This is a genomic window from Epibacterium sp. HA2-3, from assembly GCF_055693725.2.
Window position 1 is genome coordinate 111261 of the sequence record NZ_JBVFUL020000002.1, and the last position, 55428, is coordinate 166688.

The window sequence follows — 55428 nt, forward strand, 5'->3', positions numbered from 1 at the left end:
CGCTCAAGAAACCGTTCCAGAACCTTGTTCCACTGGCTGTAGCCGATAGAGCGGGCGGACATGTTGATCGAGAGGCGGATATTGGGATTGCGCTGCAGAACGCGCAGCCCTTGTTCAAGCGCAAGGCAGTCGAGTTTGCGCCCCAGTTCGCGATCCTCAATCACGCTCATGAATTCGCGCGCGGGGATGATGCGGCCGGTGGCGTCCATTACGCGGATGTAGCCCTCGTAAAAGGCGATCGCGTCGGGCGCGCGGCTTTGCACAACGGGCTGGTAGGCGAGGAGGGTTTGATCGTGTCGTACGGCCTCTGCCACCATATCCACAACATTGCGATCGCGCGCCACGATGGCGGCCGATAGCGGGTTTTCTGCCCCTTCCGGGATGTCGTTTTTCCAGAAATGCCGTTTCTTCACGTTCTCAGCCCCAACGGTTTGCGGTGCCCTTGCGCAAGGGAAGCCATCCGAGTTGTAAATTGAAGTCTACCGTCTCTCAAAAGAGTTGAGCAGGAATTAAAACGCGAATTTTAGTTACCCTCTGCAGGACCCTGGAACACAGGGTCCCGCCGATCGAGAGAGCAGCCTCAGGATCCCGCAACCAAGGCGCGAATGACCGCCCGCGCACTGTCGGAATTCCAGTCCGCTTCACCGCGCAGACGCGCAATCTCATTGCCTTGGGGGTCGAGGATCACGGTGATGGGCAGACCCAGTACCGTCATGTCGCGCGCCACGGCGCTCTTGGGGTCTTGGTGACGTGGCAGGTTGGTGACACCGATTTCGTCAAAGAATTTCTTGATCCCGGCCGGGTTGTTACGCCCCGTCGCCAAGGTCACGACCTCAAAGCTGTCGCCGCCAAATTCCTCCTGCAGCGCCGATAGCATCGGCATTTCCTTGCGGCAGGGCGGGCACCATGTGGCCCAGAAGTTCAGCAAGACATACTTGCCCTCATAGTCGGACAGATGCCCCTGACCGGCCTCATCCGCCAGCTCGAACGTCGCATCAGACGCCGGTTTTGCCTCGGTGTGAAAGACCAGTTTCTTCATGTCGCCCTCGCGCAGGGCTTCTACCGCGCTGAGGTCGGCACCGAAGGCGGCATTTGCACCGAGGGCAAGGGCCATATAAAGGGAAAGCTGACGAACAATACGCATAGTATCTCCAAGGTTGGGCCATGACAGACAAGACCTCGAACCAGATGTGGGGCGGCCGCTTTGCCGCCGGACCGGACGCGATCATGGAGGCAATTAATGCCTCTATCGGGTTCGACCAGCGCATGGCAGCGCAGGATATTGCTGGCTCTCGGGCTCATGCGGCGATGCTCGCCGCGACCGGTGTCATTACGGATAATGACGCCGAGGCGATCCGTGAAGGGTTGCTCACCGTTTTGTCAGAGATTGAAAGCGGCAGTTTTCAGTTCTCTACTGCGCTCGAAGACATTCACATGAATGTCGAAGCGCGCCTCAAAGAGATCATTGGCGAGCCTGCAGGTCGTCTGCATACAGGTCGCTCGCGCAACGACCAGGTCGCAACCGATTTCAAACTCTGGGTGCGCGACCAATTCGATGCCGCCGAAAAGGGTCTTCTCGCGCTGATCAAAGCGCTGGTCGATCAGGCCGAGGCTGGCGCGGATTGGGTGATGCCGGGCTTTACCCATCTGCAAACCGCGCAGCCGGTCACATGGGGGCATCACATGATGGCCTATGTGGAGATGTTTGGCCGCGACCTCAGCCGGGTGCGCGATGCGCGCAAGCGCATGAACGAGTCGCCCCTGGGTTCTGCGGCGCTGGCAGGGACTTCGTTCCCGATTGATCGCGAGATGACCGCCAAGGCGCTGGGGTTTGATCGCCCGACGGCCAATTCGCTCGATGCGGTGTCGGATCGTGACTTCGCGCTGGAGTTCCTCTCGGTTGCCTCCATCTGCGCCATGCATCTGTCGCGCTTTGCCGAAGAACTGGTGATCTGGTCCTCGGCGCAGTTCCGTTTTGTGACGCTTTCGGATCGCTTCTCCACCGGTTCCTCGATCATGCCGCAAAAGAAAAATCCAGACGCCGCCGAGCTGATCCGCGCCAAGGTGGGACGGATCTTTGGCGCCAACACGGCGCTGATGATGGTGATGAAGGGCCTGCCGCTGGCCTATTCCAAGGACATGCAGGAAGACAAAGAGCAGGTCTTTGACGCCGCCGATAACTGGATGCTCGCACTTGCTGCGATGGAAGGCATGGTGAAGGACATGACCGGCAACCGCGAAAGCCTGGCGGCCGCGGCGGGGTCCGGTTTCTCGACGGCCACCGATCTGGCGGACTGGATGGTGCGGGTCCTGAAAGTGCCGTTCCGGGATGCCCACCATGTGACCGGCGCGCTCGTCGCGATGGCCGAGGGCCGCGGCGTGGATCTGCCGGATCTGAGCCTTGAAGACATGAAGTCTGTGCATGAGGGCATCACCGAGGATATCTTTACCGTGTTGGGCGTGGAGAATTCGGTAAACTCGCGCATGTCTTACGGCGGCACCGCTCCCGCGCAGGTACGCGCGCAGGTGGCGCGTTGGAAAGAGATCTTGGGCTAACCCCCTGAGACAAGGAGAGATAACATGACCCGCGTTCTGATGTGTTTGGGTGTAGCGGCGCTGCTTGCAGCATGCGGTGCGGATGGGGAGCCGGTGCGTCCGAGCCTCAATGCGGGTCTTGGGATTTCCGGCAGCGGCGTGCATGTCGGCGGCGCAATCGGGGTCCGGAAAGGTCCCGTAAGCGTGAGCGTTGGCCTGTGATGCGCGCAGCGTTGTTCCTGTGCCTGATGGGGATCTTCGGCTGCGACTACAGTGGCGCCCCTCTCAAGGAGCCGGTCGAGCCGACAGACCCCGGCATTCATATCTCTGGTGAGGCTCGTGTCGGGGTGGTCTGGGGCGACTGAACCAGCCGTGTTTGGTCCACCGTGTTTGGGTCGTGTCCTGATAGGCAATCGATCGATTTATTCTCTCAAGACCGGCCGCGCGGTGATGCCACCCACCAGGGCGCAATGGCACGACTGCACATAGCTGTCTTCAGGGCCGCGCCACGAGCGGGTCCAAAGCGAGCAAGCCCTGCTCAGGTGATTGCTTCAAGCCGCTCTTTCGACATATCGCCAGGCACAATTGTGATCGGAAACGGCAGCGTGCCTGCCGTCCGGGTCAGTTGTGTCACGATCGGGCCGGGGCCCTTGCGATCGCTGGCCGCGCCCAGCACCAGAACACCCACCTCGGGATCCGCTTCGATCTGGGCGAGGATTTCGGGAACCGTATCGCCTTCGCGGATCACCAGTTCCGGGTCCACGCCCTGCCGGTCGCGCATCCATTTCGCGAAGACCTCAAAATGCGCATGAATCCGTTCGCGCGCCTCTTCACGCATGACTTCACCGACCCCGATCCAGTGATTGAATTCATCCGGCGGGATCACCGACAGGATGACGACGCCACCGCCAGTATTGGCGGCGCGCATCGCGGCAAAGCGCATCGCATTCAGGCATTCTCGGCTGTCGTCCAACACGACAAGAAACTTGCGCATCTAAACCTCTGCTGACTTCTTCATGTCATATTGGCGGATGCAACCACCCCGCGCAATAGAACTCGCACGCCGCGATGCCCCAAAGATCCGCAGCGCTTCAGCACGGGATGGATGTACTTGGCCAGAGGTCTGGGATGAGGCGAGAGATTGCGCCGTTTCAGGCCCCGGATTTCGCCCAATCCCAGTAGAGCTCGCGCACACGGCGAGTGACTGGGCCGTGTTGATAGCTCACATCGTCAAAAGCGGTGACCGGTGTGACCTTGGACATGTTGCCGGACATAAAGACCTCATCCGCAGTCTCAAAATGGGCATAACTCAGCACCGCCTCATGTACGGTGATCCCATCTGCGCGCATGTTCTCGATGTGGCGCGCGCGGGTGATCCCCGCCAGAAAGGTGCCATTTGCAATCGGGGTAAAGACTTCGCCATCCTTCACCATGAAGATATTGGCGGTGGCGGTTTCGGCCACATTCCCCATCACATCGCAGGTGAGCGTATTGGTGAAGCCCTTGGCGCGTGCCTCGCGTAACATGCGGGCATTGTTGGGATAGAGACAGCCGGCCTTGGCATTGACCACCGAAGATTCCAACACCGGGCGGCGAAACTGGGTGCGGGTCAGCGTGGCAGACGCGCTCTCTGCTGCCATCGGAATTTCTTCGAGGCTGATGGCAAATTGGGTCGCCTCGGGCGCCGGCGCGATCAGGGTCTGGTCCCCATCAGTCGCCCAGTACATCGGGCGGATATAGACCGCGCTATCGGGGGAGAATCCTTTCAGACCCTCGCGCACAATCTCGACCATCTCGTCGGCAGGCACGGTGGCCGCCATCATCAGCGCCTCTGCAGAGGCATTGGCCCGCGCGCAATGTTTATCAAGATCCGGGCTCACCCCATCAAACCAGCGCGCGCCGTCAAAAATGGAAGAGCCGAGCCACGCGGCGTGATCGGCGGCGGACATGATCGGCACATCGCCGTCATGCCACTGGCCGTTGAAATAAGTACGAATGGTCTTGCCGACAGCCATAGGGGAACCTCGGATCTTGGAATGTCTTAGGTGATCTGTCGGGACGTTAGGGCGCGTGCCACAGGAGGTCCAGCCGAAAGGCCAAATCGACACATTTCGCAGGGCCTGCCCCCCCCCCCCCGATCTGGCGGGGTCTATCAGATTACTCGTCGTAGCTCACCACAAGGGTGTCGCTCAGCGGGTAGGCCTGGCAGGAGAGCACGAAGCCTTTGGCCACTTCGTCATCCTCAAGCGCATGGTTCGCGGCCATTTCGACCTCGCCCTCGATGACGCGGCAGCGGCAAGTGGAACACACGCCTGCCCGACAGGACCAAGGCGCGTCCATCGCATTTTCCAGAGCGGCTTCCAGAACGCTGGTATTGCGATCCAGGGTGACAGAGCGCGTGGCCCCATCCAGCGTGATCGCCGCCGTGACCGGGGCGCTGGCTGCTGCATCACCACTTGTGGCCTTCTTTGCAGCCCGCCCCGGCTGATTGGACGCGAAGAGCTCGAACTTGATCTGCTCATCCGAGAGCCCTGCCGTGCGCAGGGCTTCGGCTATGCCGAGCATCATCGGTTCGGGTCCACAGATAAACGCCGTGTCGACGCTCTGGATCGGAATCCAGCGCTCAAACAGCTCGGCGCATTTCTCCTGCGTCACCAGACCGGTGAAGAGATCGACCTCTTGCGCGTCGGCCTCCAGCACATGGATCACCGACAGGCGCCCCATGTAGCGGTTCTTCAGATCCTCGATTTCCTCGCGGAACATGATCGAGTTGATGCCCTTATTGGCGTAGACCAGCGTGAAACAAGACTGAGGCTCTGCCTGCAGGGTGGTCTTCAGGATCGACAGCACCGGCGTGATGCCAGAGCCCCCGGCAAAGCCGAGATAGTGTTTCTCGGCGGCGGCATCGAGATCGGTGAAAAACCGCCCCTGCGGCGGCATCGCTTCGACCGTGTCACCGACCTTGAGGTCCGTATTGGCCCAGGTGGAAAAAGCCCCGCCATCCACGCGCTTGATGCCTACCTGCAGGATGCCTTCGTCCTTGCCTGCACAGATCGAATAGCTGCGGCGCAGCTCGGTGCCGTCAAAATCGCGGCGAAACGTCAGGTATTGGCCTTGGGTAAAGTCGAACTCCGCAGCCGCACCATTGAGGGGCTTCAGCGTGACCACAACCGCGTCGCGGATGGTTTTCTTGATGTCGGTGACTTCGAGAGGGTGAAAGCGGGCCATGGAGCGAGCCTCCTCAGATACACTTGAAATAGTCGAATGGCTCAAGGCAGCTGGTACAGCGCCAATGGGCCTTGCAAGGGGTGGAGCCAAACTGGCTCACGCGGGTCACATCCGGGCTGCCGCAGCGCGGGCAATGATCGGGACCACCGGCAGGGGAGGGGGGGGCAATCCCGTATTCCTCGAGCCGCGCGCGTCCCTTGTCCGAGAGCCAGTCGGTGGTCCAGGGTGGCGAGATTTGTGTTTTGATCTCAACGTGTTCGATCCCATGCGCCGCCAGCGCAGTCTCCACGTCCAGGCGAATGATCGACGTCGCCGGGCAGCCCGAATAGGTCGGCGTCAGCGTGACGATGAGGCGATCGTCACCCCATTCAACATTGCGCACGATCCCAAGATCGACGAGCGAGATCACCGGGATTTCCGGATCGGGCACCGCGTCGAGCCATTCCCAGATCCGCGCGAGGGCGGGTTGGTTGGATTGCGTGTCGGTCACGATGAACCTCCGGTCCGGCCGATAGGCCGGGCCACGCCCGTCCCGCCCCCCACGGGGCGGGCGTTCCCCGCCCACCCCGCCGGGCCGGACGTGGCCCTCTGGGCAAAAGGAAAGCGCAGCAAAAACATTACCACGTCGCGCCCGGATAGGCGCGCTGCATCCACTGCATTGTGGTCAGCAGATGCCCAAGGTGTTCGGTGTGCATCTTGCCATCGCGTCCCCCACCACGGGCGCGGCGCGCCTCGGGCAGTGTCAGCGTCGCTTCGCCCAGAACGCGGGCGAGGGTGTCATCGTAGTCCTTGCGCAAACTCGCAGGATCCGGCGCGATGCCGGCCTCGACCAGCGCTGCATCGACCGCGTCACTTAGGAACATTTCACCCACATAGGGGTAAAGGTAATCAAGCGCCGCCTGCATTCTGGCGTGGCTTTCCTCGGTTCCGTCGCCAAGGCCTACCACCGTCTCGGCCGAGCGTTCGAGATGGTAGGTCGCTTCTTTGACAGATTTGGCAGCAATCGCGGCGACGCGCGCATCAGAGGACCCAGTCAGTGCGCGCAGTTGCAGCACATGCCAGGCATCAAACAGGAACTGGCGCATCAAGGTTTGGCCAAAGTCGCCGTTTGGCATCTCGACCAGCAGCAGATTGCGAAAATCCCAGGCGTCGCGCAGGAAGGCCAGATCATCTGCGGTCTTGCCCTCGCCCTGCACTTCAGCCGCGAGGCCGAGCCACATCTGGGTCTGGCCGATGAGATCGAGCGCGGTGTTGGCAAGCGCGATATCCTCTTCGAGAACAGGCGCATGACCGCACCATTCGCTGACGCGATGGCCGAGGATCAGGGTGTTGTCCCCCATCCGCAAGAGGAATTCATAAAAGGCAGCGTCGTGCGACATCACATCGCCCCCACGTCTTCGGGAATGTCGTAAAACGATGGGTGACGGTAGACCTTGCTCTCGGAGGGTTCGTAAAGCGGACCCTTCTCGGAAGGCGAGGAGGCCGTGATCTGCGCCGCCTCGACCACCCAGATCGACACGCCTTCATTGCGGCGGGTGTAGACGTCGCGGGCGTTCTTGATCGCCATTTCAGCGTCCGGCGCATGCAGGCTGCCGACGTGACGGTGGCTGAGGCCGTGCTGGCCGCGGATGAAGATTTCCCAGAGGGGCCATTCGGTTTTCATGTTTGGTCCTTTCGGTGCTGAGGCAGGGCACGCCCGGGGCTGCAGGCGCGCGGCGCTGCCGCAGGGAATGTCAAAACGAAGCGGGCGCTTACTCCGCCGCCATCTTGCGGGCGCGTTTCTTTTCGGCGTGGGCCATCAGACCCTCGCGCACCCATTTGCCGTCGTCCCAGGCCTTGTTGCGCGCGGCCAAACGGTCGGTGTTACAGGGGCCGTTGCCTTTGATGACCTCAAAGAACTCTTCCCAATCGGGCTCGGAAAAGTCGTAGCCGCCCTTTTCCTCGTTCCATTTGAGGTTCTCGTCCGGCACCGTCAGGCCGAGGTATTCCGCCTGTGGCACGGTCTGATCGACGAACTTTTGGCGCAGCTCGTCATTGGTGTTCATCTTGATTTTCCACGCCATCGACTGCGCGGAATGCACCGAGTCTTTGTCCGAGGGGCCGAACATCATCAGCGCCGGATACCAGAAGCGGTTGAGCGCATCCTGAGCCATCGCTTTTTGCTGCGGCGTGCCCTGCGCCATCTTCATCATGATGTCAAAGCCCTGACGCTGATGAAAACTCTCTTCCTTGCACACCCGGATCATCGCACGCGAATAGGGGCCAAAGGAGGTGCGCTGCAGCGGCACCTGGTTCATGATCGCCGCGCCATCCACGAGCCAGCCGACAGCACCCATATCGGCCCATGTCAGCGTCGGATAGTTGAAGATCGACGAATACTTCATCCGCCCGTCCAAGAGCATCTCGGTCATCTCGTCACGGCTGACGCCCAGCGTTTCAGCGGCACAGTAGAGATAGAGCCCGTGGCCCGCCTCGTCTTGTACTTTGGCCAGCAGGATCGCCTTGCGTTCCAGCGTTGGTGCGCGGGTGATCCAGTTGCCCTCGGGCAGCTGGCCGACAATCTCGGAATGCGCGTGCTGGCCGATCTGGCGGATCAGCGTCTTGCGATAGCCCTCGGGCATCCAGTCTTTCGGCTCGATCTTTTCGCCCGCATCGATACGGGCCTGAAACGCGCGCTCTTCGGCGCTCATTTCCTCGGTAGATTTAACTCCCGTGCCGGTCGATTTGACCATCTGCGCGTACATGGCTGGCTCCTCCGGTGCTGGCCCAATCTTCGGCCCGTGTGACGTGGTGTGTAACCTAGCGCGCCTCAACTTGGTCGGGCGCTTGCAGGGCAATCTACGCCCGCTAATGATTCGGCTCAAGTGAAATGTAACCGAAAAATGCACGAAATGGATATTCAGTAACGCATTCGAGATGGGCCTGCATGCCATCGCGCAGAGTTGCCAAGTCCGCCGACGCTGCCGTAAGCAGGGATCACGCAACAGGAGAACGCAATGGCGGGGCAGACGGAGACACTGATTGGCGCAATCCTTGCGGACATCGACGCTGGCCGCCTCGCGCCGGGCCAAGAGATCGACGAAGCCGCCCTGGCCTCCCATCACGGCGTCTCACGCACCCCGATCCGGGAGGCCTATATCCAACTGGAGGCTACCGGCCTGATCCGCCGACTGCCGCGCAAAGGCGCAGTTCTGTTCAAACCCACGCTCGAAGAATTCCTCGCCATCCAAGAGGTGCATGCGCAACTGGAAGGGCAGGCCGCAGGGCTTGCGGCGCGACGAATTTCGCCGGATTTGCGCGCCGAACTCGAGCGAATTGCGAAGCACTGCGAAGCCCACGCCACCTCGAAGGGCGACGCAGATCCTGATGGGTATTATCAGCTCAATCTACGTTTTCATGAAACCGTGGCGCTCGGCGCGGCCAATCCGTTCCTGGTCGAGATGATCAAGACCAATGCCCGCAAGCTCATGGCCTATTATCGTGCGCGGTATCGCTATCCTGGTGCCATCGCCCAATCCGCGCTGGAGCATCGCGAGATTGCAGAGCTGATCCTCTCGCATGATCGCAATGGGGCAGAGGCTGCGATGCGCGCGCATGTGCAGTTTGATCAGGTTACGGTGATGGATCTGCTGGCCGCCCTCGGTTAGCGCTTGCGGCCTCGAAAAACCGTGCGATCGCCTCTGCGAGTGCGGGCTGATCCACCTCTTGCGCAAGGCTCTCTTGCGCCCTTGCATAGACCTCAGGTCCCATTTGCTGCCGCAGTTCTTCGGTCAGGGCGCAGATGAACGCATGAGTCATTTCCGGGTGGTGCTGGCTGGTGGCTATGTGATCGCCAATCATAAAGCCTGTGGTATGGTCCGCGCGGGACATCAGCGGTTGCGCGCCTTTGGGCAGGGTACGGACATATTCCACATGCGACCCGTAAATGGAGACCACCTCCGGCAGATCTGAAGCCCACTCCGGGCGCGCGACCAATTGATTCTCGGTGCGGCCATGCACCCAGCCGCCGGGCAGATTGTCGACCTCTCCGCCCAAAGCCAGCGCAATCGCCTGATGCCCAAAACAGGCCCCAAAAAGCGGCAGCCGCATCGCGTGCATCTGCCGGATCACATCCAAAAGCTGTGCAACCCAAGGCGCCCCTGACCGGGTGGAAGCGGGGCTTCCGGTGATCATGGCACCATCGTAAAACCCTATGTTTTCTGGGAAAACTCCATCCTTCACTGCATAGACATCGAAGCGCCACTCTGGCCGCGCCATCTGGATCAAGGCGGTGAATTTCTCACCATCTTTCGGGTGCCTGTGGGCAAAGGCGCTTTCGTCCGTGTTGGTCATTAAAATCGCAAAGCGCATGTTCAGGCTTCCCATATGCATATTTACAGTGCTTAATAGTATACATGTGAAGCAGTCCAAAGGAAGCCCCGCCATGACGATCTGGACCCCGACCGATGACGGATATGCGGATTTGTCGAGCCATGACGCCTTTGCCAATGGCGCGCCACAGAACACCTTTGCCCGGCTCCGGCGCGATGATCCGCTGCATTGGACCGAATACAGCGATGGCGAGAATTTCTGGTCGGTTACGCGCTATGACGACATCACCAAGATGAACAAGAACACAGAGGTCTTTTCCTCGGCGCGCGGCATCCGGATGGAAGATCAGACCTACGAGGAATACCTCGCGCGGCGCACTTTTCAGGAAACCGACCCGCCCGAACATTCTCAGGTGCGCATGAAGCTCCTGAAGGCGTTCTCCAAGACCACCATGGCGCAATATGAACAGGACATTCGCGACCTTTGTGCGGAGATCCTCGACGAGGCCTTGGCAAAAGGCAGCTTTGACGCCACCAAGGAGATCGCCAGGCAGTTGCCCATGCGGATGCTCGGGCGCGTCGTCGGCTTGCCGGACGCGGATCTGCCGTGGCTGGTGGAGAAGGGGGATGCGCTCATTGCGAATACTGACCCCGATTTCACCTCGCATGTGCTGGACAAAATGGACACGGATGAATTCCGCATGATGCCCTTCAACTCTCCGGCGGGCGCAGAATTATACATCTACGCCAAGGAGTTGATGGAAGCCAAAGAGAAGGCAGGTGACACCTCCGGCGTGCTCAACATGATTCTGCAGCCGGCCCGCGACGGATCGGTCATTACCGAAACCGAGTTTCGCAATTTCTTCTGCCTCTTGGTGGCTGCGGGCAACGACACCACCCGCTATTCGATCGCCGCAGGCATTCAAGCGATGTGTCATCAGCCGGAGCTTCTGGCGCAGATGCAGGCGGGCGGGGAGATCTGGGAGACGGCGGCGGATGAGATCATCCGCTGGGCGACGCCTGCGCTCTATTTCCGCCGCACGGCGACGCAGGATGTCGAGATGCATGGCAAGACCATCCGCGAAGGCGATAAGGTGCTCTATTGGTTTGCCTCTGCCAATCGCGACGACAGCTATTTTGACGACCCGTTTCGGGTGAACCTGATGCGCAATCCCAACCGGCACCTGTCTTTCGGCCAGTTCGGCCCGCATGTCTGCCTGGGCATGTGGCTCGCACGGCTTGAGGTCACGGTTCTGTTTCAGGAACTCTCCAAGCGGATCAAATCCATCGAACCCAATGGTGCCCACAAATTCCTGCGGTCGAACTTTGTCGGCGGCATCAAGGAATTGCCCGTGCGGGTAGAAGCCGCGTAGGCTCAACAGAAGACCCGTTCGGGCGGTTGCCCGGACAGCGCCCGACTCCCCCACGGGAGGGCGCTCCGCTCCCACTCGAGGTCGGCCACTGCCCTCCGTTGGGGATCTATTTCGGTCAAGACGCACGCCAAAGATGCGCAGGCCACCAACAGGAAAGGAAGCCCCATGAAAACTCGCCTGCGCGCGTTATTCTGCGACCATCTCAGTATCATGCGCGGGAAATACCTGCCGCATTCAAAGATCGGCGACGATGAAACCCGGTTCTGCCGCTCTGTGTTTGGCACCCATTATGACCGCGACCTGCTGGACGCGCCGGGGTCGATGGTCAAACAGGGCCTACCAGACATGACACTGCGCTGGCGTCACGATGACATTCGCGACAGTTGGCACGCCTCGACCAAAATCGTCCTGGGCGATCTTTATGACGACGAGGGCGAGCTGCTGACGCTTTGTCCCAGAGGAGCGTTGAAACGCGCCGTTGCGGATTGGCAGGCAAAGGGGCTTTCTCCAAAAATTGGTATCGAGCTTGAGGCTTTTGCCCTTCAGCCCGACGAATACGGGCGGCTTGTCCCCTATGATGCGCCCGGCGGAGTGGTCTACGGCACCGGGCCGTTTGCAGATCCATTAAGGTTCAATGACCGGATCTGGGCGATGGCGGATGAGATGGGCTTCTCTCTCGACATGATTACGGCGGAGTTCGACAGCCCTCAGTTTGAATATACGCTGACCTTTGACGACGCTGTAAAGGCGGTGGATGACATCGTGCTGTTTCGCTTGATGGCGCGTGAGATCGCGCTGGAGTACGGGATCGTTCTGACGTTCATGCCCAAGCCGGTCGCGCAGGCAGGGGGGTCAGGCATGCATGTGAACCTCTCGTTCACGGATGAGGCGGGGGGAAATGCGCTTTCGTCGGGGCCTCGGGGCGGGCCGGATCACATGAATGATCTCGCGCGCGGCTGCCTTGCCGGGTTTCTGCATCATCACAAGGGCTTGGCCGGTCTGATCGCGCCCACCGCCAACAGCTACATGCGTCTGCAACCGGGGAGTCTGTCGGGCTTTTGGCAGAACTGGGGCGGCGATCATCGCAATGTCACCACTCGGATCAGCTCTGAAGGCGGGGCGAAGGCGCGGCTTGAACACCGCATGGCGGATGCCTCCTCCAATCCCTATACCACGGTGGCGGCGCTCTTGCAGGCGGCGCGCCTTGGCGTGGAGCGCGGCTATACGCTGGGACCGATGGAAACCGGCGATGGGTTTGACCGCACGGACACGCGCGAAAGCACCGCAATGACGCTCAAGGGCGCGGTCGCAGATCTGGAAAAGGATACCTCCCTTGCGGAGGCGGTGGGGCCAGATCTGGTCGCCAATCATGTCTACATGAAGCAGAAAGAGGTCCGCAAAACCCGCGACCTCGAAGGCGATGCGCTACGGGACTTCTACGTGCATTTTGTCTGACCGGAATGCTAGGCCGGATTGTCTGAACGAAGACACAGATCACCGGCATCGTGCAGGCCAATGATGGCCTGCGCTTGCTTTTTCCTGCAGGGCCACGCCAGACTGGCGCGATAATCAACTCAGGCGAAACGAGCAGAACATGTCTGAAACAGAACTGGCGTCACACAAAATGGCGTCTGATGCGCCCCCGGTTGTCTCCCAAGAGATTGCGGCCACCTGCCTTGGCGTGAAGGTGCCTCAGTCCAGTTTTTTGACGGAAACCCGGATCAAGCGGATCAACGCCGCACGCTACGAGGGACAAGAAATCGCCGGCGCGCTTCATGTGGTGTGCGAGGAGGACCGCGTGCTTGAGGTCGGCGCAGGGCTCGGGATTGTCGGTGCGGTCATCGCGGTGAACGCCAAGCCTCAAAAGGTCCTGTCGTTCGAAGCAAACCCGGAATTGGTGCCCGTGATCCACGCCCTGCATGACATGAACGATCTCGGCTCGCAGGTCGAGTTGCGCAATCAGGTCCTGTTCGCGGGCGCCGAGCGGCCACAGACGATGGCGTTTCATCTGCGCAATAGCTTCCTTGGCTCCTCGCTCCTCAATGAGGCCGGACGCCCCTCGCGGGTTGTCGAGATCCCAACGGTGGATGCGGCCGAAGTCATTGCTGAGTTCAAGCCCACCGTGCTGGTGATGGACATCGAAGGCGGCGAACTGGCGCTGCTGGAGGCGCTCGATCTCTCTGCGTTTCGCGCCATCGTGATTGAATTCCACCCCGAGGCCTATGAGGTCAAAGGCATGCGGCGCTGCAAGACCATCCTGCGCGAGGCAGGCTTTGAAAAAGTCGACGATGTTTCAACCCGCACCGTTTGGACCTGTGCGCGCAAAACAGAGACCTCCTGAGCGACGCTGACCCACTGGCACAACCGCGCCGCGTTCGCGGCATCCCCGCATGACGCGCCCCCGAAGCCAATGACTTCGGGGGCGCCATGGGGTCTGGTGGCCTCCACGCTTCAATGGAACACGGAGGCGGTCGCGTTCGGAGCCCCGGGTCAGTTCACTGCCGCAAAGCCTGCGTCGAGGGCCGACAGGATCTGCGCGGCGTCCGCCTCAGTGAGCACAAGTGGCGGCGAGAGAATGATATTCGGGCCACTCACGCGCACCATGGCTCCGTTCTGATAAGCGACTTCCTGAAGGCGGTTGATGATCTTCTTGTCCACCGCCGCCTTGGTGGCCCGGTCACTGACAAGTTCCAGCGCAGACATCAAACCATGGCCTCCCCGCACGTCTCCGATCAGGTCATAGCGGGCCGCGAGATCTTGAAGACCCTCAAAAATCTGCGTCCCCCGCGCCGCGGCATTCTCTGGCACATTCAATCGTTTGGTCTCCGCGAGGCAAGCCAGCGCCGCCGCCGCACCAACAGGGTGGCCGGAATAGGTATAGCCATGCCCAATCGCGGCCTTTCCGGTGTCGTCCTTTTCAAACACCTCCACCAGCCGCTCGGAAAGCATCAGCGCCCCAAACGGGAAATAGCCGTTGGTGATCGCCTTGGCGGTACACATCATGTCAGGCTGCACGCCCCAATGGCGCGAGCCGCTCCAGGACCCGGTGCGGCCAAAGGCGGTGATGACCTCATCTGCAATCAGCAGGATCCCATGCCTGCGACAGATCTCCGCCACGCCGGGCATGAAACTCTCGTGCGGGGGTATCACGCCGCCTGCGCCTAGAATGGGCTCCATGATGAAGGCGGCAATGGTGCCCGCGCCCTGAAAGGCGATCTCATCCTCCAGCGCCGCAAGGCACAACTGCGCCAGGCGTTCCGGATCGGTCTCGTTGAACGGATTGCGATAGGTATAGGGTGCGGGGATATGGTGACAGCCCGCCAATAGCGGCTCGTAAGCGGTGCGAAAATTGGCATTGCCATTGACCGATGCCCCGCCGAAATGGGTGCCGTGATAGCCTTTCTTGAGGCTCAGGTATTTCACCCGGGCAGGCTCTCCGCGCACCTTGTGGTATTGGCGCGCCAGCCGCAGGGCGGTTTCTACCGAATCCGAACCACCGGAGGTAAAGAACGCACGGCTCAGGCCGTCGGGCGCAAAAAAGTCTCGCAGCTCTTCTGCGAGTTGGATCACCTGATCGTTGGTGGTGCCGCGAAAGATCGAATAGTAAGGCAGAACATCGAGCTGTGCGGCGATCGCGTCTTTCACGGGCTGGCAGGAAAATCCAAGATTCACATTCCAGAGCCCGCCAACCGCGTCGACCACCTCATGCCCATCCACATCCTTGATCCGCACGCCAGAGGCACCGGTCACGATGGTGGGTGGGTTGGCAAGGCTGTCGCCGGGATGCGCCATGGGATGCCAGAGGCTGCGGGCGTTATGTTCCTTGAGGAAATTGGCGTCGGGCTGATGTGCGGTCATGATCTGTCTCCTTGTCGCGGCGCGGCAGTTCAGGCCGCGATGTCGGTGGGAAATTCCGGCGGGCAGGCGCCGCCAATTCGCTCGGTGAGGCTGAGGCCCGCCGCGCGCAGGGCGGGCGGGATCGTTCGTTTCTGATCCGGCGTCATCCGCGAGGTAGGCGCAGCCACGGCCAGAGCCCCCAAAACGGCGCGATCCGGGCCAAAGATCGGCACCGCGTGCGAATGCACCTCGGCTTCGAAACCGCCGATTGATTGCGCCAGCCCCGTGCGGCGAACCTCGGCGATCTCGGCCCGGATTGCGGCGGGATCGGTCTGGGTTTGCGGCGTGCGTGCGGTCAGGGGCGCGGCGAGCACCGCGTCCACAAAGCTCGGCTCTGAATAGGCCAGCACCGCCAGCCCCGAGGCCGTGCCGTGGAAGGTCAGGACCTCCGCGTCCTCCATCATGACCTTGGTCGCATTGCGCGAAGAATAGGCATGGCTGAGTGACGCAAGCTGCTCGCCCTGAAGGAGCGACAAATGGGTGGTCTCGCCGGTGTCCTCGGAAAGCTCTCGCAGCACCCGGCGAGAGGCCGACAGAATCGGCACGCTGGCTTCGCGCAGGGCGGCGAGCCGCAAAACCTGTGGTCCAAGCCGATACGACCGTGCGCCTTCGACCTGTTCAACAAATCCCGCTTCCTGCAGTTCGCTCATCAACCGATAGACGGTAGCCTTGTTCATTCCCGACAGTCGAGTGAGGTCACTCAGGCCGATCTCCAAGCGCCCGTGATTGAAGTAAGTCAGCAAAGTCAGAGCTTTAGATACGGTTCCCATTGATGCGCTCGGTCCTGATTTGCCTGAAACTCGACCACGCGCGATCCGGTATGATCCGGTGGCTTTCATTTTTGTTGACAGATTACCGCCGCGGCTGTCAATCTAAATTCAAACCAATGGTTCATATAACAAACCAGTCCGATGAGCCAACCGAGCGGCGGAAAACGTCGCCACTTCACCAACGGCACCGCAAATGGCGATCAGGGAGACAGCCAATGACCATGACAACTGTACTCAAGGGATGTGTGGCCGCAGCCGGCCTTGCACTGACAGCGGGGGCCGCCGCTGCGGACTACCCGGAAAAGCCCGTGAACTTTATCGTGCCATGGCCGCCGGGCGATCTTGAGGACGTCTTGACCCGCATGATCGCCGAGGACTTCCAAGAGAAATACGGCGTTGCAGCGGCCGTTGTGAACAAACCCGGCGGCGGCGGCGGACCCTTTCCCGGCGCAATCGAGGTCGCCAATGCGCCGGCTGATGGCTACACCGTTGGCTCCTTTGTGATTGGCGTCCCGGTCATGGGGCACCAGATCGACATTCCACCGCTGACACCGGCCAAATTCGACCCGCTTGGCATTTTCCTGACCTATCCCTTCGTGATCGCGACCTCGGGGGATTCGCCCTATAGCTCCATGGCGGAGCTTGCTGAATACGCACAGGACAACGAGGTGGTGCTGGGCCACTTTGGCGATGTACTGACGCCGACCCAAGTAACCAAAGCCTTTGCCAAATCCGCAGGATTTGAATGGGGCGCCGATGCAGCTTTTGATGCGCTGGATTGCAATACACTGGCCTCGGGCGATGCGGATGTGATCAACACCACGCTTCAGCTGATCCTGCCCTGCCTCGACGACATCAAGGTTCTGGTCTCGATCACCGACGACCGCATCCCGCTGGTGCCGGATGCGCCTGCCATCGGAGAGCTGAACCCGGATCTCGACATTGCACTCTGGAACGGGCTTTTTGTAACCAAGGACACGCCGCAAGACGTGCGCGACAAGATCATCGAGGTGGCGCAGGAAACCGTCTTCTCTGAACGCGCGCAGGCTGTTGCTGCAGAAACGGGTGCCTTGGTCTATTGGCAGAACGCCGATGAAAGCGCGGCCCGCGTGGCCAACGATATCGAGACCATGGCACGGATTGGCGACACCCTGGAGTAACCTCCCCGACCTTCCGCCGGTGTCGTCTTTGATGGCCCGGCGGATTTTTCGGCCGGCCACATGCCTTCCTCACCCAGACCGCATTCCCAGCCAGAGACCTTTCATGCAAAGCGAACGTGAACGCAGATTCATCGGCCCGCGCCGGGGGCAGCTTCTTTTTGTTCTGTCCTTCCTGGCCTTGGCCGTACTGCTTTTGTCCCAGATCGGGACCCAAACCGCATGGGTCAGGAAGACCGACTTTTTCGCGCAGCCCCGGTTCTGGCCCGCTGTGGGCGTTGGCGGCATGGTGGTCTTTACCGCATTGCACCTGTGGAGACTGCCGTTTCGCCGCATTGACCGCAGTGATCTGCGCGAAGCTCAGCGTTGGGCTGCCGCTCTGGAGTATATGCTCTGGTTCATGGGGTATGTCGTGCTTGTGCCGCTTGCTGGCTATCTGCCGGTGACGCTGGTGTTCGTGCCGCTGCTCGCCTGGCGGATGGGCTATCGCAGCCCGCAGATGATGGCGATCAGCGCCGGGTTTGCGGTGTTCATCGTCCTCTTTTTCAAAGGTGTCCTCGCCGTGCGCATCCCCGGCGCCGCCCTTTATGAATATCTTCCCGATGCATGGCGCAGCTTTGCCATCCTCTATCTCTAAGGCCCTGTTCCAGAAAGACCCGCGCGCATGGACCTGATCCTCTCCGCCCTTGATATCCTGATGCGCTGGGACGTGGCGCTGGCGCTGCTGGCAGGCTCTGTTGGCGGGGTGCTGATCGGGGCAATCCCCGGCGTTGGCCCTGCCGTTGCCATCGCGATCCTGCTACCTGCGACCTTTTCGCTCGATCCGATCGTGGGGCTCACGGTGCTCTTGGGGATCTATGGGTCCTCCATGTATGGCGGTGCGATCCCGGCGATCCTGATCAATACGCCCGGCACTGCGGTCAACGCGCTGACGACCTATGACGGCTACCCGATGACGGCCCGCGGCGAGCCTCGGCGCGCCCTTAGCCTTGCCTATTCCGCGAGCTTCTTTGGCGGCATCTTTTCGGTGATCTGTCTGATCCTCTTTGCGCCCGTGCTGGCCAAGGTGGCGCCGCTCTTTGGCGCGCGCGAAATTTTTCTCGCAGCCCTTCTCGGACTCATTCTGGTGGTGGTCGCACACCGGGGCCAAGCCCTGATAGCCGGGGCGCTCGCGTGCCTTGGGATCTTTCTCAATACGATCGGCATGGAGCCGGTGAAATACACCCAACGCTACACCTTTGGAACGGATGCGCTGGGGTCAGGCATCAATCTCATCGTGGTGGTGCTGGGGCTTTTTGCGATCTCGCAGGCCTTTATCCTCTTGACCGACGAGGATGAGAAAATCCGCCTCACCAAGCTGCGCGGTGGCATGTTTCAAGGTCTGCGCGAGCTGGCGCGCCACCCGCGGGTGGCGTCTGTTTCGGCGGGCTTTGGCGTGGTGATGGGAATGATCCCGGGCGTGGGTGAGTTCACGGCGCAGTTCATGTCCTATACCTACGCGCAAAAGACCTCAAAACGGCCGCAGGATTTTGGCAATGGCTCCTCTGAGGGGCTGATCGCTGCCGAAACCGCCAATAACGCCGTGCCCGCTGCTGCCATGGTGCCGCTTCTCGCGCTTGGCATTCCGGGCGAGGCGCTGACAGCGATGATGCTTTCCGTCTTTTACGTCCACAACGTCGTGCCGGGGCCGGGGCTGTTCCAAAACCAGATGGATTTTGTCGTCGCGCTTTATCTGGCGCTCTTGATCCTCAATGTGCTTGTGCTTGTCTTTCTGCTGGCGGCCACCAAATCGCTGGTTCAAGTGGTGCGCATTCCCAACCGCTTCCTGGGTGTCGGCATTCTCACGCTCAGCTTTGTGGGGGTCTATTCGCTGCGCAACTCGGTCACCGATTGCTTCATGGCAGCCGGGTTTGGGCTCTTTGGCTTTATCCTCAAGCGGTTGCAGCTGCCCGCCGTACCGATCATCCTCGGCATGGTTCTGGGCGGCATCATGGAAGTGAAACTGCGCGCCGCCATGGCACGGGTAAAGACTCCCTTTGATTTCATTGATCGCCCGGTGGCGTTCATCCTGTTTTCCCTCATCTTGATCGTGCTTGCGGCGCATCTCTTTCGCATCGTGAAAGAGGCGCGCGAGCTGAAGGAGGCCGAATGGCAAACCAAGACCTCATCAACACGCTTCGGAGCACTGCTGTTGCGCCGCAGAACCTCTTTCTTGAAGGAACATGGCAAGAAGGTTCGGGCGCGCCATGCGAGACTACTTCGCCGATTGACGGATCTGTTCTGACCACATTGGCGACTGCTACGGCGAAGGATGTCGACCGCGCGGTGGTCTCGGCCCGGCGCGCTTTTGACGACGGTCGCTGGTCAGGGCTGGCCCCGGCGGCGCGCAAAAAGGTTCTGCACCGAATTGCCGACAAGATCGAGGCCGAGGCGCTGGCGCTCACGGTGCTTGGCGTGCGTGACAATGGTACCGAGTTCAATATGGCGTTGAAGGCCGAGGCCGGATCTGCTGCCGGGACTTTCCGCTACTACGCCGAGGCGCTGGACAAAGTCGCAGGCGAGGTCGCGCCCACCGCGCCGGACGTTCTGGGACTCGTGCATCGCGCGCCCGTTGGTGTCGTGGGCGCAATCGTGCCGTGGAACTTTCCGCTGATGATCGGCGCTTGGAAGCTCGCGCCCGCTCTCGCGATGGGCAATTCCGTGGTGCTGAAGCCGGCTGAGACTGCCTCGCTGTCGCTGCTACGTCTTGCTGAGATCTGCGCAGACTGCGGCCTGCCGGATGGGGTGTTGAATGTTGTGACCGGGCCGGGAGCCGTGACTGGGGCCGCCCTATCGGAGCATAAGGATGTGGACGTGATGGTCTTTACCGGCTCCGGCGCGACGGGGCGGCGCCTGCTGGAGGCCTCGGCGCGGTCCAACCTCAAGCGCTGCTATCTCGAGCTGGGAGGCAAGTCCCCCAATATCGTTTTTTCCGATGCAAAGGATCTCGATCACGTGGCCAAGGTCTCGGCGATGGGGATTTTCCGCAATTCCGGTCAGGTCTGTGTCGCAGGATCGCGCCTTTTGGTGGAGGCCTCCATCCACGATGAATTTGTGGCCCGGGTCGTGGCCCATGCACAGGCGCTTCGGGTTGGCGACCCCCTGGATATGAACACTCAGATTGGCGCCGTGAATTCAGAGACCCAGCTTGCAGCAAACCTTGCCCACGTGGAGCGTGCCGCCGCCCAAGGGGGCGAGGTGCTCTGCGGGGGCGGTCGCATCCTCTCCGAGACGGGTGGAACCTATATGGCGCCGACCGTTGTGGCGGGTGTCACGCAGGACGCGGACCTCTTTCAAAAGGAGGTGTTTGGTCCGGTGCTCTCGGTCACGGCGTTTGAGACCGAAGACGAAGCACTTCGGCTTGCCAATGCCACCGACTATGGGCTTGCAGCAGGGGTCTGGACGCAGGATCTGTCGCGCGCGCATCGCTGCGTGACCGGTATCCGCGCAGGCGTCGTGCATGTGAACACATATGGCGGGGCTGATAATACGGTGCCTTTGGGCGGGGTTGGCCAATCCGGCAATGGTCACGACAAATCCCTGCATGCGCTCGAGAAATACGTCGATCTGAAAACGGCCTGGATTCAGCTTTGAAAGGAGCGCGGCCCTGGCTCTGCCCGGGCCGCGCGGCCTCCGGCGAGGATATTTGGAAGAAGATGAAGACGGGCGCGCGACGCGCCTGAGGGGAGGATGAGATGAGCGGTGAAAAGACGATCCTTGTGGCCGGGACCTGGGATACCAAGGATGATGAGCTGTCTTATTTATCGGAAGTGATCCGGGGGCAGGGCGGTCAGGTGCTCAGCATGGATGTGAGTGTGTTGGGCGAGCCCAAACTGCCCACGGATGTCTCAAAACACGACGTTGCCGAGGCGGCGGGCAGTTCCATTCAGAGGGCGATCGACAGCGGAGATGAAAACACCGCGATGCAAATCATGGGGGCGGGCTCGGCCAGGCTTGCGCTGGATCTGTGGCGCGCGGGGCGCATCCATGGCGTGATCGTGCTCGGGGGCACCATGGGCACCGATCTTGCGCTCGACCTCTGTGCTGCGTTGCCTTTGGGGGTGCCCAAATATGTCGTCTCGACCGTGGCATTCTCGCCGTTGCTGCCACCGGAGCGCATCCCGGCGGATCTGCAGATGATCCTTTGGGCCGGGGGGCTCTATGGATTGAACGACATCTGCAAAGCATCGCTCAGTCAGGCTGCGGGTGCCGTTCTGGGCGCCGCGCGCGCGGTGGAGGCGCCCAGTTTTGAGCGCCCGATGGTGGGCATGACCTCCTTTGGAAAGACCGTGTTGCGCTACATGGTGACGCTGAAACCAGAGCTTGAGACGCGCGGATTTGATGTGGCGGTCTTTCATGCCACCGGCATGGGCGGGCGCGCCTTTGAGAGCCTTGCGGGGGAGGGCGCTTTTGCGGCGGTGATGGATTTTGCCCCTCAAGAAGTGAGCAATCATCTCTTTGGCGGCTTGTCGGCGGGCGAGGGGCGCATGACACACGCCGGGCGTGCAGGTGTGCCGCAACTGATTGCGCCGGGATGCTATGACCTTGTGGATTTTGTCGGCTGGCAGAGCGCGCCGGAGCAACTGCGCGGACGGGAGTGCCACGCCCATAACCGCTTGCTGACGTCGGCCATGCTTGATGCGCGAGAACGACAGCGCGTCGCGCAAGAGATGTGCAACAAGCTTGCCCGGGCCACAGCACCAGTCACGGTGTTCTTGCCCCGCGCGGGCTGCAACGAATGGGACCGCGCCGGCGGCGATCTGCATGATGCGGAAGGGCTTCGGGCCTTTTGCGATGAGATGCGTCGCGGTGTTCCGGAGAACGCGCAACTGCAGGAGCTCGACTGCCACATCAATGACGCCGAATTCACCAATGCGGTGCTGGCACAGTTTGATGCCTGGATCAAAGAGGGCGTGATCGTGCGCTGACGAGTGGATGCGGGTCTTGCCCCAACGCGGGCTGGACCTTTGACGGGCTTCACGTCACTGTCGCCGCGATTACGCAAGAATGATGAAGGATGCGGCGATGACGTCAGACTCTGAGGCGCAAGAGGTAGAAGTAGTCTCTGACCCCGGATGTCAGCAAATGGTGGGCTATCAAACTGAGTTCGATGCCGCCGGGACCTGTCGCGTTACGCTGGATCTTGAGGCGCGGCATCTCAATCGGCATCGGATTTTGCACGGCGGCATGGTTGCGACGCTGATGGATGTGGCCTGCGGCCATACGGCGGGACGCTATTTTGATCCCGAAGGCAACGCGTCGGTTGTGACTGTTGCGCTCAATCTGTCTTATATCGCGTCGACGTCCGCGGGGCAGGTGGTTGCCACCGCACGCAACACTGGTGGTGGGAAAAGCACGGCACATGTGATGGGAGAACTGCACGACGCCGAGGGGCAGCTTTTGGCAACAGCGACCGCGATTTTCCGACGGATCACCCCGCGCTGACCGCCACACTGATCTGCAGAGTAAGAAGGTCCGGCGCAGCCCGATCGACTGGGCGGCACCCCCGGCGGCCTAATGGCGCCGAGGGCACGCGATAGGATCAGGCGTTTGCAGCGGCGCGGATCTTGCGGATGTTTTCGCCGTAGACCTCGGGGGCCTCGACAGATCCGCCACGGAACACCGCAGAGCCTGCCACCAGGACGTCAGCACCGGCCTCGACCACAAGGGGCGCTGTGGTCGGGTCAACGCCACCGTCGATTTCAATATGTACCGGGCGGTCGCCGATCATCTCGCGCAGGCTGCGGATCTTGGCAGTCATGTCGATAAACTTTTGGCCGCCAAAGCCCGGATTCACGGTCATGACGCAAATGAGATCGGTCAAATCCAGGAGATGTGCCACCGCCTCGGCCGGCGTGCCGGGATTCAGCGCCACACCGGCCTTCATGCCAGCCGCACGGATGGCTTGCAGCGTGCGGTGGATATGCGGCCCGGCCTCGACATGCGCGGTGAGCACATCGGCGCCCGCATCCGCGTAAGCGTCGATATAGGGATCGACCGGCGCAATCATCAGATGCACGTCCATCACGGTTTTGACGTGCGGGCGGAAGGCTTTGACCGCTGCGGGGCCAAAGGTGAGGTTCGGCACAAAGTGGCCATCCATCACATCCACATGCACCCAATCCGCGCCCTGGGCTTCGATGGCCTGAATTTCCTGGCCAAAGTTGGCGAAGTCCGCGGAAAGAATGGAAGGGGCGATCTTGATGGAGCGATCAAAGGACATCAGCAGGGTTCCTTGGCACATAGAGGCAGAGACAGGATGAGTCTTGAGTTTCTGCGCGCCGTATAGCCTGTCTCAGTCTGGCTGCACAGGGTCACATTGGCCTTTGGCCTCGGGCGGAGCGGCAAAATTCTCTGATCGAACGCGAATATTGTCGCCATGGCCCTCTGAGCGCAGCGTGCCAGAGCCACGCGGCAGAAATCGAGGGCAGTTACAAAAGTTTTACAGCACCGACACAAATGATTTGAGCCAATTGCGTACATCACCGCGGAACCAAAGGGGGCCGCCAAGTGCTGCGCATCAACAAACTGACCAAGAGATTCGGCGACAAGACAGCGGTTGAGACCGCGACGCTCGACATCGACAAACCCTGCATGCTGGGCATCATCGGACGCTCGGGCGCAGGCAAATCCACCCTGCTGCGGATGATCAACCGCCTGGGCGACGCCACCGAGGGCTCGATCAGCTTTGAGGGGCGCGAAATCACCACCCTCAAGGGCAAGGACAAACGCGCCTGGCAGTCTGAATGCGCGATGATCTTTCAGCAGTTCAACCTGGTGCCGCGCATGGATGTGGTTTCCAACGTGCTGCACGGGACGCTCAATCGCCGCTCAACACTGGCGACCGTGTTCAACCTTTATCCGATGGCGGACATCCACAAGGCGATTGAGATCCTCGACCGTCTTGGCATTGCCGAGCACGCCCCCAAGCGTGCCGAAGCACTCTCGGGTGGACAGCAGCAGCGCGTGGCCATTGCCCGCGCCCTGATGCAGGACCCCAAGATCATTCTCGCGGACGAGCCGATCGCCTCGCTGGACCCGATGAATGCGCAGACCGTGATGGAGGCTCTGCGCCGCATCCACGAAGAAGACGGTCGCACCGTCATCGCAAACCTGCACACGCTGGATACTGCGCGCCGCTACTGCGACCGCGTGGTGGGCATGCGCGACGGGCGCATCGTCTTTGACGGCCTGCCCGAGCAACTCACCACCGGCGTCGCCCGCGAGATCTATGGCGCTGGCGCCGATTTCTCTGAGGCCGCGACCTCGACAGCAATCGAAACGCTGGAGCAAACCGACGCCGTCCGCACGGCAGAGGCCTACGTCTAGTCCCGACCCCTTTCATCACCCCGGGGCCGGTAGGGCCTCGGGCCAACCAAAACCGGAGTATTCCACGATGAAACACCTGATCCTTGCCGCACTGGCCTCCACCGCCCTGACCACCCCGGTCCTGGCAGATAACATCTCTGAATTCCGCATCGGCATCCTGGGCGGTGAGAACGCTCAGGACCGTCTGAACTCCAACGAGTGCCTGCGCGCCAAAACCGAAGAGCTCTTGGGCGTTGAAACCAAACTCTTTGCGCCTGCCGACTACAACGGCGTGATCCAGGGTCTGCTGGGCGGCACCATCGATATGGCCTGGCTGGGCGCTTCCGGCTACGCCAAGACCTATCTCTCCGACCCCGAAGCGGTTGAACCGGTTCTGGTCAAAGTAAACGTCGATGGCGGCTACGGCTACTACTCGGTTGGTTTTGCCCGCAAGGACAGCAACATCAACGCCCTTGAGGACGTGAAAGGCAAGGTCTTTGGTTTTGGTGATCCGAACTCCACCTCCGGCTACCTGATCCCCTCCATCGAGATCCCGCAGGCGACCGGCTCCACCATGCAGTCCGGCGACTACTTCGGTGAGGTGAAGTTCACCGGTGGTCACGAGCAGACCATCGTTGCGGTTGCAAACGGCGACATCGACGCCGGTGTGACCTGGGCCGACGGTCTGGGCAACTGGGAAGATGGCTATAACTCCGGCGCGCTGCGCAAGGCCGTGGACGCGGGACTCGTCGACATGAACGATCTGGTCCAGATCTGGCAGTCCAAGCCGATCCCCGAAGGCCCGGTTGTTCTGCGCAAAGCGCTGCCCGAGGACGTCAAAGTGAAGATGACCGCGCTGATGGCGTCGATGCCGGCAATGGACTACGACTGCTACTACTCTGTTGCAGCGGGCGACTCCAAAGGCTTCCAGCCGATCTCGCATGAAGCCTATGAGGTCATCATCGAAGCACGCAAGCTGAAGTCCAACTAAGCGTCGACACTCACCTTTGTGGGGTTCGGGCCAATGCCCGGACCCCACATGCGTGGCCCTTTTGCGCCTTCTGGTACCGCTGGCCACACCCCATGACTCAGGAAGAATTCAATGGCTGATCTGACCGCTCAGGCCCCCGGATCGGTGGCTGAGATCAAGGCGCAATACGCCGATCTCACCCGTCGCAAGCGCATCTATGGCGGGGTGCTTCTGGCCCTCTTCATCGCGCTTATGGTGGCGGGGTTTCGCACCGCCGATGACCGCAACGCAGGCTCGTTTGCAGATGGGTATCAGCGCATCTTTGACTACCCCGCCGAAGTGCTCTCTGAAGCGGTGGAGAAAATCGCCGAGCTTCCGGCCCATGTGGTGCACTTTCTGCCCGCACTGATCGAGACCTTGAATATTGCCGGGGCCTCCACGCTCATCGGTGCAATCTTCGGCACGCTTTTGTCCCTGCTTTCCACCCGGGGCATGGCGCCTTGGCCCGCGCTCATTCCACTGTTTCGCCGTATCATGGACATTTGCCGCGCGATCCCGGAAATCGTGATCGCCCTGGTGCTGATTTTCCTTTTGGGTGGTGGCCCGGTGCCAGCGATGATCGCTATCGCGATCCACACGGCGGGCGCCTTGGGCAAGCTGTTCTCCGAAGTAAATGAAAACGCCTCGCTCAAGCCTGTCGAGGGCCTCAATTCGACCGGGGCCTCCTGGGCACAACGCATGTGGCTTGGGGTGATCCCGCAGGTGGGGCCAAACTATGTGTCTTATGCGCTCCTGCGGTTTGAGATCAACATTCGCGCCTCCGCGATCCTCGGCTTCGTGGGCGCAGGCGGGATTGGCTACGAGCTCAAGAATTCGATGTCCTGGGGACAGGGCAAATATGACGAAGCTGCCGCGATCTTTATCTTGCTTTTTGTGACCATCGTGGTGGTGGACCAGATCTCTGGCACGCTGCGTGACCGTTTGACCCACGGCAACCGGAAAGGGGCCTGAGATATGACCACCCTCGTCCTCAACACCGCGCCGCTCAAAGGGCAGATGGACAAGCTGTTTTTCAAGAAACGGTTGATGAACTTCGGCATTCCGGCCCTCATCCTCGCCTATCTCACCTATGTGTTCTTTGCGTTTGACGTGCCGGGCCTGTGGGAACGTGCCTCTATGGACAATGCCCGCACGCTGGTGTCCGACACCTATAGCTACAAGACCCATGTGACCCGCGACAATCGCACAGGCGATGTGACCTACGCGGTTGAGGGGGAGCGCAAAGGCGAATACCCCGAAGGCATGAGCCCCGAATGGGTCACGCCGGGGGCAACCACGGTGATCGACCTCACAGGTGGCCATGTGGTGCGCTTTGGCCCCGAGACAATCGAATATGATATTCCGGGCTATGGTCTCGTGACCGCCACGCCCTCGCGCAGCCAAGGTGTACAGGCCGTCCTGCCCGAAGGCGACGTGCCCGAATGGATCAACCTCTCGAAGAACCGTCTGGCGATCACCACCGATGCGGGGCGTCTGACCGTGACCCGCAACCGCGCCGAGGTTTTCCGCTATTTCTATGGCTGGGAGCTGTTCTTCTTCACGCTCGACAGCCCCTATCACGGCATGGGTCCGCTAGAGCTTGTGGGGCACGCAGTGTCTGGCGAGGCAGGCGCGATCTGGAACGACTTCTGGACCAACAAGATGTGGCGGCACAGCGATGTGGCCTGGGCCATCGGTGAGACGATTCTGATGGCCTTCCTTGGCACCTTTGGTGCGGGTCTGGTGGCTCTGCCGCTGGCCTTTCTGGGGACGCGGAATTTCATGCCCGTGCGGGTCATCCGCTTTGCCACTAGGCGTGTCTTTGACTTTGTGCGCGGTGTCGACTCGCTCATCTGGACCGTTGTTCTGGCCCGTGCCTTTGGTCCTGGTCCGCTCACCGGCGCGCTTGCGATCCTGATCACGGACACCGGCACCTTCGGCAAAATCTTCTCCGAAGCCCTCGAAAACGTGGATGAAAAACAGATCGAGGGCGTGGCCTCCACCGGTGCAAAACCGGTCCAGCGCTACCGCTTTGGGGTGATCCCGCAGATTACGCCGGTTCTGCTGTCGCAGCTTTTATACTTCCTTGAATCAAACACCCGCTCGGCCACCATTATCGGTGCCATCACCGGCGGCGGGATCGGTCTCTTGCTCACACAGGCGATCATCACCCAAAAGGACTGGGAAGAGGTCTCCTATTACATCGTTCTGATCATCCTCATGGTGATGGTGATGGATTGGTTCTCGGGTTGGCTGCGCAAGCGCCTGATCCGCGGCGATGAGGGTGGTCATTGACCTCTTGGACGACCCGGATGGGTTACGAAGCAAGGTGCCTTTCACGCGGGTGAGAGGCGCCTGTGTCACAACCGCCGCCCGTTGGACGAGGTCGTTCGTTCAACACAAACTACCACAAACGTCTAGTTGTATATTCCAAAGGTGCGCAAATGCCCAAACTCTCAGCCACAGAGCCCTACGTTCACCCGGGCTGTAGTCTCACCAACAGCACCTTTGGGGCTTGGGTTGAAATCGGGGCCAATACCCGTGTCGCCAACAGCGCATTTGGCGACTACAGCTATTGCGACCGGATGTGCGACATCGCCAACGCACAGATTGGCAAATTTGCAAATATCGCAAGCTGCGTGCGGATCGGCGCGACAGATCATCCAATGGAGAAGGCCTCTCTGCACCATTTCCTCTATCGCTCGGCAAGCTACTGGGACGATGCCGAGGATGACGCGGATTGGTTTGCTCATCGCAAAAGCCGACGCGCAGAGATCGGACACGACACCTGGATTGGCCATGGCGCGTTGATCAAGCCCGAGGTCACAATCGGTCACGGCGCCGTAGTGGCCGCTGGTACAGTTGTCACAAAGGACGTGGCCCCCTACACAATCGTCGGCGGCAACACAGCAAAGCTGATCCGGCGACGCTACACAGAACCCGTTGCAGAACGGATGATCGCGCTGGCGTGGTGGGACTGGGATCACGCGACCTTGCGTGCAGCGCTCGCGGATTTTCGCGCCTTGCCCGCTGAGGCATTTCTCGAAAAATACGAATAATCGCAAACGCTTGAGTACGTGACGCGCGCCCCAGGGCGCGCGCTCTGGCTCAGTCGTCGCCAACTGTCAGCGTCACCCGGTCTCCTGCAAACCATGTGCGGCCGAACTCGATCGGCACACCGTTGAGGTCGTCCGAGATCCCGGTGGTGCGCAGGATCGGCGCGCCTTCAGACGTGCGCAGATGTAGCGCCTGGGTGGCGGTCGCGAGCTTTGCCGTTATGCGGGTTTCGCGACGGGTATAATCTTCTACGCCGCAGGCCTTGAGCGCTGCCGTGATCGAGTCATGTGACTGAAGCGCGTCGATGATGCCGGGCAGGCGGTCTGCCGGAAACAACGTCCGCGCCAGCGCAACCGGATGATCGTCCGCATAGGACAGACCTTCATAAACCACCACCGGGTCGCCCGGTTCCAGCTCCAGCACATCGGCCTCCCTTGCGTCGGCCGCAAGCGTCTCGAGACGCAGAACTTTCTTGCTTGGCACGCGCCCTGCGCGCCGGATGTTCTGGTGAAACCTGATGCGTTTTCCAACCGGGTAGTCGGTGGGTTTTGCGGCCACAAACACCCCGGCGCCGCGCCGCGCGTGGACCAGCCCCTGTTCCGACATATCCGCGAGCGCCCGCCGCACCGTGTGACGGTTGACGCCAAAGCGCTCCGCGAGCTGCGCCTCTGCCGGCAGCTTCGCCCCGCGGTCATAGCGCCCTTGCGCGATGTCATCGGTCAAGGTGATTGCAATCGACTTCCAGACCGGGGTGCGGGAAGCGGCTTTGGTCATGCTATTTCCTTCGTCATGAAAGCTTCACAAGAGAGCGGCTTGCGCGCAGCAAGGCGACTCGGGTAGTATTTGTCTAGTTGTATAGGACATGTAGACTAATCTGCCAAGAGGCGACACCAGACATGACACAAGAGAGAACGCCCGAGGACCGCAAGGCCTGGATGAGCCTGCTGGCCACCGCGCCCGAGGCTCGGCTTGCCAGCCTGTTCGAGGCCTTCGGGCATAGCCCCGAGCATGCTTTTCTACGCGCGCCCGAAACCGGCGGTGTGATGGTCCGCGGGCGCACCGGCGCAAGCGGCGCACCCTTTAACCTCGGCGAGATGACCGTCACCCGCTGCACGCTCAAACTCGTATCTGGCGAAGTGGGGCATGGCTATGTTCAGGGTCGCAGCAAGCGGCAAGCGGAGCTGGCCGCCAAACTGGACGCGATGATGCAAACAGAGGCCGCCCGAGAGCTCGAGGACAAGATCCTGACGCCCCTGCGCACGGAGCGTGACGCGGCCCGAGAGGCCCGCGCTGCCAAAGCCGCCGCGACCAAGGTGGACTTCTTTACGATGGTGCGAGGAGAGGACTGATGCCCGACACCGAGATTTATACAGGCGGTTTCGCCGATCCGGCAGTGGCCTCGGCCCATGCGTTTCGTGCCGCGATGGACGTTATGGCGCGCCCAGGCGAGATCCGCGAAATCACCGGTGGCAGCGCCCCCGAAGGCCTGAGCCCAGCCGCAGCAAGCCTGATCCTGACACTGGCAGACCCCGAGACAGGTCTGTTTCTGGCGCCGGACGTGGACAGCGCGGCCCTGCGCGGCTGGATCACCTTTCATACCGGCGCGCCGATCGTACCCGCAGCCAAGGCCGATTTTGCCGTGGGGGGCTGGGACGCGCTAATGCCGCTTGAGCAATATCGCATTGGCACTTCGGAATACCCGGACCGCTCCGCGACGCTCATTGTTGAGAGCCCCGCGTTTGAGCCCCCAAATGCCACGCTCAGGGGGCCCGGCATCAAGGAATACGCGCAGATGTATCTGCCCGATGTGGCTCTGATGCAGCGCAACGCCATGCTCTACCCGCTCGGGGTAGATGTATTTTTCACCTCCGGGTCCGAGATTGCCGCTCTGCCGCGCTCGACCCAGATTCAACCGGGGGGCTAAGCAGATGTACGTAGCCGTAAAAGGCGGTGAGCGGGCGATTGACAATGCCCATGCCTGGCTCGCCGAAGAACGCCGGGGCGATCAGAGCATCGCTGAGCTGTCCCTCGCGCAGATCCGCGAACAGCTGAAGCTGGCGGTGAACCGCGTGATGGCCGAGGGTTCGCTATATGATCCCGATCTGGCTGCACTGGCGATCAAACAGTCGCGGGGCGACTTGATCGAGGCGATCTTTTTGATGCGGGCTTATCGCACCACCTTGCCCCGGTTTGGGAATTCCAAGCCGGTGGAGACAGCCGATATGGCCTGTGATCGTCGCATCTCCGCGACCTTCAAGGATGTGCCGGGCGGGCAGGTCCTGGGGCCGACTTTTGACTACACGCACCGTTTGCTGGACTTCAAACTCGCCGCCGAAGGCGAGGTGCCCGAGGCACCTGCTGCGGAGCCGCGCCTAGAGCCGACGCCGCATGTGACGTCCTTCCTGCGCGGTGAGGATATCATCCAGACCGAAGAGGACTCTGACGCAACGCCCAAGGACATCACCCGAGAGCCGATGTCCTTTCCGGCGGATCGCGCCACCCGCTTGCAGACGCTGACCCGGGGCGATGAGGGCTTTGTGCTGGGCATGGCTTATTCCACCCAACGCGGCTACGCGCGCAACCACGCCTTTGTGGGCGAATTGCGGATCGGCACCGTTGCGGTTGAGATGGACATCCCAGAACTGGGCTTTGCCATTGAAATCGGCGAGGTGGAGCTCACGGAATGCGAGACGGTGAACCAGTTCAAAGGCTCCAAGACCGAGCCGCCACAGTTCACCCGTGGTTATGGTTTGGTGTTTGGTCAGACAGAGCGCAAGGCGATCTCCATGGCGCTGGTGGATCGCGCATTGCGCTGGAAAGAGCTGGGCGAAGACGACCTCGGCGCTGCTGCGCAGGATGAGGAATTTGTCCTCAGCCACTGCGACAACATCCAGGCGACCGGCTTCCTCGAACATATCAAACTGCCGCATTACGTGGATTTCCAGTCCGAACTGGAACTGGTGCGCAAGCTGCGCCGCGAGGCGGAGGCCGCGCGTGCCGCAGCGGAGCAAGCGCGGGAGGCGGCGGAATGAACCTGTCACACACGTTTTCAGTTTTGGTTTCTCAGCTCTTCCCACCATTTGCCACCGGGGCGGGCAGGATGCGCAGTCGATCGGTTTTCAGAACCATCAAAATCCACCCAGACCCATGTGCCATCAGGCTCTCGTTTGAGGCTGTCTCTACGACGCTTATGGCGGCGGTAATTCCAAAAAGCAAAGCCCAGAAAAAACAGTATCGACAGCCAAGTTATCAGCGAGTCGGGCATCATTCTTGTTCCTTGTCCGTCGGAGAAAACCATGTCTGACTACAACTTTGCATACCTCGACGAGCAGACCAAGCGGATGATCCGCCGGGCGATCCTCAAGGGGCTGGCCATACCCGGCTATCAGGTGCCCTTTGCCAGCCGCGAAATGCCGATGCCCTATGGCTGGGGCACCGGCGGCGTGCAGGTCTCTGCCGCGGCGCTCACACCCGATGACACCTTCAAGGTCATTGATCAGGGCGCAGATGACACCACCAACGCGGTCTCGATCCGCAAGTTCTTTGAACGCACCGCAGGTGTCGCCACCACCGAGGAAACCGAACAGGCCTCGATCATTCAGACCCGCCACCGGATCCCGGAGGCCGATCTGCGCGAGGACCAGATCCTTGTGTATCAGGTGCCGATCCCGGAACCTCTGCGCTTTTTGGAACCGCGCGAGACCGAGACCCGCAAAATGCACGCCCTTGAGGAATACGGCCTCATGCATGTGAAGCTCTATGAAGACATCAGCCAACATGGTGCCATTGCCACCTCCTACGCCTATCCGGTGAAGGTGGAAGGGCGCTACGTGATGGACCCGTCTCCCATTCCGAAATTCGACAACCCCAAGATGGAAATGGCCGCGATCCAGCTCTTTGGCGCAGGACGCGAACAACGGATCTACGCGGTTCCGCCCTACACCAAAGTGGTCTCTCTGGATTTTGAGGACTACCCGTTCGAGGCCACCAAGGCCGACCACCCCTGCGACCTCTGCGCGGCAGAGGACAGCTATCTCGACGAGGTCATCGTGGACGATCAGGGCGGGCGGATGTTCGTCTGCTCCGACACCGATTATTGCCGTTCCCGGCGCGAGGCAGGCCATGTGGGCCGGCTCGGTCAGAACGCTCCTCTCACCACCGGACCGGAGGCCGCGTGATGCATCCCCTTCTGAAAGTCAACAATATCAAAAAGATGTATGGCCATCGCATCGGCTGTACGGATGTCTCCTTTGATCTTTATCCGGGCGAAGTCATGGGCATCGTGGGCGAGTCGGGCTCCGGCAAGTCCACCTTGCTGAACTGCCTTGCAGGTCATCTGGACACCGACGGCGGCGAGGTGATCTTTGACACCCGGGATCGTGGTCCCGTCGATACGCTCACCATGTCCGAACCCGAGCGCCGTATGCTGGGGCGCACCGACTGGGCCTTTGTGCATCAGCACGCCCGCGAGGGCCTGCGCATGTCGGTCTCGGCAGGCGGTAACATTGGCGAGCGTCTGATGGCCGTGGGAGACCGTCACTATGGTAACATCCGCGACCGCGCCGTCGACTGGCTCGACCGGGTGGAGATTGACGAGAGCCGGGTAGATGATCGCCCCACGGCCTTCTCGGGCGGCATGCAGCAACGTTTGCAGATCGCGCGCAATCTGGTGACCGGCCCGCGTTTGGTGTTCATGGACGAACCCACCGGGGGCTTGGATGTCTCGGTACAGGCGCGGCTTCTGGACCTCTTGCGTGGTTTGGTGCGTGAAATGGGGCTCTCGGCGATCATCGTCACCCACGACCTCGCCGTGGTGCGCCTGCTGGCGGATCGCCTTATGGTTATGAAGTCCGGCCACGTCGTGGAAACCGGCCTCACCGATCAGGTGCTGGATGATCCGCAACACGCCTACACGCAACTTCTGGTCTCCTCCGTGTTGCAGGTGTGACCAAGGCCTCTGGCGCGCGCATGGGATCTGTGCGCGACAGGCTTCTCTTTATTTGTTGGAAAGGCTGGCTATGACCGCTTCTCAAACTCCGATGATCGACATTCAAAATGTCTCCAAGACTTTCACCCTGCACAATCAGGGCAGCGCGCTTATTCCGGTGATGGAGGGGGCAAACCTTTCCGTCAGCCCGGGCGAGTGTGTTGGGCTGGTCGGGGCCTCCGGCGCCGGGAAATCGACCCTGATGCGGCTCATCTACGGCAATTACCTTGCCGCCTCCGGCCATATTCTGATCGGTGGGCTTGATGTCGCCAATGCCGAGCCGCGCGAAATTCTGGAACTGCGCCGCAAGACACTTGGCTACGTGAGCCAGTTCCTGCGGGTGGTGCCTCGGGTCTCGACGCTTGATGTGGTCGCCGAGCCGCTCTTGTCGGTGGGCACCCCGGTTGAAAAGGCGCGCGACCGTGCGGCCTCGCTTCTGGCGCAGCTCAACATCCCCGAACGGCTCTGGACCCTGAGCCCAACGACATTTTCGGGCGGTGAACAGCAGCGCGTGAATATCGCCCGTGGCTTTGCCTATGACTATCCGGCGATGCTGCTGGATGAGCCCACCGCCAGCCTTGATGCGCAAAACCGCGCAACGGTTCTTGGCCTCATCGAGAGCGCCAAGGCGCGGGGCGCAGCCATCATCGGCATCTTTCACGACGAGGCCGCGCGCGAGCAGGTCTGCGATCGGTTTGTTGATGTGTCGGCTTTTGCACCAAAGGCTGCCGCATGAGCATGCCCGCCGACACATCCCCTGCAAAGGGGCCGGTCATCGCTGTTGTCGGTCCCTCGGGTGTCGGCAAGGACAGCCTGATGAGCGGCCTTGCGGTCGCTGATCCGCGCCTGCGCTCCATGCGCCGTGTGATTACCCGCGCGCCCGAAGCCGGTGGGGAGGACTATCACCCCGTGAGCGAGGCCGAGTTTCAGGCCTTGGTCGAGGCGGATGTCTTTGCGCTCCATTGGAATGCCCATGGGCTGCGCTACGGCATTCCGCGCGACATCGAAAAACTGCGCGAGGGCGCCACGGGCGTCCTTGTGAACCTCTCGCGCGCGGTTCTGTTGCAGGCGCAGGAGGTGTTCGACGATTTCCGCGTGATCTCTGTCACGGCCCGCCCCGAAGTGCTGGCCGCGCGTTTGGCCGGACGCGGGCGCGAGGATGCCGCCGAGGTGGAACGCCGCCTTGCCCGTGCCAGCCTTGCACTGCCCGAGGGTTTGCGTCAGGTCCATGAGGTCGACAACAGCGGCGCGCTCAGCGCCGCCATCGTCGAGGCTCAGGCAATCATTCAGGCCGAGAGGGCATAGCGTTGGATAAGGTGAAAACGCCCATCCTCCGCCTCGCCCATCAGCGCCAAGTCGTTGATCACAAAGGGCTGTGGCAAGAGCGGCACAAGGGCCTCCGCCAGATAGGCCTCGACCGCGGGCAGCTCCCGTTTTGGCAGTTTTCCGGTCAAGGTGATGTGAAAGCGGAACTGATCCAACACATAAGGGTAGCCCCATTGCAGAAGATGGGCGTCCTGCTCGGCACTGAGGCCGCCCGCGCGGCGTTTTGCAATCTCCGCATCCGGTGCCGGCGCACGAAACCCGTCAAGCTCGGTCACACAGGCTGCCGCCAGCGCGTTCAGAGCGCCCACATCGCCGATGGGACGCAGCGCCAGAAACCGGCCAAGCCGTTCTACTTGGAGGCCCTCCAGTTGGACGGGGGGCAGACGCGCGGCCAAGGCCGCACATGCGCCACGCAGGGCGCTCTCATCATGCCCGTCCGCCAGTCGCATCGGCGGCTTCAGGGTGGCGTGCAGACCGTATTTGCGCGGGGTCGTCGTGATCGTCGTCACATCCAGCGCCCCGGCACTGGGATGCGCCACCTCGCGGCCCGCCACGATGTCCCAACCGAGCCAGCTCGTTGCCCATTTGCTCCACGCCGCATCGGCGCAGGGCGCATAATAGATCGCATATCGCGTAAATGTCACATTGGCCTCCTAAGACGTGGGCCTTCTCTATCCCGAAAGATGTGAACTCCAGATGACACATGAGATGATCCTTGCCAATGCCACGCTGATCCTTGCGGGCGAGACCCGCACCGGTTGCGTAAAAATCTCAGATGGCGTGATCGCCGACATCGCCGACGGCTCTTCTGTGCCTTCCGGTGCGATGGATCTTGAGGGCGATTTCCTCAGCCCTGGCCTTGTGGAGCTGCACACCGACAACCTGGAACGCCACATCGAACCCCGACCCGGGGTTGACTGGCCCCATGCGGCGGCCCTGGTCGCCCATGACGCCGAGCTTGCCTCGACCGGCATCACGACCGTCTTTGATGCAATGCGGGTGGGTTCGATCCCGTCCGGCAAAGGACGCTATATCAAATATGCGCGCCAGCTTGCGAGCGAGATGCTGGACCTGCGCACCAAGGACATGCTGAAGATCAGTCATTTCCTGCACCTGCGCGCCGAAGTCTGCTCTGAAACGCTGGCCGAGGAGCTGGCGGAGTTCACCGCCGAGGACCGCGTGGGCCTTGTTAGCCTGATGGACCACACCCCCGGTCAGCGTCAGTTCCGCGACATTGCGAAACTCGAGCAATACGTGAAGTCCAAACGTGGCATGTCGGATGAGGAATTCATCAACCATGTGGCGCAACTGAAGGATCTGCGCGCCCGCTTTGGTGATCTCCACGAGGCAACCACCGTGGCCGAGGCCGCCCGCTTTGGCGCAGTGCTGGCCAGCCATGATGACACCACGGCAGATCAGGTGCAGACCTCGGCAGGCCATGGAATTCGGCTGGCCGAGTTCCCCACCACGGTTGAGGCCGCGCGGGCCTGCCATGCCCATGGGATCAAGGTGATGATGGGCGCGCCCAACCTCATTCGCGGTGGTTCGCACTCCGGCAATGTCGCCGCGCGAGAGCTTGCGGATCTGGAGCTTTTGGACATCGTGTCCTCGGACTATATCCCGGCCGCGCTCCTGCAGGCGGCTGTCAAACTGGGCGAGATCTGGGGTGATCTGGCGCGCGGGATGGCCACCGTGACGGCTGCGCCTGCTGCGTCGGTGGGCTTGACCGATCGCGGGGTGCTGGAGGTTGGCAAACGCGCGGACTTGATCCGCTTTCGCACCCGTGAGGGCGTGCCGATGCTGCGCGCAGTTTATTCGCGCGGCGCGCGTGTGGCCTGAGGGCGCCAGTGTCGTAAGGCGAGCGTTGATAGAGCGCGCGCTTTGCGCACCGATCTTACACGCCTGAATGGCGCCTCTGTACGCAAATATGCGCGTAAAAACGGCTTTGTTGCGTGGACCCCCAGATGTCAGCGTACGCTCTCCACGCAACGCCCACATAAAGTATCAGCCATGGTGACCTGTTGTTTCGCACGCGAAACAATCTGACAGGAGTGCTGACCTATCCGGTGTTGCAGAACGGGGAGGCTCCCGCCCCTTTATGCGTGCGGCTAAGCCGCCCCCAAAAGCGTTGGGCCTCCGCCCCAGCGCGATTTGCACAGCAAAGCGCAACCCCTCAAAGACGATGCGCATCCTATTTCCAGCGATCCATTGGACGTGGTGCGGCGTGGCGCGGATCACTCCGCGCGATAGAACATATAGCGGCCTTCGGGGATGCCTTTGGGGCCTTCGATCTCTTTGAAGCCCACAAGAGGCTGGCCAGAGACGATCACCCCGCCCGGCACCATGACGCGCGCAATCACCGGAGAGAGTTTTGCTGCTTCGGCCACGTCTTTTTCTTTGATCCCAAACCCCAGATCGTAATGCGCCAGCGCGAGCTTATGGCCACCCTCTGCCAGGCGGTCCAGCATCGGAGCCGCTTCGCCTTGCAAAAAGTTCTCTTCCGGCGGGACGCAGGACGGGTGGCATTGCAGCACGCGGTCTATGACCCAGATCCGGCGCTCCGGCATCACTTCGCGCAGGTGATCATAGGTGCGACCATTGCCAAGCCCGAGATCAAGAACATCCCCGGTGAGGAGCGAAATCTCTTGCGCGGCCCAATTTAGCCCATCGCGTTGCGCGGTCAGGCGGCGCAGCATACTGTCCAGTCGGCTCACTCAGTTGATCCTCTCGTTGAAACGCCAGGGATGGGCTGGCCCCTCAAGGAGACGGCGCAGCAGGGTGTCGCAGAACTCCCATACCTCGTCCGTATGTACAAGATGATGCGTCAGGAGACCAAGCGGTTCCGCATTATCGTGCTGACCGCTGCGCCGCGCTTGCAAATTGGCCACCAGCTTCGCAAGGATCTGAGCCTCAGGCACAAGACCGCGCCCACCTTTCCAGTCGATCGGATCAATATGGGTGTTGATCTGCACCAGACCCGATGCCGCCTGCGTGCGCTTGCGGGGTCCATAGGTGGAGATTGCAGCAAAGCCCAGCCCCGCAAGCCACGGCAACATCGCAGGCGAGATCCGGTTCCACGGTGGAACGAACATGGGCTGCAAACGCGCGCCAAACAGATGTTTCAGCCGTTCGACCCCCTGTTCGGCATCAGTCAACGCCTCGTCCACGGGGCGGGTGCTGGGAAATTCGCAGGTCTTCTTGTCGGGGTTTGCGTGGTTCACGTGCGCCCATCCGTGCACGACGGGGATCAGATGACTCGACTGTGATACATGTTGCGCCAGCGCGTCTTCTACCGCTTTCGGGATCACCGCCAGATGCACCGGAAGATCACGCCGCGTTGCCATTGCTTCAAGCCGCGTCAACGCATCGGTCGGGGTGACTGCATCATCATCGCGCCACCACAGCGGCAAACGCAGACCCGCCGCAGCCCATTGCTCCAGCTCCGCGTCCAGCGCGTCCCAGCCTTCGGTCATTCAAAATCCCCCAATTGCGCTCAAGCGCGCTGCCCCCTCAGCAGCGTTGCGGCAATCTCCACACTCTGACCCGCTCCGTCAAATTCAAAGCCGTCAAGGCTGCGTTGCGTATCCTGCATAACGCGGCGCAGCGCTGTCGCGAGACGGGCTGGCGTGAGTGTCGCCGCCGCTTCGACCTCAAAACCTGGTAACGGAGACAGGCTCTTGGCGCGCAGGGTCTGCTCCACCTCCGTGCCCGCATCAAAGGGCACGAGCACCGCTGGGGTACCCGATTGCAGCAAATCCAGTGCGGTATTGTAGCCACACATGCTCACGGAGGCGGCTGCATGGGGCAGCATCGCGCGAAAGTCAGAGCGGGCAGGCTCAAGACGTGCGGGCGAACTTGGGTCGTGCAACTCTGCGATACGCGCCGCCGCATCCGCGCCGCCGACAAGAATGCGCCAGCTATAGTCTGGCATCTCCTTGGCGGCCTCAATGGCGCAGGCATATAGTGCATCTCCGACGCTGCCACCGCCAGCGCTGACGAGGATTTCGCCTTTGCCGACCCCATCGGGATGCGGCGCTGCGGCTGGTGGGGCGACATAGCCGGTGTAATGCAGCTTGGCGGCGAGCATGTCCGAGACAGGCCAGCTGACCTCGAGCCGGGTCGCCTTGGGGTCGGAGTGAACGAGCACGCCATCGTAATAGCGCTCAATCATTGCATCGGCGTCCACGGCCTTTTGCGGCTTTGACGGCGGGGCAAGAATATCACGGATCGAGGACAGGATCAGGGGCGGGCGGGGCAGGGCCTTGGCAGCCTCAAGCAGGGCGCGGAACTCTGCCCTAAGAGCGCGGCGACCAAAGGGGTAAAGCTCCGTGATCAGAACATCGGGTTCCCGAGCCTGAACCACGGTTTCCAGCTGATGCACCCTGCGGGCAAGATAGGCCTCATCCGCGACCTCGCCCCCTTCGCCCAGCAGGCGCGTGAACGCCACCCCATCAGAGCGCAGCGGTGGCAATTGCTCGATCTGGACGCCCTCAAGGCTGAGTTGCGGCGCGGGAAACCCGCCAGAGATCACGGTAACGGCATGGCCCAGTCGCGAAAACGCCCGCCCCAATGTGAGGGCGCGCGACAGATGCCCGGTGCCCAAGAGATGCGTGACAGCAATCAGAACCTTCATGACGCGCCTTTCTCCAGCCTGACGGGCTCTGTCCATGGGTCGAGCTGATCGCCAGAGATCTCGACCACAAACAGGCGGTTGCGCTTAACCTGGAACGGGGCGGGGCCATCGAAATCCCAGCCATGCGCGCGGGCAAGGATCATCCGCATGATACCGATGTGACAGACGGCAACCGTGTCACGCGTCAGGGTTGCGATCCAGGGCGCAACCCGCGCCCAGACCTCGGCAGGGCTTTCGCCCCCAGGCGGGCGATAATCCCAGCCCCAGTGTTCAATGTCGCGAAACCCTGATTGCGGGTCTGCGCGCAAAAGCGCGCCCTGTTGACCTTCCCAATCGCCCCAATTCATCTCGATGAGCGCGGCTGCGGTTTGGGGCGCACGTCCAGCCACAAGTTCGGCGGTCTCGGCGGCGCGCTTCAGGGGGCTCGACCAGAGGTCCGCGTCTTTCCACGTGCCCGGCAGGGCCTGGGCTGCGAGCTCTTGGCGGGCGGCCGCATCGAGTGCGATGTCGCTGCGCCCCTGAATGCGACCTGCACGGTTCCAGTCTGTGTGCCCGTGGCGCAAAAGAGCAAGCCGGATCATGCGCTGTGTTCCCTAAATAGTGGCTTGAGCGCCGCCCAGAGGGTTGCGGACGCGGCGGGGCGAAGGTGGTGGCAGGCGATATGATCCCGCGCCCGCCGCCCGAGGTCTTTGCGCTCAGACGCATCCGCCAGCAGGTGCACCACACGGGCGGCAAGGGCGCGCGCGCCAGCATCTGGAGCGGGATAGTCCCCGGGCAAAAGCACATCCCGCAAGCCGGGCCTGTCTTGAGCGACCACAGGTAGACCATGAGATTGGGCCTCGAGATAGACCATCCCGAAGGCTTCGTTGACGCCGGGCCACAGGAAAAGATCTGCTGCACGATACGCGTCTGTCATGGCCTCGGGGCCGAGCTGTCCGAGAAAACGCACCCGGTCGCCAAAGGGCGCCATGAGCGCGTCGACCTCGCTGCGCGCGGGGCCGTCGCCCGCAATCAAAAGCTGCCAGTCGCCCGCGCGCTCGGTCTTTTCAAGGTGGCGCAGCGTCTCGGCAATAAGGGCATAAGACGCCAGTTTGTCGCCCGGACGCATCATGCCAGCCGCCAGCAGTGTACGGCCTGCGACGTCTGACTCTGCCCTTGCCGGAGGCAGCGCATCCTGCGGCAGAAACGGGCGCAGATGCACCAGTTGTTGATCGCCTGCGCGATCGCGCTCCAACGTCTGTCGGTCCTGGTCCGTAAGGTAGAAGATCACAGCGGCCTGATCAGCGGCCTCATGGGCCGCCTGCGCAAATGCGGCCCAAGGCCCCTTCAGGCGTTTCTTGGCGCGCGTGCTCTCGATCTGCACGTAGGGAATGCCCCGGGCCTCGGCCACGGCGGGTCCGAGCAAATCGGGGGCTTTGTAGTAATTGTGATAGGTCACCCAAGCGTCCACGGGCGGAAGCTCCTCGACCAGACGGCTGACCTCATCAGCGGCGCGCCGCTGCAATAGCTGCTGATGCGCGGGGTCGCCCAGTTTATCATAAAGCCGCAGCTCTGAGGCGAGAATCACCTCCGCACCGCCCAATTGCAAAAGCTCCATCAGGTTCTGAGCCATCGCGCGATCGCCAGAGGGCGTAGGATGAGTTGGAGCCTTCATGGGCGCATAAAAGGCGATACGGGATGCGCTCATCCAGCGTCCTTCAGCATCGCATTGAGGCGCGTGTTCAACTGCGCAATGCCCGGATCCATGCCAAACTCAGCGCGCAGACGCAGAAGCGCGGCTTCGGCCATGCGCTGCGCCTCTTCGGGCGCATGGGCCAAGCGCAGCATCGCGTCCGCCAAAGCCTCGGGTGCGTCGCTGCTGAGGAGGCCATGGGTGCCACTTTCGATGAACTCGGGAATAGCCGACACCGGGGTCGAGAGGATCGGCAGGCCTTGCGAAGCCGCCTCCATCAGCACATTGGGCAAGCCGTCGCGGTCGCCATCCGAAGCCACACGGGAAGGCAGCACAAAGAGATCAGCCGCACGCATCGCATCAATCACCTCGGGCTGATCGCAGGCGCCGCGCCATGTGATACGAGCAGAAATGCCTGCGTCTTCGGCCATGCCCTGCAACAGATCCCCAAGTCCGCCACCACCGATATGGGTCCAGTGCCAGTCAAGATCCCGAGGCAGGAGCGCAAGCGCGGCGATCAAGCGGTCAAAGCCTTTCTTCTCCACCAGCCGCCCCACCGACATCATGTGAAACGGCGCATTCGGGGTGCGCAGTACACGCGCAGGGGGGGCGGGGAACCGCGACAGATCAAGCCCGTGATAGATCAGATCCACAGGCGTGCCGTCAGAGAGCTCTTGTAGATGCTTCGCGCCAAACCCTGTGCAGGTGGCCCCAAAGGCCGCGCCATGGCTGGCTGCCGAGAGCTTTTCGCGCAACTCCCATTCGGGCGAGGTCCAGATGTCTTTTGCATGGGCCGAAAAGCTCCACGGCAGGCCGCGCATAATTGCGGCATAGCGCGCCACCGAGGCTGGCGTGTGCAGGAAATGGGCATAAAGGCCGCGCACCTCGGGCGGCAGTTCCGCCGCCAGGACACAGGCCTGACCAAAGCGGCGAATGCGGTTGTGCGTCGGGTCGCGGCGCAGATCTGCGCGCCAGACTTCGTAGGCCGCCGCGTAGCCCGGCAGCGTCTGCGCCCGAGTGCGAGCCTCGGCCACCCGAGTGGGCGCATCATAGAGATACTCCGGCAGGTAATGCACAGGCGCCTGGAGACGATCATGAAGCGGGTGCGTTTTGGTGTCCGTGGGGTGACGCAGCGACCAAATCTCAAAAGGCTGTCCCGCCGCCTCAAGAGCGACCAGTTCCTGCGCGATAAAGGTCTCGGAAAGGCGCGGCCAGCCTTTGACCAACACAGCAAGCGCGGAGCGTTTTCCAGTCATGCGCTGACCTCACGCGGGAGTTGTTGCAACAGTGCATTGACCCGTTCGGTCACATAGTCGAGTCCGTCCAGTAGCCCGTCAGAGATCGCTTTTGAAGGGTTGGGCTGGCGCTCCAGCGCGCGGATCGCACCGATCATCGCCTCGGGCGTCCAGCCATCGCGGGTTTCGTCGAGCATGGTCACGAGGCCCAGTTCCTCGGCACGGCTGGCCCGGATCCACTGCTCCAGCCGGGGCGTGGTACGCGGTACAATCACGGCCGGTTTGTCAAACGACAGCACCTCGCAGAACGTGTTGTAACCGCCCATGCAGATGACGCCCTGCGCTCCGGCAAACAGCGTCTCGATCTGGCTCTCAAAGCCCACGGCGGTGACCCGCCCGTCAAGGGCCGCGACCCGATCCTCAAATGCGGCGCGGGTGTCACCGGACAGGAACGGGCCGTAGACCAGCATCGCGCGTGGCGTGAGGCTTGGGTCGCGTTCATAGGCGGAAATCGCAAGATCCACCATCATCGCGCCATCGCCGCCACCTCCGGCGGTAATCAGAACATAAGGCTGCTCTGGGGGCTCGCCTACTTCGCCAAGATCACGGCGCAGATAGCCCGTCCAGTGCATGCGCGCCTGTGTCTCTTTGCTCAGGGGCAGGCCTGCGGTCGGATCATAGACGTCATGCAGACCGTAGATCCAGATTTCATCATAGTAGGTCTCTGCCGCCTCGAGCGCGGATTTGCGCTCCCATTCGGCGCGCAGCACTTCTGGTTCGTCCAGAACATCGCGCAAACCCAGCACAAGGCGCGCCTGGCCGCGTTCCTGCAAGAGATCAAGCGTGGGGATCAACTCGCCGCGAAATCCGGTAGGTTCCTTGTCGACCACCAGTATATCGGGCGCAAACTGCTCAGCGGTGGAACGGATGAGGCCCGCGCGCAGCTCCGTGGTCTCTTCTATGCTCATACCCATTGTGCGGCTGGCATAAGAGCCGTCAGCGCGCTTGATCACACCGGGCAGGCGCATGTGGTCCACGCGATTGGGAAAGGCAAATCGCCCCGCCACTGGCGAGCCGGTCAGGATCATCGCAGAGGCTTTGGGGTCCGCCGAAGTGATCGCCGCTGCCAGGGCGCGCGAGCGCCGCAAGTGACCAAGGCCAAACGTGTCGTGACTGTAAAACAGGATGCGGGGGCCACGGTCCGAAGGGCCGAAACGGGGAAGGGGGCTGGCACTCATGGCGCGACTCGCTTGCAGGATATGATCGGACGGGCGGGTTTCATCAGGCGCAAGCGCGGACTCGGTCGCTTGAGCACACAAGAAAAGACGGCGCAGGGCCGTATGGGGGGCGATGTGCAGCACCTCGTCTGGGTGGCGCGTTGCGTTTTGGCCATATTCCGCCCCAACGTGCTTTGAACGCGCCCGTGGCAATCTGTGGCGCGACCGATTTTCTCATGCGTATCGCGGGAATGGATATGGCTGCAGGAACACGCCAAAACAATAACCCGACCTTTGAAACACGCGTGGTATAGCTTGCGTTAAGCCATCGTGCAATCAAGCCTATGAGATCTAGGGACGATTGGCGGTGCAAAATCGAAAATCGTGGCTTGTTTGCGGCTTTTCAGCAGTCAAATCGCCCCGCGAGCGAAAAGGAAGAACACCATGTCGAGATTGACCGCTTTGCTCCGCCTGTGGCTGATCGCAGCCACGATCGGCCTGCTTGGCAGTGTGCCTGCTGACGCTCAATCGACGCTGGTGTCCCAGGGAACCTCCGAGGAAGCGCGTTCTCAGAGCGATCTTGCTGATGCGATCCGACAGGCCGCAGAGGCAGGTGTGGGCGTCGTGATCGTCGACAGCAGCGGCCGCGCGCTCAGTGGTGCCGAATTTGTGGCGCAGGCCGGGTCCGCGATGGAAGAGGAACCGGGCGTCATGGGCGGCGCCTCATCAATGATGAAGGCACAAAGCGAGCTGCGCGATTTTCGCAGCAAGCTCAACGAACGGCTGAAGTCGCTCCCCAGCTCCTATATCGAGATGGCCTACATCCTGCGCGCGACCAGCCCCGATGGCCGCATCATCACTTATGTCAAAGTGGTGCTGATTACGACCGTCCTGCTGTTGATCGGACGCTGGCTCTCGACCGAGATCTACGGCAAGCGGCTTATCAAAAGCTATGTCGTGAGCCGTATCGAGGAAAAGCCCGAAGGCTATGCCGGGAAGATGCCATTCCTGTTCATCCGGTTTGCTGCCGGTCTGGGGGGCACGCTTTTTGCAATGATCTTTGCGCTGATCGTGACGCTGCTGGTGTTTGGCCCCTCGGGGGATGTCTCGATCGAGTTCACGTCGCTTGCGGTCTATCTAACGTTTTTTGTGGCACGCACGATCTCTGATCTGTGGCGCATGGTGCTCTCGCCCTACCTCAGCCAGTATCGCATCCCGTCGCTTTCGGACAGGGATGCAAAGCGGCTCTACTTCTGGCTCTCGGGACTTGCGACCTTTGATTTTGTCGCCGTTATGGTTTCGACCTGGGTGCAGGATTTTGGTCTCAACTACAATATCTATGCGCTGACCTATTCGTTGCTGATGCTGGCCTCTTCGCTGCTGGCAATCCTGCTCGTGCTGTTCAACGCGCGGGCCATTTCCGGTGCGATCCGCCATGTGGGCGATGCACACGTGGTGGCCTGGCCAAACCGTCTGCTGTCGTGGGTCTGGGCACCCATCGTAATCCTCTACATCGCCTTTGGCTGGTTGGCTCTGACGTTTGACCTCGTGCTTGAGAACCCAAGCGCGCTGCCGCCGAATATGGGTCTCTTTGCGGTGCTGACCTCGATCCTGGTGGTCTATGGTCTGATCAACTACGTGATCGAACAATTCACCTCGCGCCGCCGGATCATCGAGACCACAGATGACACGACGCAAAGCGACGACGAAAACAGCGAAGACGCTCAAGAAAAGACCACGGCGCGCCACCCGATTGCGACCTACAAGGATCTGGCCCGTCGCGCAGCGGGCATCCTGGCCTTTCTCGTCGGTGCCGTTTCGCTGATATTCATCTGGAACCCCGAGTTTGCAATGGAGGATGCGCCCTGGCTCGATCGGGCAATCGATGTGCTGGTGATCCTCTTCATCGGATATCTGGTTTTCCATATCGCCCGGATCTGGATTGACAGCAAAATCGAAGAAGAAACGCAAGATCAGCCGGATGGCGAGTTGGGCGACGAAGGCGGGGGCAGCAGTGCCAGCCGCCTGGCCACGCTCCTGCCTCTGTTCCGTGGCGCAATTCTGGCGGTGGTTGTGGTCACGATCATTCTCATCGTGCTGATGGAGATCGGCATCAATGTGAGCCCGCTGTTTGCCGGTGCCGGTGTCGTGGGCCTGGCGGTTGGCTTTGGCTCACAGACCCTGGTGCGCGATATATTTTCGGGCGCGTTTTTCCTGATCGACGATGCCTTTCGCCGCGGCGAATACATCGACATCGGCAGTGTGAAAGGCACGGTCGAGAAGATCTCCGTGCGGTCGTTTCAGCTGCGCCATCACCTTGGGGCGCTGCACACCATTCCCTTTGGCGAAATCCAGGTGCTGACAAACTATTCGCGCGACTGGGTGATCATGAAGCTGCCGCTGCGCGTGACCTATGACACGGATGTCGAAAAGGTGCGCAAGCTGATCAAGACCCTCGGCAAGGAGTTGCTGAACGATCCGGTAATCGGTCACAACTTCATTCAGCCTCTGAAATCGCAGGGCGTGATCGAGATGCAGGATTCTGCAATGATCATCCGTGTGAAGTTCATGACAAAGCCCGGCGATCAGTGGCTGGTGCGCAAGAAGGTTTTTCAGGAAATCCGGGATCTCTTTGAACGCGAGGGTATCAAGTTTGCCCACCGCGAGGTCACCGTGCGCGTTGTGGATGACACCGGCGAAAAAGTCCCCAAGGCTAAGCGCGACGCCGCCCTTGGCGCGGCGCAGGCGGCTATCGAGGATGATCTGATGGATTCGAACGACGGCGGCGGCGATGACCGCTGATTGGACGTGGGATTGGATCGTCCAGGGTATGACCTGAGACGATCCAGAGCAATCAGACCAGATACGATAGGGTCAGGTTTGCCGCTCGTTCCATTGCGGAGGATGCGTGCCGCTTAGCTGTGCCGGCATATCCCAACCCATCTCGCAGCCGTTGATCTTCACCGCTGGGCTCAGACGCAACCCAGCCCCCCAGCCGCTCGCCTCCTCACTCGTGGCAAAGTCGCAGGGCTCGGCAGTTGAAATCTCCGGCCCTGATAGCCGTTTCGGGATCGCGACCAGCGCTTCTGCCGTTCGGGCAAGCGACAAGCGTGCAACCCCGACCGGCTCTTGCCGTGCTGCCGCCGAGAGCGCAGACAAAACCGCCGCGGCCATCAGGTAGCCGGTTGCGTGATCGAGGGCCTGCACCGGCAAGGGGGTCGGCTTTTGTGCGCCCGCCCAGTCCCGCCCCGCATCAGCGATCCCGGCGCTCATCTGAACAAGGCTGTCAAACCCGCGCCGATTTGCCCAGGGGCCAGTCCAGCCATAGGCGTTGAGAGTGACCTCGATCCGGTTGGGCGCAATCGCGTCGCGTGTAGCCAAATCCAGCCCCAGATTGTCGAGCGCGCCTGGTCTGAAGCCATGCACCAACACATCTGCCTCGGCCAGAAGTGCGCGCAGGTGGGCGCGGCCGGCCTCTGTGCGCAGATTGAGCCTTGCCATGCGTTTGCCCAGCGAGATGTCCTGCAACACGCCCGGCTCGTCCCAATCGGGCGGGTCGATCCGCAGCACCTCGGCCCCGAACCCGGCCAGCGTGCGGGTGCTGACCGGTCCGGCCAACACGCGCGTCAGATCGAGCACCCGCACCCCCATCAGAGGTCGCGCTGCGCTGGCCTCCGGGCGCGCGCGCAGCACCACGCGGCGCGGCTTGATCCAATCCACCAGAGGCTCTTGGCAGACCGCCGCGCCCTGTGGATGCGCCAGCCATTCTTCACGGCTGCGCATCGCGGCCGCGACACCGCCTGCGCCCACAACCGCTGCCTCCAGCGCGTCGCCCTGCCAGGTCAGCACCGCCTTGGCGACGCCTTCGCGATCCGCATTACAGCCGAGCACCGACAGGGCCGCCGCGCGGTGATGCGGCAGGTTGGTGTGCAGGCGGATCCAACCATCTGCGCAGGGATAATCCCCCGCGATCGGATCCCAAAGCGAAGGCATCTCCCAACCCACGGGGCGAAAGGAATAGCCAAACCAGAGCGAGGCAAGGCGCTGGTCCACCGTGACGTCGGGCGCGCTGGGGGCCAACCCCAGCACCTCGATCAGCCTTGCCATTTCCAATCCAACCGCGCCGAGGCAGGCGTTGGCAAGCTCCGAGACCGCATAGACGCTTGGACGCTGGCCCTCGCCTACGACGTGATAGGCGTCCGGAGGGGGCAGGGCGTCAAACATACTCATTGCTGATAGGGATCCAGACTATCGCGCAGACCGTCGCCCAGAAAGTTGAACGCCAGAACGACCACGATGATCGGCAGCATTGGGATCGCGGTCCAGGGGTAGATCTCGATATTGGCAAGGTTCTGCGCGTCATTGAGCATCACCCCCCAGCTCACTGCCGGGGCGCGCAGACCGAGCCCAAGGAACGAGAGCGCCGTCTCTCCCAAGATCATCGCCGGGATCGACAATGTGGCCGAGGCGATAAGATGGCTCATGAAGTTGGGCAGCAGGTGTTTCTTGATCACGCGCCCTGAAGATGCGCCCATCATTTCGGCGGCGCGGACGTATTCCTCTTCGCGCAGGCTCAGGAACTTGGCCCTGACGGAACGCGCAAGACCCGGCCAGTCGAGGATGCCGAGGATGATGGAAATGATGAAAAACACTGCCACCGGCGACCATGTGGAAGGGACCGCCGCTGAAAGCGCCAGCCAGAGCGGCAGCTCGGGCAGGCTGCGCAGGATTTCAATAGCGCGGTTGATGACCCAGTCGATCTTGCCGCCGAAATACCCCGCAACAGAGCCGAAAAAGATCCCCAGAACAAAAGACACCGTGATGCCGATCAGACCCACGGTCAGCGAGAGCTGCGCGCCAAAGAGAATGCGGCTGAAGATGTCACGTCCCAGGCGATCTGACCCCCAGAGAAACAATGTCGCCCCTTCGGGCGCGCAAAAGAGATGGGTGTTGGCAGGGATCAGACCCGCCAGTCGATATTCGGCTCCCTCGCAAAAGAAACGGATCTGTTGCGGGTTGTCGTAATCAGGCTTCACCACCCATTGAAAGGTCTCAAGATCGGCCTCTGAGGTCAGCGGATAGATAAACGGGCCCAGAAATTCGCCCTCGTGAAAGAAGTTCACGGACTGCGGTGGCGAATAGAGATGCTCGGCGTTGCGCTCGTTGGGGCCATAGGGCGCGATGAAGCCTACAAACGGCAGCATCACATAGCAAAACAGCAGGAATATGCCCGAGATCAACCCCAGGCGGTGGGTCTTGAACTTGCGCCAGATCAGCACCCAGTTCGGCGCGTCGAGATCCTTGCGCTCCAGTTCGCGGATCGAGGCCTGCGGGTCATAGGGCGCATCATCGACAAAACGACCGTCGGGGTGTTTTTCGCTCATGATTTGCGCCCCTCATAGCGGATGCGCGGATCAAGCAGCACCAAGAGCACGTCAGAGATCATGGTGCCGATCAGCGTCAAGAGCGCGACAAACATCAAAACGAATCCCGACAGGAACATGTCCTGCGACTTGAGCGCCTGCAGCAGGACCGGCCCGATGGTTTGCAGGCCCAGCACGACCGAGACCAGAACCGAGCCGGAGACCATTGCCGGGAGCAGATTGCCGATGTCGGCCACAAAGGGGTTAAACGCCACCCGCAGCGGATATTTTGCCAACATTCGAGACGGGCGCATACCCTTGGCCACAGCGGTTTCCACATAGGGTTTGCCCAGCTCGTCCAGCATGTTGGCACGCAGGCGCTGCATCATCGCGGAGGCTCCCGAGGTGCCGATCACAAAGGTGGGCACGATCAGGTGAATGAGGATGGATTTGACCTTTTCCCAAGACATCGGCTCGCCCTCAAACTCTGGCGCCATCAGGCCGCCGATAGGCAGGTTGAGGTATTGATGCCCATAGTAAAACAGGATCAGGGCAAGCAGAAAATTCGGCGTGGCAAGCCCCAAATAGCCAATAAAAGCTGCTGTATAATCGATCATCGTGCGCGACTTGGCGGCGGCCAGAACGCCAAGGGGCAGGGCGACGATATAGACAAACAGCACCGCTGCGAGGTTCACCAGAACCGTGAGCCAAAGGCTGTCGCCCACGATCTCTGCCACGGGGCGGTCAAATTCAAAGGACCAGCCAAAATTGCCCTGCAGCATGCCGGAAAACCCGTGAGGGCCGGGCCAGAAGCCCATCCAGATCAGATATTGCTCCGCGAGGGAGCGGTCGAGCGCATATTCCTTGCGCAGGAACTCAGCCTTGGCGACACCGGCCTCCTGACCCGTGGCGCGCAGCTCTGCAATCTGGTTCGACAGGAAGTCGCCAGGCGGCAAGTTGATGATCCAGAAGATCAGCACCGACACCAGTAGGAGTGTCAGCAGCATGGTGCCAAAGCGATAGAGCGCGTAGCGCAGAATTTCCATCAGCCTTCGCCATCCTCAAAGTAGAATTCATCCATCCGGTGCACGCCAAAATGTGCGCCGGGATCCCAGGCCCAGATCGCCGTCTTGGGCACATTGCGCAGACGGTTTGAGACCACAACGGGCTGCGGCGCGGCTGCCACCAGGCCAATTGCAAAGACATTTTCGGCGTGAATTTCAAGCATCTCATGCCAGGCTTCGGCCCGTTTGTTGGCATCTGGTGCCTTGTTCCAGTCGTCCAGAAGCTCCATCAGACGCTGCGCCGGTGCCATATCTGGCGCTTCGCCCACCGCGCCGCTGGTTTGATAATACTGACCCCATTTGGGCCAGGACAAAAACACCTGATCCGTGGGCGCAAGATAGGCCGGGGAGGTGTAGCTCTGCGGGAGACCATTGTCCCAGCCGTACCAGACCGAGGCCATGGTGGTGCCCGAGAACACGCGATTGCGCAGGATGTCGCGATCGAGCGGGCGCATCACCAGCTTCACACCCACATCGCGCCAGTCATCTGTGATGATCTGCAGCGCATTTTCTACCTCTTGCCGCTCGCCTGCGGTTTCCACCACCAATTCCATCGGGCGCCCGTCGGGCAGGCGGCGGATGCCGTAGCCGTCGCGTTCGGTGAGGCCCGCCTCATCCAGCAGCGTGTTGGCCAGATCGGGATCATATTGTGCCCACGCGTCCCGCAACTCTTGCTCAAAGAAAGGGCTTTTCTCCAGAACCGTCATCGCGCCGGGCTTTGCCAGCTTGAAATAGAGCGATTTATTGATGGCTGGGCGGTTGATCGCCACTGAAAGGGCGCGGCGCACACGCACATCGCGCAGGGTCGCGCGCCAGACTTCATCCGCCGCGTTCAGGTTCGGATAAATCGCAATCTGCGAGGCAGTGCCCGAGGACCAGAGCTCGGTGCGATAGTCACCATTTGCCTCGCCTTTGCGCAAGATCGGAATGTCTCTGAAATCAAGCCCACGTGCCTGCAGGTCGGCCTCGCCCGCGTTGGATTTTGCCGCGACCAACCCGCCCGACACAATCTCCATTTCGACCGTGTCGATATACGGGAGCTGCACGCCGTTCTCATCGATGCGATGATAGTACGGATTGCGCACAAATTGATGGCGGATCTTCTTGCCTGCGGTGGCGTTGATCCAAGGCTGTAGCGTCGGCAGGTCAGGATTGTCGAACTTGTCCATATTGTCGCGCTTGTTGTGCAGCGCGGCCCAGCTCTTGACGCGGGCGTAGTCGATTTCCTCTTCCAAGGCTTCGGGGTCGGCAAAGTCCTTGTGGAACTGTTTCAGATAGGCGGAGGGACGGTAGATGAAGGGTGGCACCGCTTGCGCCAGCACCTGAAGGAAGCTGGGGTTGGGGGTGCTCCACTCAAAAACCACAGTGGTGTCATCCGGAAAAGTGACCTCCGGCAACTCCCCCTCGACGCGCACAAAATCCGGCGGGCCGGTGGGATTGAGCTCGCGGTTGTTGGCAATGTGTGTCCACCAGTATTCGAAATCCGCCGAGGTGAAAGGATCGCCAGAGGACCATTTATGCCCCTCGCGCAGGTGCAGGGTGAATTTGCGATCGCCCTCGCTTTCAAAGCTTTGTAGCACATCGGGCACGAGCTCGTAGTTCTCGTTGTATCCCACAAGGCGCGCATAGCCGTAGACAACCATCTGGCGGATGTCCTTGGAGCGCGTGACCATCGTATTGAGCGTGCCGCCGGGAATGCCCGGACTGCGCCCCTTGGCGGCGAGGTTCACCACAAGCGGCTCTGCGGGGATGCGTTCAGCGGCGGGTGGCAGATCGCCTGCGGTGACCTCATGGCTCCAGAAGGCGCTTTCTTGCACGGTGGGCTGAGCAACCGCCGCAAGCGGCAGCAGCAGAAAGGCAAGGGCACTGGTGAAGGAAAGCAGGGGACGGGCGTTAGACATGACAGCGTACCTTATGTCCGGGATCCAGTGGCACCAACGGCGGGGCATTCTCTCCGGCAAAGCGGAAGGCCTCCGGCCAGCTTTCGGGCGCGCCTGCGCCCTGTGCCACAAGTTTGAGATTGATGGGGCGATCCACATCGGGGACCGGCTGGGCAGCAATAAGTGCCTTGGTGTAGGGGTGTTTGGGGTTGTGAAACAGCACTTCGGGCGGGCCCTGTTCCACAATGAGGCCACGCCGCATCACCGCGACCTCATCGGCGATCCGGGCCACCACCGCAAGGTCGTGGCTGATAAAGAGATAGGAAAGCTGGCGCGCGTCGCGGATTTCTTCCAGCAGGGTCAGGATCTGTTCCTGCACCGAGACATCCAGCGCCGAGGTCGGCTCGTCACATACCAGAAGAGCCGGGTCGAGCATCAGCGCTCGGGCTATAGAGAGGCGCTGGCGCTGACCGCCGGAAAACGCATGCGGATACCGGCTGAGCATATCGCCGGGCAGCCCAACAAGGCGCAGCATCTCGGCTGCACGGGCCTTGTGATCGGCGCGCGCGCCGATGCCGTGGATTTCGAGCGGCTCTGCCAGCGTGTCAAAGATCCGCTGGCGCGGACTGAGCGAGGAATAGGGGTCTTGAAACACCATCTGCGCCTGCCGCTGGAACGCGCGGCGAGCGTCGCGATCCATATCATGCACCTCAAGTGCCTCTGCCCCCGCGGCGTGGCGAAAGAGCACCTCGCCGCCCGCATCCACCGTTTCTGCGCCAAGCGCAATGCGTGCAGCGGTGGTCTTGCCAGAACCGCTTTCGCCAACAATTGCCAAGGTCTTGCCCCGCGGCAGGCGCAGATCAACGCTGTCACAGGCCCGCACAAGGGTCGGTTTGCTCCAGCTTTTGCCCGAGCGCATGGTAAAGGTCTTGGTGACATTGCGCAGCTCAAGGATCAGATCCTGCTGCTCCTGTGGCGCTGGGGAAATCGCCGGCGGGATCTTGGGCGCCGCCTCAAAGAGATCCTTGGTGTAGGGATGGGCGGGCGCGCGCAGGATAGGTTCGGCTGGGCCTGCCTCCATGACACGACCCTTGTGCATCACCACCACCTGCTCGGCCATATTGGCCACCACGCCAAGATCATGGGTGACGAGGACCATGGCCATGCCGGTCTCGCGCTGCAGATCCTTCATCAGCCCCAGAACCTGTGCCTGAGTGGTCACATCAAGCGCAGTTGTGGGTTCATCCGCGATCAGCAGATCCGGCTTGGCAACCATGGCCATGGCGATCATTGCGCGCTGGCGCATGCCGCCCGAAAGCTCGAACGGATAGGAGCGCCAGGTGCGCTCGGGATCGGGGAACCCGACGCGCTCGAAACACTCCAGCACCTCGCGTTTGGCCGCTTCTTCAGAGACGCTTCTGTGAAGATGAATGATCTCCACCACCTGATTGCCGATCCGATGCAGCGGAGACAAAGAGCGCATAGGCTCCTGAAAGATCATCGCAATGCGGTTTCCGCGCACATCATGGCGCATTTGCTGCTCGCTGATGCGGGCCAGATCCAGCTCATCCTGGTCGCCGCGCAGGATCATGCGACCAGAGTGCAGGCGTGCAGTGCGCGGCAGAATGCGCAGCACCGCGCGGCAGCTGATGGTCTTACCAGAGCCACTTTCACCGACCAGCGCCAGTGTTTCACCCGGATTCACTTCGAAATTCACGTTCTGCACCACAGGTGCATCGCGACCAAAGCCAATGCTGAGATTTTCGACCGACAAAAGGGGGCGCATGTCAGATGGCCCAGCCACGTCGTCGCTGCGCAGGTATGAAGATGAGAGTTCTCCCTGATTTTTGCCTTACCTTCGCGCGGTCAGGCCCTTGTAGTCAAATGCCATTTGACCGCGATACCCCGTGATCGGGAAATTGTGTTCCTTCAGTCATTGTTTGGCGTAGCCCGCGGCGTTTGAGGCGCTCATAGAGCGGGCATGCAACAGCCATGCGACAGCATCCATTACTGCACTGGCAGGACCAAGAAGTCGCGCGCACTACCTACTGCTTCTGCGCCGCGCATCGAAGAGGTTGCGTCCCGGCACTGGCAGGGTGGCTTGATCTGGCCGGACGCACAAGGCACTGTGCTGGGATTGCGCCCCTGAGAGGGCGGCCCAGAACCCGAGACATCAATGCCACCAAAGCCCGTGTTACATCGTGACAACCCCGATGCCGAACCCTTGATTGGCAATATCAAAGTGACGCGTGAGGACTGGCTCAAGATGGGGCTGGACGTGCTGATCCGTGATGGCGAGGAGCGGGTGAAAGTCCTTGCCTTGGCGGAGGCAATGGGAGTCTCACGCTCGTCGTTTTATTGGTATTTCAAGTCTCGCCAGGACCTGTTGGACGCTTTGCTCACGTGCTGGGAAGAGACCAACACGGCGGGGTTGATCCGTCAGGCCAACGCGCCTGCGGAACGGATCACAGGCGCGGTGCTCAATGTGTTTCGCTGCATCGCAAACCCCAACCTCTTTGACACCGCGCTCGACTTTGCCATTCGCGATTGGGCCCGTCGCTCGGAACCGGTGCGGGCGCGGATGCGGGCGGGGGACGATGCGCGTGTTGCGGCCCTGACGATGATGTTTGCGCGCTATGGCTGCGCGGAAATGGAGGCGATCACGCGGGCTAAGGTGCTGTATTACATGCAACTTGGCTATGACATGGCTGAGCCAGAAGAAAGCTATGCGTACCGTCTGTCGATGACACCGGAGTATCTCAAGGTCTTTACCGGGCAGACCCCGACCGAGGCGGAGCTGCGGGAGTTCGAAGACTACAGCCGCCAATTCTGGCGCGATGTATCACCATGAGTCTTGCCACGCCCCCGAAATATGACGCGCCTCGCCCCGCCTGTTGACGAGATAAGGCGCGGCTCCTACCCGAGGTTTACCGATAAGCGCCAGTCCTCAGGTCAGACGCAGAGCATCGACCTCCTGTTTGACTTTTTGCGCTGCCGCCTCGCGCACGGGGCCGTAGCCGCGAATGTCCATCGGCGCTTTTAGAATTGTGTCCAGCATATCCGGAGCAAGCGCCGTGGGATGGGAGATGATGTCCTCCAGCATATTCTGGAACCAATCCCGAAGTTCGCGGTGCATACGCGCCTCAGAGTGATAGCCGAACGGGTTGAAGGGTGTCTCTCTCAGGGCTTTCCCCTTGGAGAGAAGCGACAGAACCGGCGTCATCCATTGACCGAAGGCACGTTTGGCGGGACGGCCACGGGCATCCGTTTTGATGTTCAAGAGCGGTGGCGCCAAGTGGTAGTTGACCTTGAAGTCACCCGCAAAGGTGCGGTCGAGTTCATCGCGAAAGCTCTTGCCGCTCATCAGG

Annotated in this window: 57 protein-coding genes (2 of these 57 running past the window's edge); 28 read left to right on the forward strand and 29 right to left on the reverse strand. The window is 61.3% G+C overall.

What is annotated here, in order from left to right; translation table 11 throughout:
• On the reverse strand, window positions 1–413 hold the beginning of the coding sequence (locus tag ACZ1HH_RS15030) for an EAL domain-containing protein (RefSeq protein ID WP_011537339.1). The gene continues 427 nt to the left of window position 1, outside the view; the window shows 413 of its 840 coding nt (coding positions 1–413); its start codon is at window positions 411–413; the stop codon falls past the left edge of the window.
• Window positions 414–580: 167 nt separating this feature from the next.
• Window positions 581–1144, reverse strand: coding sequence for a TlpA family protein disulfide reductase (locus tag ACZ1HH_RS15035; protein ID WP_168610045.1), 564 nt, complete (start codon window positions 1142–1144; stop codon window positions 581–583).
• Between the two features lie 20 nt (window positions 1145–1164).
• Here ACZ1HH_RS15035 and argH point away from each other — a divergent pair, with 20 nt between their 5' ends.
• From argH to ACZ1HH_RS15050, 3 genes are read left to right on the forward strand one after another with little or no spacing between them, the layout of a single operon-like run.
• Window positions 1165–2556, forward strand: coding sequence for an argininosuccinate lyase (gene argH / locus ACZ1HH_RS15040; protein WP_011537337.1), 1392 nt, complete (start codon window positions 1165–1167; stop codon window positions 2554–2556).
• A 24-nt stretch (window positions 2557–2580) separates the two neighbouring features.
• On the forward strand, window positions 2581–2757 hold the full coding sequence (locus tag ACZ1HH_RS15045; RefSeq protein ID WP_472635208.1) for a hypothetical protein: 177 nt from the start codon (window positions 2581–2583) through the stop codon (window positions 2755–2757).
• The gene (locus ACZ1HH_RS15050; protein WP_472635209.1) at window positions 2757–2900 is read left to right on the forward strand and encodes a hypothetical protein; all 144 of its coding nucleotides are present in this window, start codon (window positions 2757–2759) and stop codon (window positions 2898–2900) included. Before ACZ1HH_RS15045 ends, ACZ1HH_RS15050 begins: the two co-directional genes overlap by 1 nt.
• 173 nt (window positions 2901–3073) lie before the next feature.
• Here ACZ1HH_RS15050 and ACZ1HH_RS15055 read toward each other — a convergent pair whose 3' ends face one another.
• From ACZ1HH_RS15055 to paaA, 7 genes are all read right to left on the reverse strand, one after another.
• Window positions 3074–3529: a universal stress protein gene (locus tag ACZ1HH_RS15055; protein ID WP_011537335.1), complete on the reverse strand. Its 456-nt coding sequence runs from the start codon at window positions 3527–3529 to the stop codon at window positions 3074–3076.
• A 157-nt stretch (window positions 3530–3686) separates the two neighbouring features.
• A complete protein-coding gene (locus ACZ1HH_RS15060) occupies window positions 3687–4550 on the reverse strand; it encodes a branched-chain amino acid aminotransferase (protein WP_011537334.1) in 864 nt (287 codons plus the stop codon).
• Between the two features lie 142 nt (window positions 4551–4692).
• The gene (locus ACZ1HH_RS15065; RefSeq protein ID WP_472635210.1) at window positions 4693–5763 is read right to left on the reverse strand and encodes a 2Fe-2S iron-sulfur cluster-binding protein; all 1071 of its coding nucleotides are present in this window, start codon (window positions 5761–5763) and stop codon (window positions 4693–4695) included.
• A gap of 13 nt (window positions 5764–5776) precedes the next feature.
• Entirely contained in the window at window positions 5777–6253 is a 477-nt protein-coding gene (gene paaD, locus ACZ1HH_RS15070; protein WP_487320491.1) for a 1,2-phenylacetyl-CoA epoxidase subunit PaaD, read from the reverse strand.
• A gap of 127 nt (window positions 6254–6380) precedes the next feature.
• Entirely contained in the window at window positions 6381–7142 is a 762-nt protein-coding gene (paaC, locus tag ACZ1HH_RS15075; RefSeq protein WP_472635211.1) for a 1,2-phenylacetyl-CoA epoxidase subunit PaaC, read from the reverse strand.
• Window positions 7142–7426: a 1,2-phenylacetyl-CoA epoxidase subunit PaaB gene (paaB, locus tag ACZ1HH_RS15080; RefSeq protein ID WP_011537330.1), complete on the reverse strand. Its 285-nt coding sequence runs from the start codon at window positions 7424–7426 to the stop codon at window positions 7142–7144. Before paaB ends, paaC begins: the two co-directional genes overlap by 1 nt.
• Window positions 7427–7514: 88 nt before the next feature.
• Window positions 7515–8507 carry a 1,2-phenylacetyl-CoA epoxidase subunit PaaA gene (paaA, locus tag ACZ1HH_RS15085; protein ID WP_168610051.1) on the reverse strand — a complete coding sequence of 331 codons (993 nt, stop codon included), beginning with the start codon at window positions 8505–8507 and terminating at the stop codon, window positions 7515–7517.
• A 252-nt stretch (window positions 8508–8759) separates the two neighbouring features.
• On the opposite strand from paaA, the gene ACZ1HH_RS15090 reads away from it, so the two are divergent.
• Window positions 8760–9410: a GntR family transcriptional regulator gene (locus tag ACZ1HH_RS15090; RefSeq protein ID WP_416369559.1), complete on the forward strand. Its 651-nt coding sequence runs from the start codon at window positions 8760–8762 to the stop codon at window positions 9408–9410.
• Here the strand turns inward: ACZ1HH_RS15090 and ACZ1HH_RS15095 are convergent.
• On the reverse strand, window positions 9376–10113 hold the full coding sequence (locus tag ACZ1HH_RS15095) for a type 1 glutamine amidotransferase (RefSeq protein WP_487320492.1): 738 nt from the start codon (window positions 10111–10113) through the stop codon (window positions 9376–9378). The genes ACZ1HH_RS15090 and ACZ1HH_RS15095 overlap by 35 nt on opposite strands.
• A 73-nt stretch (window positions 10114–10186) precedes the next feature.
• Here ACZ1HH_RS15095 and ACZ1HH_RS15100 point away from each other — a divergent pair, with 73 nt between their 5' ends.
• From ACZ1HH_RS15100 to ACZ1HH_RS15110, 3 genes are all read left to right on the forward strand, one after another.
• Window positions 10187–11446, forward strand: coding sequence for a cytochrome P450 (locus ACZ1HH_RS15100; protein ID WP_472635213.1), 1260 nt, complete (start codon window positions 10187–10189; stop codon window positions 11444–11446).
• A gap of 165 nt (window positions 11447–11611) precedes the next feature.
• Window positions 11612–12901: a type I glutamate--ammonia ligase gene (locus ACZ1HH_RS15105; protein ID WP_487320493.1), complete on the forward strand. Its 1290-nt coding sequence runs from the start codon at window positions 11612–11614 to the stop codon at window positions 12899–12901.
• Window positions 12902–13040: 139 nt separating this feature from the next.
• Window positions 13041–13787, forward strand: a complete 747-nt coding sequence (locus tag ACZ1HH_RS15110) for an FkbM family methyltransferase (RefSeq protein ID WP_472635214.1) — start codon at window positions 13041–13043, stop codon at window positions 13785–13787.
• Window positions 13788–13936: 149 nt separating this feature from the next.
• On the opposite strand, the gene ACZ1HH_RS15115 is transcribed toward ACZ1HH_RS15110, so the two are convergent.
• Window positions 13937–15304 (reverse strand): aspartate aminotransferase family protein, encoded by a 1368-nt coding sequence (locus tag ACZ1HH_RS15115; RefSeq protein ID WP_472635215.1) that lies wholly within the window; start codon window positions 15302–15304, stop codon window positions 13937–13939.
• Window positions 15305–15333: 29 nt separating this feature from the next.
• Window positions 15334–16113: an IclR family transcriptional regulator gene (locus ACZ1HH_RS15120; protein WP_011537322.1), complete on the reverse strand. Its 780-nt coding sequence runs from the start codon at window positions 16111–16113 to the stop codon at window positions 15334–15336.
• Window positions 16114–16328: 215 nt separating this feature from the next.
• On the opposite strand from ACZ1HH_RS15120, the gene ACZ1HH_RS15125 reads away from it, so the two are divergent.
• The 6 genes from ACZ1HH_RS15125 to ACZ1HH_RS15150 all read left to right on the forward strand — a co-directional run bounded on the left by ACZ1HH_RS15125 (window position 16329) and on the right by ACZ1HH_RS15150 (window position 22754).
• Window positions 16329–17273, forward strand: a complete 945-nt coding sequence (locus tag ACZ1HH_RS15125) for a tripartite tricarboxylate transporter substrate binding protein (RefSeq protein WP_472635216.1) — start codon at window positions 16329–16331, stop codon at window positions 17271–17273.
• Window positions 17274–17376: 103 nt separating this feature from the next.
• A complete protein-coding gene (locus ACZ1HH_RS15130) occupies window positions 17377–17907 on the forward strand; it encodes a tripartite tricarboxylate transporter TctB family protein (RefSeq protein WP_472635217.1) in 531 nt (176 codons plus the stop codon).
• A gap of 27 nt (window positions 17908–17934) precedes the next feature.
• Window positions 17935–19554: a tripartite tricarboxylate transporter permease gene (locus tag ACZ1HH_RS15135; RefSeq protein ID WP_487320494.1), complete on the forward strand. Its 1620-nt coding sequence runs from the start codon at window positions 17935–17937 to the stop codon at window positions 19552–19554.
• Window positions 19437–20903 carry an aldehyde dehydrogenase gene (locus tag ACZ1HH_RS15140; protein ID WP_487320526.1) on the forward strand — a complete coding sequence of 489 codons (1467 nt, stop codon included), beginning with the start codon at window positions 19437–19439 and terminating at the stop codon, window positions 20901–20903. The genes ACZ1HH_RS15135 and ACZ1HH_RS15140 overlap by 118 nt, the downstream gene beginning before the upstream one ends.
• 101 nt (window positions 20904–21004) lie before the next feature.
• Complete coding sequence (locus ACZ1HH_RS15145) at window positions 21005–22237, forward strand: Tm-1-like ATP-binding domain-containing protein (RefSeq protein WP_472635220.1); 1233 nt, start codon at window positions 21005–21007, stop codon at window positions 22235–22237.
• A gap of 97 nt (window positions 22238–22334) precedes the next feature.
• Window positions 22335–22754, forward strand: coding sequence for a PaaI family thioesterase (locus ACZ1HH_RS15150; RefSeq protein ID WP_168610061.1), 420 nt, complete (start codon window positions 22335–22337; stop codon window positions 22752–22754).
• A 97-nt stretch (window positions 22755–22851) separates the two neighbouring features.
• Here the strand turns inward: ACZ1HH_RS15150 and rpe are convergent, their stop codons facing one another.
• Window positions 22852–23532: a ribulose-phosphate 3-epimerase gene (rpe, locus tag ACZ1HH_RS15155; RefSeq protein ID WP_011537315.1), complete on the reverse strand. Its 681-nt coding sequence runs from the start codon at window positions 23530–23532 to the stop codon at window positions 22852–22854.
• A gap of 287 nt (window positions 23533–23819) precedes the next feature.
• On the opposite strand from rpe, the gene phnC reads away from it, so the two are divergent.
• From phnC to ACZ1HH_RS15180, 5 genes are all read left to right on the forward strand, one after another.
• Window positions 23820–24638, forward strand: coding sequence for a phosphonate ABC transporter ATP-binding protein (phnC, locus tag ACZ1HH_RS15160; protein ID WP_011537314.1), 819 nt, complete (start codon window positions 23820–23822; stop codon window positions 24636–24638).
• 67 nt (window positions 24639–24705) lie between these two features.
• The gene (gene phnD / locus ACZ1HH_RS15165) at window positions 24706–25608 is read left to right on the forward strand and encodes a phosphonate ABC transporter substrate-binding protein (protein WP_472635221.1); all 903 of its coding nucleotides are present in this window, start codon (window positions 24706–24708) and stop codon (window positions 25606–25608) included.
• A gap of 111 nt (window positions 25609–25719) precedes the next feature.
• Window positions 25720–26598: a phosphonate ABC transporter, permease protein PhnE gene (phnE, locus tag ACZ1HH_RS15170; RefSeq protein ID WP_011537312.1), complete on the forward strand. Its 879-nt coding sequence runs from the start codon at window positions 25720–25722 to the stop codon at window positions 26596–26598.
• Between the two features lie 3 nt (window positions 26599–26601).
• Entirely contained in the window at window positions 26602–27921 is a 1320-nt protein-coding gene (gene phnE / locus ACZ1HH_RS15175) for a phosphonate ABC transporter, permease protein PhnE (protein ID WP_472635222.1), read from the forward strand.
• A 149-nt stretch (window positions 27922–28070) separates the two neighbouring features.
• Entirely contained in the window at window positions 28071–28685 is a 615-nt protein-coding gene (locus ACZ1HH_RS15180) for an LbetaH domain-containing protein (RefSeq protein ID WP_472635223.1), read from the forward strand.
• Window positions 28686–28734: 49 nt separating this feature from the next.
• Here ACZ1HH_RS15180 and phnF read toward each other — a convergent pair whose 3' ends face one another.
• Complete coding sequence (gene phnF / locus ACZ1HH_RS15185) at window positions 28735–29457, reverse strand: phosphonate metabolism transcriptional regulator PhnF (RefSeq protein WP_011537309.1); 723 nt, start codon at window positions 29455–29457, stop codon at window positions 28735–28737.
• A gap of 122 nt (window positions 29458–29579) precedes the next feature.
• On the opposite strand from phnF, the gene phnG reads away from it, so the two are divergent.
• The 3 genes from phnG to ACZ1HH_RS15200 are packed head-to-tail and all read left to right on the forward strand — an operon-like array spanning window position 29580 to window position 31715.
• Window positions 29580–30032: a phosphonate C-P lyase system protein PhnG gene (phnG, locus tag ACZ1HH_RS15190; protein WP_472635224.1), complete on the forward strand. Its 453-nt coding sequence runs from the start codon at window positions 29580–29582 to the stop codon at window positions 30030–30032.
• Window positions 30032–30607, forward strand: a complete 576-nt coding sequence (gene phnH, locus ACZ1HH_RS15195) for a phosphonate C-P lyase system protein PhnH (protein WP_487320495.1) — start codon at window positions 30032–30034, stop codon at window positions 30605–30607. The genes phnG and phnH overlap by 1 nt, the downstream gene beginning before the upstream one ends.
• 4 nt (window positions 30608–30611) lie before the next feature.
• On the forward strand, window positions 30612–31715 hold the full coding sequence (locus tag ACZ1HH_RS15200) for a carbon-phosphorus lyase complex subunit (RefSeq protein ID WP_472635621.1): 1104 nt from the start codon (window positions 30612–30614) through the stop codon (window positions 31713–31715).
• Between the two features lie 17 nt (window positions 31716–31732).
• On the opposite strand, the gene ACZ1HH_RS15205 is transcribed toward ACZ1HH_RS15200, so the two are convergent.
• A complete protein-coding gene (locus ACZ1HH_RS15205; RefSeq protein WP_487320496.1) occupies window positions 31733–31948 on the reverse strand; it encodes a hypothetical protein in 216 nt (71 codons plus the stop codon).
• 31 nt (window positions 31949–31979) lie between these two features.
• Between ACZ1HH_RS15205 and ACZ1HH_RS15210 the strand changes: the two genes are divergently transcribed.
• From ACZ1HH_RS15210 to phnN, 4 genes are all read left to right on the forward strand, one after another.
• A complete protein-coding gene (locus ACZ1HH_RS15210; protein ID WP_416369576.1) occupies window positions 31980–32861 on the forward strand; it encodes an alpha-D-ribose 1-methylphosphonate 5-phosphate C-P-lyase PhnJ in 882 nt (293 codons plus the stop codon).
• Complete coding sequence (gene phnK / locus ACZ1HH_RS15215; protein ID WP_009175801.1) at window positions 32861–33631, forward strand: phosphonate C-P lyase system protein PhnK; 771 nt, start codon at window positions 32861–32863, stop codon at window positions 33629–33631. The genes ACZ1HH_RS15210 and phnK overlap by 1 nt, the downstream gene beginning before the upstream one ends.
• Before the next feature lie 91 nt (window positions 33632–33722).
• A complete protein-coding gene (gene phnL, locus ACZ1HH_RS15220) occupies window positions 33723–34406 on the forward strand; it encodes a phosphonate C-P lyase system protein PhnL (protein WP_044026500.1) in 684 nt (227 codons plus the stop codon).
• The gene (gene phnN, locus ACZ1HH_RS15225) at window positions 34403–34975 is read left to right on the forward strand and encodes a phosphonate metabolism protein/1,5-bisphosphokinase (PRPP-forming) PhnN (RefSeq protein ID WP_472635226.1); all 573 of its coding nucleotides are present in this window, start codon (window positions 34403–34405) and stop codon (window positions 34973–34975) included. Before phnL ends, phnN begins: the two co-directional genes overlap by 4 nt.
• On the opposite strand, the gene ACZ1HH_RS15230 is transcribed toward phnN, so the two are convergent.
• Window positions 34957–35640, reverse strand: coding sequence for a DUF1045 domain-containing protein (locus ACZ1HH_RS15230; protein ID WP_472635227.1), 684 nt, complete (start codon window positions 35638–35640; stop codon window positions 34957–34959). The two genes, phnN and ACZ1HH_RS15230, sit on opposite strands and share 19 nt — an antisense overlap.
• Before the next feature lie 52 nt (window positions 35641–35692).
• Here ACZ1HH_RS15230 and ACZ1HH_RS15235 point away from each other — a divergent pair, with 52 nt between their 5' ends.
• Window positions 35693–36835 carry an alpha-D-ribose 1-methylphosphonate 5-triphosphate diphosphatase gene (locus ACZ1HH_RS15235; RefSeq protein WP_472635228.1) on the forward strand — a complete coding sequence of 381 codons (1143 nt, stop codon included), beginning with the start codon at window positions 35693–35695 and terminating at the stop codon, window positions 36833–36835.
• Window positions 36836–37230: 395 nt separating this feature from the next.
• On the opposite strand, the gene ACZ1HH_RS15240 is transcribed toward ACZ1HH_RS15235, so the two are convergent.
• From ACZ1HH_RS15240 to ACZ1HH_RS15270, 7 genes are read right to left on the reverse strand one after another with little or no spacing between them, the layout of a single operon-like run.
• Window positions 37231–37710, reverse strand: coding sequence for a class I SAM-dependent methyltransferase (locus tag ACZ1HH_RS15240; protein ID WP_472635229.1), 480 nt, complete (start codon window positions 37708–37710; stop codon window positions 37231–37233).
• Window positions 37711–38469, reverse strand: coding sequence for a polysaccharide deacetylase family protein (locus ACZ1HH_RS15245; RefSeq protein WP_472635230.1), 759 nt, complete (start codon window positions 38467–38469; stop codon window positions 37711–37713).
• Between the two features lie 20 nt (window positions 38470–38489).
• A complete protein-coding gene (locus ACZ1HH_RS15250) occupies window positions 38490–39629 on the reverse strand; it encodes a glycosyltransferase family protein (protein WP_472635231.1) in 1140 nt (379 codons plus the stop codon).
• Window positions 39626–40210: a histidine phosphatase family protein gene (locus ACZ1HH_RS15255; protein ID WP_487320497.1), complete on the reverse strand. Its 585-nt coding sequence runs from the start codon at window positions 40208–40210 to the stop codon at window positions 39626–39628. Before ACZ1HH_RS15255 ends, ACZ1HH_RS15250 begins: the two co-directional genes overlap by 4 nt.
• Complete coding sequence (locus ACZ1HH_RS15260) at window positions 40207–41316, reverse strand: glycosyltransferase family 4 protein (RefSeq protein ID WP_472635232.1); 1110 nt, start codon at window positions 41314–41316, stop codon at window positions 40207–40209. Before ACZ1HH_RS15260 ends, ACZ1HH_RS15255 begins: the two co-directional genes overlap by 4 nt.
• On the reverse strand, window positions 41313–42557 hold the full coding sequence (locus ACZ1HH_RS15265) for a glycosyltransferase family 4 protein (protein ID WP_487320498.1): 1245 nt from the start codon (window positions 42555–42557) through the stop codon (window positions 41313–41315). Before ACZ1HH_RS15265 ends, ACZ1HH_RS15260 begins: the two co-directional genes overlap by 4 nt.
• Window positions 42554–43774, reverse strand: coding sequence for a glycosyltransferase family protein (locus ACZ1HH_RS15270; protein ID WP_487320499.1), 1221 nt, complete (start codon window positions 43772–43774; stop codon window positions 42554–42556). The genes ACZ1HH_RS15265 and ACZ1HH_RS15270 overlap by 4 nt, the downstream gene beginning before the upstream one ends.
• Before the next feature lie 423 nt (window positions 43775–44197).
• Between ACZ1HH_RS15270 and ACZ1HH_RS15275 the strand changes: the two genes are divergently transcribed.
• Entirely contained in the window at window positions 44198–46555 is a 2358-nt protein-coding gene (locus ACZ1HH_RS15275) for a mechanosensitive ion channel family protein (protein WP_472635233.1), read from the forward strand.
• Between the two features lie 72 nt (window positions 46556–46627).
• On the opposite strand, the gene ACZ1HH_RS15280 is transcribed toward ACZ1HH_RS15275, so the two are convergent.
• The 5 genes from ACZ1HH_RS15280 to ACZ1HH_RS15300 are packed head-to-tail and all read right to left on the reverse strand — an operon-like array spanning window position 46628 to window position 53846.
• Window positions 46628–47983 carry a CoA transferase gene (locus tag ACZ1HH_RS15280; RefSeq protein WP_472635234.1) on the reverse strand — a complete coding sequence of 452 codons (1356 nt, stop codon included), beginning with the start codon at window positions 47981–47983 and terminating at the stop codon, window positions 46628–46630.
• A complete protein-coding gene (locus ACZ1HH_RS15285) occupies window positions 47980–49137 on the reverse strand; it encodes an ABC transporter permease (protein ID WP_011537291.1) in 1158 nt (385 codons plus the stop codon). The genes ACZ1HH_RS15280 and ACZ1HH_RS15285 overlap by 4 nt, the downstream gene beginning before the upstream one ends.
• On the reverse strand, window positions 49134–50162 hold the full coding sequence (locus ACZ1HH_RS15290; RefSeq protein ID WP_011537290.1) for an ABC transporter permease: 1029 nt from the start codon (window positions 50160–50162) through the stop codon (window positions 49134–49136). The genes ACZ1HH_RS15285 and ACZ1HH_RS15290 overlap by 4 nt, the downstream gene beginning before the upstream one ends.
• Complete coding sequence (locus tag ACZ1HH_RS15295) at window positions 50162–52081, reverse strand: ABC transporter substrate-binding protein (protein ID WP_472635235.1); 1920 nt, start codon at window positions 52079–52081, stop codon at window positions 50162–50164. The genes ACZ1HH_RS15290 and ACZ1HH_RS15295 overlap by 1 nt, the downstream gene beginning before the upstream one ends.
• Window positions 52074–53846: an ABC transporter ATP-binding protein gene (locus tag ACZ1HH_RS15300; protein WP_472635236.1), complete on the reverse strand. Its 1773-nt coding sequence runs from the start codon at window positions 53844–53846 to the stop codon at window positions 52074–52076. The genes ACZ1HH_RS15295 and ACZ1HH_RS15300 overlap by 8 nt, the downstream gene beginning before the upstream one ends.
• Window positions 53847–54236: 390 nt before the next feature.
• Here ACZ1HH_RS15300 and ACZ1HH_RS15305 point away from each other — a divergent pair, with 390 nt between their 5' ends.
• Complete coding sequence (locus ACZ1HH_RS15305) at window positions 54237–54911, forward strand: TetR/AcrR family transcriptional regulator (protein ID WP_011537287.1); 675 nt, start codon at window positions 54237–54239, stop codon at window positions 54909–54911.
• 96 nt (window positions 54912–55007) lie between these two features.
• Here ACZ1HH_RS15305 and ACZ1HH_RS15310 read toward each other — a convergent pair whose 3' ends face one another.
• Window positions 55008–55428, reverse strand: partial view of an indolepyruvate ferredoxin oxidoreductase family protein gene (locus ACZ1HH_RS15310; RefSeq protein WP_472635237.1) — the end only. The gene runs 2999 nt beyond the window's last position; only the last 421 of its 3420 coding nucleotides appear in the window; the start codon falls outside the window, past its right edge; it ends in the stop codon at window positions 55008–55010.

Excerpts from the sequence above, each read along its gene's own strand:
- ACZ1HH_RS15035 (WP_168610045.1), bottom strand. The coding sequence starts at position 1,144 with ATGCGTATTGTTCGTCAGCTTTCCCTTTATATGGCCCTTGCCCTCGGT.
- argH (WP_011537337.1), top strand. The coding sequence starts at position 1,165 with ATGACAGACAAGACCTCGAACCAGATGTGGGGCGGCCGCTTTGCCGCC.
- ACZ1HH_RS15045 (WP_472635208.1), top strand. The coding sequence starts at position 2,581 with ATGACCCGCGTTCTGATGTGTTTGGGTGTAGCGGCGCTGCTTGCAGCA.
- ACZ1HH_RS15050 (WP_472635209.1), top strand. The coding sequence starts at position 2,757 with ATGCGCGCAGCGTTGTTCCTGTGCCTGATGGGGATCTTCGGCTGCGAC.
- ACZ1HH_RS15055 (WP_011537335.1), bottom strand. The coding sequence starts at position 3,529 with ATGCGCAAGTTTCTTGTCGTGTTGGACGACAGCCGAGAATGCCTGAAT.
- ACZ1HH_RS15060 (WP_011537334.1), bottom strand. The coding sequence starts at position 4,550 with ATGGCTGTCGGCAAGACCATTCGTACTTATTTCAACGGCCAGTGGCAT.
- ACZ1HH_RS15065 (WP_472635210.1), bottom strand. The coding sequence starts at position 5,763 with ATGGCCCGCTTTCACCCTCTCGAAGTCACCGACATCAAGAAAACCATC.
- paaC (WP_472635211.1), bottom strand. The coding sequence starts at position 7,142 with ATGTCGCACGACGCTGCCTTTTATGAATTCCTCTTGCGGATGGGGGAC.
- paaB (WP_011537330.1), bottom strand. The coding sequence starts at position 7,426 with ATGAAAACCGAATGGCCCCTCTGGGAAATCTTCATCCGCGGCCAGCAC.
- paaA (WP_168610051.1), bottom strand. The coding sequence starts at position 8,507 with ATGTACGCGCAGATGGTCAAATCGACCGGCACGGGAGTTAAATCTACC.
- ACZ1HH_RS15090 (WP_416369559.1), top strand. The coding sequence starts at position 8,760 with ATGGCGGGGCAGACGGAGACACTGATTGGCGCAATCCTTGCGGACATC.
- ACZ1HH_RS15095 (WP_487320492.1), bottom strand. The coding sequence starts at position 10,113 with ATGCGCTTTGCGATTTTAATGACCAACACGGACGAAAGCGCCTTTGCC.
- ACZ1HH_RS15100 (WP_472635213.1), top strand. The coding sequence starts at position 10,187 with ATGACGATCTGGACCCCGACCGATGACGGATATGCGGATTTGTCGAGC.
- ACZ1HH_RS15105 (WP_487320493.1), top strand. The coding sequence starts at position 11,612 with ATGAAAACTCGCCTGCGCGCGTTATTCTGCGACCATCTCAGTATCATG.
- ACZ1HH_RS15110 (WP_472635214.1), top strand. The coding sequence starts at position 13,041 with ATGTCTGAAACAGAACTGGCGTCACACAAAATGGCGTCTGATGCGCCC.
- ACZ1HH_RS15115 (WP_472635215.1), bottom strand. The coding sequence starts at position 15,304 with ATGACCGCACATCAGCCCGACGCCAATTTCCTCAAGGAACATAACGCC.
- ACZ1HH_RS15120 (WP_011537322.1), bottom strand. The coding sequence starts at position 16,113 with ATGGGAACCGTATCTAAAGCTCTGACTTTGCTGACTTACTTCAATCAC.
- ACZ1HH_RS15125 (WP_472635216.1), top strand. The coding sequence starts at position 16,329 with ATGACCATGACAACTGTACTCAAGGGATGTGTGGCCGCAGCCGGCCTT.
- ACZ1HH_RS15130 (WP_472635217.1), top strand. The coding sequence starts at position 17,377 with ATGCAAAGCGAACGTGAACGCAGATTCATCGGCCCGCGCCGGGGGCAG.
- ACZ1HH_RS15135 (WP_487320494.1), top strand. The coding sequence starts at position 17,935 with ATGGACCTGATCCTCTCCGCCCTTGATATCCTGATGCGCTGGGACGTG.
- ACZ1HH_RS15145 (WP_472635220.1), top strand. The coding sequence starts at position 21,005 with ATGAGCGGTGAAAAGACGATCCTTGTGGCCGGGACCTGGGATACCAAG.
- ACZ1HH_RS15150 (WP_168610061.1), top strand. The coding sequence starts at position 22,335 with ATGACGTCAGACTCTGAGGCGCAAGAGGTAGAAGTAGTCTCTGACCCC.
- rpe (WP_011537315.1), bottom strand. The coding sequence starts at position 23,532 with ATGTCCTTTGATCGCTCCATCAAGATCGCCCCTTCCATTCTTTCCGCG.
- phnD (WP_472635221.1), top strand. The coding sequence starts at position 24,706 with ATGAAACACCTGATCCTTGCCGCACTGGCCTCCACCGCCCTGACCACC.
- phnE (WP_011537312.1), top strand. The coding sequence starts at position 25,720 with ATGGCTGATCTGACCGCTCAGGCCCCCGGATCGGTGGCTGAGATCAAG.
- phnE (WP_472635222.1), top strand. The coding sequence starts at position 26,602 with ATGACCACCCTCGTCCTCAACACCGCGCCGCTCAAAGGGCAGATGGAC.
- ACZ1HH_RS15180 (WP_472635223.1), top strand. The coding sequence starts at position 28,071 with ATGCCCAAACTCTCAGCCACAGAGCCCTACGTTCACCCGGGCTGTAGT.
- phnF (WP_011537309.1), bottom strand. The coding sequence starts at position 29,457 with ATGACCAAAGCCGCTTCCCGCACCCCGGTCTGGAAGTCGATTGCAATC.
- phnG (WP_472635224.1), top strand. The coding sequence starts at position 29,580 with ATGACACAAGAGAGAACGCCCGAGGACCGCAAGGCCTGGATGAGCCTG.
- phnH (WP_487320495.1), top strand. The coding sequence starts at position 30,032 with ATGCCCGACACCGAGATTTATACAGGCGGTTTCGCCGATCCGGCAGTG.
- ACZ1HH_RS15200 (WP_472635621.1), top strand. The coding sequence starts at position 30,612 with ATGTACGTAGCCGTAAAAGGCGGTGAGCGGGCGATTGACAATGCCCAT.
- ACZ1HH_RS15205 (WP_487320496.1), bottom strand. The coding sequence starts at position 31,948 with ATGCCCGACTCGCTGATAACTTGGCTGTCGATACTGTTTTTTCTGGGC.
- ACZ1HH_RS15210 (WP_416369576.1), top strand. The coding sequence starts at position 31,980 with ATGTCTGACTACAACTTTGCATACCTCGACGAGCAGACCAAGCGGATG.
- phnK (WP_009175801.1), top strand. The coding sequence starts at position 32,861 with ATGCATCCCCTTCTGAAAGTCAACAATATCAAAAAGATGTATGGCCAT.
- phnL (WP_044026500.1), top strand. The coding sequence starts at position 33,723 with ATGATCGACATTCAAAATGTCTCCAAGACTTTCACCCTGCACAATCAG.
- phnN (WP_472635226.1), top strand. The coding sequence starts at position 34,403 with ATGAGCATGCCCGCCGACACATCCCCTGCAAAGGGGCCGGTCATCGCT.
- ACZ1HH_RS15235 (WP_472635228.1), top strand. The coding sequence starts at position 35,693 with ATGACACATGAGATGATCCTTGCCAATGCCACGCTGATCCTTGCGGGC.
- ACZ1HH_RS15245 (WP_472635230.1), bottom strand. The coding sequence starts at position 38,469 with ATGACCGAAGGCTGGGACGCGCTGGACGCGGAGCTGGAGCAATGGGCT.
- ACZ1HH_RS15250 (WP_472635231.1), bottom strand. The coding sequence starts at position 39,629 with ATGAAGGTTCTGATTGCTGTCACGCATCTCTTGGGCACCGGGCATCTG.
- ACZ1HH_RS15255 (WP_487320497.1), bottom strand. The coding sequence starts at position 40,210 with ATGATCCGGCTTGCTCTTTTGCGCCACGGGCACACAGACTGGAACCGT.
- ACZ1HH_RS15260 (WP_472635232.1), bottom strand. The coding sequence starts at position 41,316 with ATGAGCGCATCCCGTATCGCCTTTTATGCGCCCATGAAGGCTCCAACT.
- ACZ1HH_RS15265 (WP_487320498.1), bottom strand. The coding sequence starts at position 42,557 with ATGACTGGAAAACGCTCCGCGCTTGCTGTGTTGGTCAAAGGCTGGCCG.
- ACZ1HH_RS15270 (WP_487320499.1), bottom strand. The coding sequence starts at position 43,774 with ATGAGTGCCAGCCCCCTTCCCCGTTTCGGCCCTTCGGACCGTGGCCCC.
- ACZ1HH_RS15275 (WP_472635233.1), top strand. The coding sequence starts at position 44,198 with ATGTCGAGATTGACCGCTTTGCTCCGCCTGTGGCTGATCGCAGCCACG.
- ACZ1HH_RS15280 (WP_472635234.1), bottom strand. The coding sequence starts at position 47,983 with ATGAGTATGTTTGACGCCCTGCCCCCTCCGGACGCCTATCACGTCGTA.
- ACZ1HH_RS15285 (WP_011537291.1), bottom strand. The coding sequence starts at position 49,137 with ATGAGCGAAAAACACCCCGACGGTCGTTTTGTCGATGATGCGCCCTAT.
- ACZ1HH_RS15290 (WP_011537290.1), bottom strand. The coding sequence starts at position 50,162 with ATGGAAATTCTGCGCTACGCGCTCTATCGCTTTGGCACCATGCTGCTG.
- ACZ1HH_RS15295 (WP_472635235.1), bottom strand. The coding sequence starts at position 52,081 with ATGTCTAACGCCCGTCCCCTGCTTTCCTTCACCAGTGCCCTTGCCTTT.
- ACZ1HH_RS15300 (WP_472635236.1), bottom strand. The coding sequence starts at position 53,846 with ATGCGCCCCCTTTTGTCGGTCGAAAATCTCAGCATTGGCTTTGGTCGC.
- ACZ1HH_RS15305 (WP_011537287.1), top strand. The coding sequence starts at position 54,237 with ATGCCACCAAAGCCCGTGTTACATCGTGACAACCCCGATGCCGAACCC.